General features: G+C 59.8%; 28 protein-coding genes and 2 pseudogenes. 12 read left to right on the plus strand and 18 right to left on the minus strand.

The genetic code is table 11. From position 1 onward, the window contains the following. Nucleotides 1-350: 350 nt before the first annotated feature. Nucleotides 351-1,094 carry an HNH endonuclease gene (locus MFF62_RS29915; protein ID WP_238267598.1) on the minus strand — a complete coding sequence of 248 codons (744 nt, stop codon included), beginning with the start codon at nt 1,092-1,094 and terminating at the stop codon, nt 351-353. 239 nt (nt 1,095-1,333) lie between these two features. On the opposite strand from MFF62_RS29915, the gene MFF62_RS30975 reads away from it, so the two are divergent. Both MFF62_RS30975 and MFF62_RS30980 read left to right on the plus strand, forming a co-directional pair. After that, a complete protein-coding gene (locus tag MFF62_RS30975) occupies nt 1,334-1,519 on the plus strand; it encodes a hypothetical protein (RefSeq protein WP_404990859.1) in 186 nt (61 codons plus the stop codon). A gap of 23 nt (nt 1,520-1,542) precedes the next feature. Continuing rightward, entirely contained in the window at nt 1,543-1,809 is a 267-nt protein-coding gene (locus tag MFF62_RS30980) for a hypothetical protein (protein ID WP_404990860.1), read from the plus strand. A 51-nt stretch (nt 1,810-1,860) separates the two neighbouring features. Here the strand turns inward: MFF62_RS30980 and MFF62_RS29925 are convergent, their stop codons facing one another. The 6 genes from MFF62_RS29925 to MFF62_RS29950 all read right to left on the minus strand — a co-directional run bounded on the left by MFF62_RS29925 (nt 1,861) and on the right by MFF62_RS29950 (nt 13,153). Beyond that, entirely contained in the window at nt 1,861-2,907 is a 1,047-nt protein-coding gene (locus tag MFF62_RS29925; protein WP_238267600.1) for a helix-turn-helix transcriptional regulator, read from the minus strand. 73 nt (nt 2,908-2,980) lie between these two features. Continuing rightward, nucleotides 2,981-4,252 (minus strand): DUF445 domain-containing protein, encoded by a 1,272-nt coding sequence (locus MFF62_RS29930; protein WP_238267602.1) that lies wholly within the window; start codon nt 4,250-4,252, stop codon nt 2,981-2,983. 123 nt (nt 4,253-4,375) lie between these two features. Next, nucleotides 4,376-6,007: an ATP-binding domain-containing protein gene (locus MFF62_RS29935; protein WP_238267604.1), complete on the minus strand. Its 1,632-nt coding sequence runs from the start codon at nt 6,005-6,007 to the stop codon at nt 4,376-4,378. A 106-nt stretch (nt 6,008-6,113) separates the two neighbouring features. Then, nucleotides 6,114-7,073 carry a 5'-nucleotidase gene (locus MFF62_RS29940; protein WP_238267606.1) on the minus strand — a complete coding sequence of 320 codons (960 nt, stop codon included), beginning with the start codon at nt 7,071-7,073 and terminating at the stop codon, nt 6,114-6,116. A gap of 3 nt (nt 7,074-7,076) precedes the next feature. Continuing rightward, entirely contained in the window at nt 7,077-10,466 is a 3,390-nt protein-coding gene (locus MFF62_RS29945) for a UvrD-helicase domain-containing protein (protein WP_238267615.1), read from the minus strand. A gap of 17 nt (nt 10,467-10,483) precedes the next feature. Further along, nucleotides 10,484-13,153, minus strand: a complete 2,670-nt coding sequence (locus MFF62_RS29950; protein WP_238267617.1) for a PD-(D/E)XK nuclease family protein — start codon at nt 13,151-13,153, stop codon at nt 10,484-10,486. Nucleotides 13,154-13,420: 267 nt separating this feature from the next. Here MFF62_RS29950 and MFF62_RS29955 point away from each other — a divergent pair, with 267 nt between their 5' ends. Next, nucleotides 13,421-14,191, plus strand: coding sequence for a hypothetical protein (locus MFF62_RS29955; protein ID WP_238267625.1), 771 nt, complete (start codon nt 13,421-13,423; stop codon nt 14,189-14,191). A gap of 97 nt (nt 14,192-14,288) precedes the next feature. Here the strand turns inward: MFF62_RS29955 and MFF62_RS29960 are convergent, their stop codons facing one another. The 3 genes from MFF62_RS29960 to MFF62_RS29970 are packed head-to-tail and all read right to left on the minus strand — an operon-like array spanning nt 14,289 to nt 21,845. After that, the gene (locus MFF62_RS29960; RefSeq protein WP_238267626.1) at nt 14,289-18,584 is read right to left on the minus strand and encodes a DEAD/DEAH box helicase; all 4,296 of its coding nucleotides are present in this window, start codon (nt 18,582-18,584) and stop codon (nt 14,289-14,291) included. Beyond that, entirely contained in the window at nt 18,577-20,589 is a 2,013-nt protein-coding gene (locus tag MFF62_RS29965; RefSeq protein ID WP_238267629.1) for a phospholipase D-like domain-containing protein, read from the minus strand. The genes MFF62_RS29960 and MFF62_RS29965 overlap by 8 nt, the downstream gene beginning before the upstream one ends. After that, nucleotides 20,586-21,845, minus strand: coding sequence for a hypothetical protein (locus MFF62_RS29970; protein WP_238267631.1), 1,260 nt, complete (start codon nt 21,843-21,845; stop codon nt 20,586-20,588). The genes MFF62_RS29965 and MFF62_RS29970 overlap by 4 nt, the downstream gene beginning before the upstream one ends. 343 nt (nt 21,846-22,188) lie before the next feature. Here MFF62_RS29970 and MFF62_RS29975 point away from each other — a divergent pair, with 343 nt between their 5' ends. The 5 genes from MFF62_RS29975 (at nt 22,189) to MFF62_RS29995 (ending at nt 28,274) form a co-directional block, all read left to right on the plus strand. Then, nucleotides 22,189-23,166, plus strand: a complete 978-nt coding sequence (locus MFF62_RS29975) for an ATP-binding protein (RefSeq protein ID WP_238267633.1) — start codon at nt 22,189-22,191, stop codon at nt 23,164-23,166. Between the two features lie 13 nt (nt 23,167-23,179). Continuing rightward, nucleotides 23,180-24,448, plus strand: coding sequence for a hypothetical protein (locus MFF62_RS29980; RefSeq protein ID WP_238267635.1), 1,269 nt, complete (start codon nt 23,180-23,182; stop codon nt 24,446-24,448). Next, the gene (locus MFF62_RS29985) at nt 24,441-25,904 is read left to right on the plus strand and encodes a hypothetical protein (protein WP_238267636.1); all 1,464 of its coding nucleotides are present in this window, start codon (nt 24,441-24,443) and stop codon (nt 25,902-25,904) included. The genes MFF62_RS29980 and MFF62_RS29985 overlap by 8 nt, the downstream gene beginning before the upstream one ends. 11 nt (nt 25,905-25,915) lie before the next feature. After that, a complete protein-coding gene (locus MFF62_RS29990) occupies nt 25,916-26,560 on the plus strand; it encodes an OmpA/MotB family protein (RefSeq protein ID WP_238267637.1) in 645 nt (214 codons plus the stop codon). A 697-nt stretch (nt 26,561-27,257) separates the two neighbouring features. After that, complete coding sequence (locus MFF62_RS29995; RefSeq protein WP_238267638.1) at nt 27,258-28,274, plus strand: DUF4062 domain-containing protein; 1,017 nt, start codon at nt 27,258-27,260, stop codon at nt 28,272-28,274. A gap of 249 nt (nt 28,275-28,523) precedes the next feature. Here the strand turns inward: MFF62_RS29995 and MFF62_RS30000 are convergent. Next, a pseudogene (locus MFF62_RS30000) lies at nt 28,524-28,787 on the minus strand (helix-turn-helix domain-containing protein); the annotation flags it as partial. Nucleotides 28,788-28,999: 212 nt separating this feature from the next. On the opposite strand from MFF62_RS30000, the gene MFF62_RS30005 reads away from it, so the two are divergent. Both MFF62_RS30005 and MFF62_RS30010 read left to right on the plus strand, forming a co-directional pair. Next, complete coding sequence (locus MFF62_RS30005) at nt 29,000-29,953, plus strand: M48 family metallopeptidase (RefSeq protein ID WP_238267640.1); 954 nt, start codon at nt 29,000-29,002, stop codon at nt 29,951-29,953. Nucleotides 29,954-30,443: 490 nt separating this feature from the next. Then, nucleotides 30,444-31,286, plus strand: a pseudogene (locus tag MFF62_RS30010) (IS30 family transposase); the annotation flags it as partial. Between the two features lie 150 nt (nt 31,287-31,436). On the opposite strand, the gene MFF62_RS30985 reads toward MFF62_RS30010, so the two are convergent. From MFF62_RS30985 to MFF62_RS30020, 3 genes are all read right to left on the minus strand, one after another. Then, complete coding sequence (locus tag MFF62_RS30985; protein WP_404990861.1) at nt 31,437-31,916, minus strand: NAD(P)-binding domain-containing protein; 480 nt, start codon at nt 31,914-31,916, stop codon at nt 31,437-31,439. A 250-nt stretch (nt 31,917-32,166) separates the two neighbouring features. After that, entirely contained in the window at nt 32,167-32,904 is a 738-nt protein-coding gene (locus MFF62_RS30015) for an SDR family oxidoreductase (protein WP_238267642.1), read from the minus strand. Between the two features lie 87 nt (nt 32,905-32,991). Then, complete coding sequence (locus MFF62_RS30020) at nt 32,992-33,582, minus strand: TetR/AcrR family transcriptional regulator (protein ID WP_238267644.1); 591 nt, start codon at nt 33,580-33,582, stop codon at nt 32,992-32,994. A 325-nt stretch (nt 33,583-33,907) separates the two neighbouring features. On the opposite strand from MFF62_RS30020, the gene MFF62_RS30025 reads away from it, so the two are divergent. Continuing rightward, on the plus strand, nt 33,908-39,067 hold the full coding sequence (locus MFF62_RS30025) for a trifunctional serine/threonine-protein kinase/ATP-binding protein/sensor histidine kinase (RefSeq protein ID WP_238267646.1): 5,160 nt from the start codon (nt 33,908-33,910) through the stop codon (nt 39,065-39,067). Nucleotides 39,068-39,220: 153 nt separating this feature from the next. On the opposite strand, the gene MFF62_RS30030 is transcribed toward MFF62_RS30025, so the two are convergent. Next, nucleotides 39,221-39,886, minus strand: a complete 666-nt coding sequence (locus MFF62_RS30030) for a response regulator transcription factor (protein ID WP_404990862.1) — start codon at nt 39,884-39,886, stop codon at nt 39,221-39,223. Nucleotides 39,887-39,920: 34 nt separating this feature from the next. Beyond that, nucleotides 39,921-41,216: an MFS transporter gene (locus tag MFF62_RS30035; RefSeq protein ID WP_238267649.1), complete on the minus strand. Its 1,296-nt coding sequence runs from the start codon at nt 41,214-41,216 to the stop codon at nt 39,921-39,923. Nucleotides 41,217-41,592: 376 nt separating this feature from the next. Between MFF62_RS30035 and MFF62_RS30040 the strand changes: the two genes are divergently transcribed. Further along, nucleotides 41,593-43,020, plus strand: coding sequence for a GAF domain-containing sensor histidine kinase (locus tag MFF62_RS30040; protein ID WP_238267651.1), 1,428 nt, complete (start codon nt 41,593-41,595; stop codon nt 43,018-43,020). Between the two features lie 117 nt (nt 43,021-43,137). Here MFF62_RS30040 and MFF62_RS30045 read toward each other — a convergent pair whose 3' ends face one another. Together MFF62_RS30045 and MFF62_RS30050 are read right to left on the minus strand one after the other, a co-directional pair. Then, on the minus strand, nt 43,138-43,794 hold the full coding sequence (locus tag MFF62_RS30045; RefSeq protein WP_238267654.1) for a response regulator transcription factor: 657 nt from the start codon (nt 43,792-43,794) through the stop codon (nt 43,138-43,140). 101 nt (nt 43,795-43,895) lie between these two features. Then, nucleotides 43,896-44,483 carry a hypothetical protein gene (locus MFF62_RS30050; protein WP_238267653.1) on the minus strand — a complete coding sequence of 196 codons (588 nt, stop codon included), beginning with the start codon at nt 44,481-44,483 and terminating at the stop codon, nt 43,896-43,898. Between the last annotated feature and the right edge of the window lie 287 nt (nt 44,484-44,770).

Here is a 44,770-nt window from a genome sequence, read left to right on the forward strand (position 1 = left end):
TGATGCTGCTACCTTTGCCGCGTTCGATCATGATGAGCGCTCGTTCTTCCGCACTCAAATGGCTGTAATTCTTCATTCCAACACCCTACCTCATCACGGGTGTTGCACTTGATACTAGAGACTAAGAGGCATCAGCACGGTCTCTGCAGCCATCCGATTCACGAAAACCGGATCAAGCCGCGCCTGCAGCCAGGCGGCTTTTTTGTCGAGGCCAACTGGCGATCATCTCTTCGCGGAGCTCGAAATAAAGTCCCTCGCCACAAGCCCACGGTCCGGAAGGGCGCTCCAGTTGACATTACAGCATCCCGGATGGACTGTGTGCACTGAGGCATGCCCTAACGCGGGCAAGGCTAAATCGTGGCTTTGGCAATGTATGTAGCAAGGGTAGTACGTCGAGCCAGCCGCGCCTTTCCAAAGTGAAGTTCGCGATGACAATGTGGGCACAGGGCGGCAGCGTTCAATAACGTATCGTCTCCTTCCTCGCTGAGCGGAACAACGTGGTGAACCTCTAGGTACGGGCTACCATCTTCTCGCTCAAACAGCGCAGACTTGCAACCCGGCATCTCACACTTTCCGCCTGAGCGCACAATTGCGCCACGTACGACGAACGGATTCCTGACGAAATCGTCTCGTTGGACTGTGCGCTTTGCCGGCTTACCCTTCGCCATCTTTGCGCGCTTAATGACCGTCGTCTTGTCGGCACGCTTTGCAACTTCGGCCAGCCCATCTTCCTCGCTGGCAGGAGCTGCGCTCACCTTGCACGCAAACATCTGCGGTCCAATGTTACCTATGACGACTACATCGCCAATGTTCAGCCATGAACTAATGATTTCTTGGCCCATCCTGGGCTCTGGCTTGCGAGTGGGATCTGTAGCCCGCACCGCGTAGTAGTAAGAGGCAGTAACGGACGTCACCTTATGGTCAAAAAGTACAACGATTGGGAATGGCGGTCCCGGCCGAGTGGCGGCTGGTGAGATTCCTGCCGCCTCAATAGCGGTTCGCTGCTCTGCGTTCGGCACGTAGGCAGCCTTGTCCTTGTCAGTTTTCGTAACCGCTTTCAAGCCATAGTTGTCAAACAGCTTGCTCCAATCCATTGCAGACCTCCTTTGCACCCCAATGTGACCCAAAAGCCTATTGGGCTCTCTTGGTAACGTCAACCTCCCTAAGGATGGGTTGCACGGACGTGCCCGCTTACTCCGAAAGCGGGCACCTACGCATAATTCACTTGTGCTGGGTAGAATGAGTGATAAAAAGTCACAAACACCACCACCATTACGCTTTATGAGCCCACACGACGAAGAACTGCAACTGCCGCAAAAGGCGCTGGAATTCTATGACCAAAAAATTCGTTGGAAACTATCTCAACCGCATGACGCCGGGGTCGCGGTGCCGAGAGATAATTAATCGGTGGCTGAAGGGCAAGGCCTCCCCGCGCTTACGACATGCTGTATACCTCGCCCCAGAGGATTTGCTTCCGAAGCCCGCGCCGCCCAGCGGGCGTATAAATTCGATTTTATAGACCTATTCGCAGGCATTGGCGGCTTGCGCCGCGGCTTTGAGGCCATGGGCGGCCGTTGCGTTCTTACAAGCGAGTGGCGGTTAAAATCGGCAAGCGCCTTCCACTTGCTTTACATTGGGCTTCGCCTACTGTCGTCAAGGACGGTAATGGCCGGATGCTTACGCAAAGGCCACTTGACGCCAAAAATCTCGTCGGGAAACGCCGATCGCACGGGTCGAGCTTACTGTAGAGACGATCTTCAATCTCGTTGGCGACTCACCGAGCCTGAATATCGAATACTGAGACACTAAACGTGCCGATGCCTCCAGCTGTCTTGTAAAGACGACGGCCTCGCCCCCCAGCTATTCGTAGCAACGGCTGGCCAGACGCAAGTTCGCGGCAATCTCCTGCCGCAACCCAACCGGCGACAGAACTTCCACGCGTGCGCTGCGCTCCATCAAGAGATTGCGTAGCGCCAGGGATAGTGTCACCGTGGCACAGAGAAGAAAACCACCCGGCTCGTCAATGATTTCCTGATCGAGCGAGAGCCATTGTTCGCGGAACAAATGGCGGATGTCATCATCTTCGTGAACTCGAAGTTTGATCCGGATCTTCTCTCCCGGAAAAAACGAAAAGTACTCCTGCGTCCGGACATGCTCTTCGAGATCGAAGGCCGGATCCCGTTCCCCAGCCGTATCGGTGCAAGCCGCCGAGACGAAGCGGTCCAGCCGAAGATGATAGTAGCGATAGGAGCCACTGCGACTTCGGCGGGTAGCCACCACATAAAGTACCGGTCCGCGCTCCACCAAACCGACAGGCATCGCCTTGTACGATGTTGGGCGGTCGCTGTCCAGACGGGAGTTCTGATAGGTGATGTCGAGCAGCGTCGACGTGTAGAGTGCCCGCCGAACTGCATTAAGAATGTCCGAATCGACAGGTGGCGACACCAGCGGGTAGCCCGCCTCAATACGGACGGTCTTATCCTGCCAGGCACGCGCCTCATTCAGCAATGGATCCGCAGGACTTTCGATGAGCAACTTCTCTGCGCCCTCGAAATACGCCTGGAGCTGAGCGACTACATGACTTGGCAGATGGGTGTGAGCATGGCGCCTCAATGTCAACAGTGCAATCGCCAGTTCCAGTGGCGGCCGCCTTGCCGTATTGTTAGGCGCCTGCTTTTCCGTGCGCCACCAGACACGGTCGCGCGAAGTGCCCTGTTTGCGCACCAGCCCTTCGCTCTCCAGCGACTCGAGCGCGCGCAAAATGGTGTCGCGGCTCGGCGGGTCCGACCTGAGCCGCTGCCTGACCCGCTGGATCAGCTCACCCGAAGCGATGGTTTGCCCTGCCTCGACAGGCAAAGACTGGAGAATGTCTGCCCCAAGCCGAGGCCATCTTGTGGAATTGCCCATACGTTCTACTCAAAGCCGCGATCGCGTAACCTGATCCAAATTGGCCGCGCCTGCTGGCAGCCGCTTTTCTACGTCATGCCCCGAGCAGATGCGGCAATTGCGCCAGCACGTACAAAACGCCGCCGATCAATGCCCCGACAATGGTGCCATTCATCCGAATGTACTGAAGATCCTTGCCGACATTGAGCTCAATCTGGCGTGACATTTCCCTAGCATCCCAGCTTCGCACAGTGTTGCTGATATGACGCGTAATGAAATCGGCGAAGTCCGGCGCCATGCGCCCCGCAGCCTCACGCAACTGGGCGTTGATGGATTCCCGCAGCGATTCATTGCGGGCCAACTCGCCGCCAATCCATTGACCTGCCGCCACCACCTTCTGATAGACGGCGGAATCCGGAAGCTTGAGGTCTGTCCTCAGGCGATCGCGCCATTCATTCCAAAGCGCGCCAATATAGGTATTCAATTCCGGATGATCCTGCAGGTAGCGTTTGATCCCATTGGCCCGGGCACGGAACGACGCATCGCTCCGCAGCCGAACAATGAGATCCCGCGTCGCTTCATCGAACTTCTTGCGCAGCTCGTGCGACTCGTCCTCTTCCACTTGCGTCAGCACGCGACGCAAGGCGGCCGCAATCATCTCGGCGCCGTTGCTGCCGATCCACTCGGTAGGCAACAGCATTTCCTTTCTGGGATGTTCGTCTTTGAGCCACTTCACGATTTGCCGTGAAATCCGTTCACGCGTCTCAGGGTGATTCAGCAGATGTATCAGATGATTGAGTGATTCCTTCAGCAGCGCCTGATGACGATTGTCCCGTGTCAGCGCATCCAGGATGTTCGCTGCCGACTGGGTCAGATCGACATGCTCAATAACGGAAGCGAAGGATTTCCTGGCGAATGCCTGCACGTTCTTCTCGTCCATGACATCCAGCGCGCCATCCAGAAACTTGGCCACCGCCTCGCCAAGCCTGCGCGTGTTGGCGGCGGAATCAAACCAGTCGGTCACGGCCTGGGCCGGATTGTGACGATCGATCAGCGCGATCACGGAATCCTTGTCGAGGAACTTGTCCTTGACAAAGGTTGCCAGTCCTTCGGCAATATCGTCGCGTTTTCGGATGATGATGTTGGTATGGCCGGCCAGCCCGGGTACGGGAATGCGCTTAAACAGCGCCACCACCGCGAACCAGTCCGCCAGCCCTCCCACCATGGCCGCCTCGGCCGCGGCTCGAATCCAGTCCACTACCCACCCACGCGGGACAAACAGGGTGACGACGAAGACCATTGCCGCCACCAGCAGAAACACCATGGCTTTGCGTTTGGCAAGACGCAGTTCCTGAGCCTGATCCATATGCGACTTAATTCCTCATGATACGCGGCTGCCCCGGCAGCCCGACTCACAAATTCGAACTTGAAACGTTTGAACCGGGGTTGCGCATCCGCGAGGCGGCAAGTGCCGCTTCAGTCTGCGGGCTCATATGCGTTCAAGCAATGCCGCTGCAGCCCTCTCCGACAACACGATCACCAGCTTCATGGTCGCGCGCGTGGCACCCACAAATAACCGGCGTATCTCACGGTCGCCAAGCTGTTCAAAGTCGACTTCCGCCAGCACCACGGCCGGCGCGGACTGCCCCTTGAAGCGGAATACCGTGTCGGCCAGCACGTCACCATCGGAGTAGCCGGGCCGTCCAGACGAGTCATAACTCCCTGTGAACGTACGCAGTGCGTGTACCCCGATTTGGTTGAAGCCCAGCAGACCAGAACTGTCGCGCCCACGAAAGCTGAGCAGTGCCACGTCGCTCTTCCGAAATCCCGCTGAATAGCATTGCTTGATCGCCTCCTTGACGTGCTCGCGCATCTGTGCGGCGTCCTGGTAAACCAGAAATTCCACCTCGGCGCCAGCTACCGGGGCGCGGGCCTCCATCTCGACTTCTGGCGGCACAATCGATTGCAGCATCCGCACCACGGCCCGCGGGCTGCGGAAATTGCTGGTCGCGCGCATGCGGACCCAGCCGGACAGCTCAACGGGCGGATGGTCATAGAGATTCTGCATAGGGTCTTCAAGCCAGAGGATGCGTGCCTCGGGCCTGGCGTGACGCAACAGCAAATCGCGCCATTCCGGTGCGAAGTCCTGCCCTTCGTCCACGATCACGGTGTCGAACAGGAACTCGTCGGGCACGTCCAGTTCCCCGGCACGCGCGACAAGCTGAGCGAAGGCATCGATCGCGCTGAAGTCCGGCGTGTCACCCGCCTCCCTGACCATCTGGTCGCACAGCATATGGAAGGTGCAAACGCTGCCGCCTTCCGGCGCGATGTGGGTGAAATGATCGGCCAGCGGCCGGTTGTAACACACGTAGAGTGGCCGCAGCCCACGGTCCACCGCCGCGCGGAATTCGGCCAGGGCCAGTTGCGTTTTGCCTGATCCGGCCGTACCCGTGACGCGCAATCGAAAAGGCGTGAAATCGAGCTGGCGTGCCCAGTGAGCTAATCCGCCCGACACACGAGTGACCATGGAACGCGCCTGCCCGACCAGCGCACTGGCATCGGTCTCGAGCTGGATAATGTCCCTCAGGAACCGGTCCACGCGGGCGGCCAGCGGATTGGCCTGGCCGGCGGGCAGAATCTGCTCGATCCATGCGCACAACGCCTCGCGGCGGCTCGCGTCCACGATGCGCTCCGGAGACAACCCTGCGGTGTGCGGCGACCTGACCTGATGATCGGGGCAGAACAGCAGGAACTCGATCGTCATCGGCTGGCCGTTCAGTGCACGGCCGAGCTTGTTTCGCATGCCGTCGGCACTGCGCCCCATCTGCGCCGGCACGGATTTGACCTTGCCGTTGTACTGCTTGGCCAAGCCGTCCTCGGTCTCCATCAGCACGCCGCACTTCTGCTCGATCAACAGCAGATGGCCCGCGCGGTTCATCACAACGAAATCGACTTCACCGTAGATGGTGTGGCTTCTCTCCACATTGGTCCAATGTACGGCGTGGTAGACCGTATAGCCGTCCGGCAGCCCGGCTGCCAGTACCGCGAGCGTTTCGAACTCGCGGCGCAGTGGGCCGTCCGCCTCCATGGTTTCCCAGCCATCCGGCACGACGCGCGCCATTTCCCGCCCCCTATACTGATGGAACGCGGAGCATAACCGACGAGCTTTCGTTTCGCCACATGATGTGTTTTGCCACGTGAAATGACCCTACCCCTCTCTCGCAGGATCAAGAACGGGACACATCAGCCGTCTCGTCCTGGATCCGGTTGGCAATTCCGAATGGAATATGCACCATGGGGATATTGCCGGCCTCCGAACGCAGGTGGCTGATCTGGTCGTCAAAGTAGATGTGTGGCCGCAACACATCGAGGATGCGCGCCTTCTCCATGCCTCCGAGCAGGAAAGCCTGGTCAGGCGTGACCCCCCAACTCTTCAGTGTCGTCACCATCCGTTCATGCGCAGGTGCGTTGCGGGCCGTGACAATCGCCATGCGCAGCGTCTTTCGATAAGTGGCATCCTGTCCAATACGCTCTTCTTCAAGTTGTCGCAGGGCATCAAGTTGACGAAACAGCTTGGCGAGGAGCCCCGGCTGGTGGGGTATCTCGCGGCGGTGCATTTCATGCGCCTGGAACTCCCCCACGTCGTTATTGCGTTTGAAGACGGACTCCGATTCGTCATCGGCAATCACACCGTCGAAGTCGAACGCCACCCGCAGTTCCGTATCGAGTTCGTCATCGAAGACGGTCGAAGGCAATACAAGCCCGGCCGGATAGTTGGCGTCGATTGCACCGCGTACGTCGTCCTCGTTCGCCGTCAGGAACAGCGACGCGTTGAAGGCAGGCAGGTACGGGTGCGGAGAGCCGCCGGCCATGAATGCCGCGCGCGAGATGTCCAGCCCATAGTGCGCGATGGACCGGAAGATCCGCATCCCCGTTTCGGGCGAGTTGCGCGACAGCAGCACGACCTCGACCGGCAACTGATCCGGGAACGTCCGATTGATGCCAAGCAGCCGCTTGATGAACGGGAACGCTACGCCCTTGGCTAGCGGCACGTCAAGCTGCCGTTCCTGATGCAAGCGGTAGGCCTCCACGCCTTCCGTCCGGTAGATGTCATCCGATTCGCTCAAGTCGAACAGCGCGCTCGACGCCACACCAACCACGAGCTTGCTTTCAATGGGATAGGGCATTGTTCAAGTGATTTTGGAAACTTCCATGACCTTTCCGGTCGTAACGAACACAATCAGGCCTCGAGGTGCGCCGGTCATGGCCAGATAGTGGCCCACCTGTTCCCGGTAGTGGCTTCGCGCATCCATTGATGGGTTGACATCGCTCTTCCAGTCCACCACCACCTGCGCCACCCCATCGGCATCGAAGGCAATCGCATCCGCTACGCCCGCAGTCACGAACTCCGCGCCGGGCGATGTCGTCACCGACAGCAGCGGATACTCGGCCACCAGTCCGGGGCGGACCGCGACGATATCAGGCAAGGCAAGCGTACGGACCACGCACCCGGCAATTTCCGATGCCGAAACACCGCGCAGCGGATCGTCATGGGAAACCAGGTCCAGCATGCCGATCAATGCCGCCGCCCGCATCTCCAGTGCAGCAGGGTCTTCGGCAACCTCCCCGTTGAGCACCTCTTCCAGCAGCTTGTGGATCAGCAGCCCCCGTTCGCGCCCGCCCTGCACGCTGGCAACACCAGGATCCGACGGCCATTCGTCAAGACTCGGCGCGACCGGGTCGGCCGTCGGGCGTATCCACGTCGGCGCGGCGATATCTTCGCCGCGGCTGGGTGCACTCCAATAAAGTCCGCGATGCGCCCTTTTGATCCGGTCCGCCTCCTCGGCGAATGCATCCCGTGTCTGGGTATTCGCTGCCTGCGCCACTGGCACCACCTGATCGTCCGGAAGATGGGACACAACTAGCGCTGGCAGTTCGTGCAGCGGCAACCGCGGCAGGCTCATCCATGCGTTGTCCCTGATCTGTGCATCCAGGCGCGGCAGCACCAGCAAATCCCGCGCGCGCGTCATGGCCACGTACCAGAGCCGGATACGTTCCCGCTCCACTTCGGCCTGCTCAGCCTTGCGCGCGACCTCCAGTCCTGACGGCGCCACGCCGAACACCGTGCAATAGATGCCGTTCGTGGTACGGTCAATCAGCGTGCCTTCCGCCGCGCGCGCCTGCGTCATCGTATTGATCGGCATCACGATGGGCCACTCGAGCCCCTTGGCCGCATGGATCGTGTACAGCGCAACGGCCTCCTCCTGTGCATCGGGACGTCCTTCCGGCGCGCGCGACTCGTCGGTCCATGCCGCTGTCATTGCCAGCGAAAACGCACGCAAACCCCGCACGGCATAGGCGCTCGCCATGTTCAGATAGAGGTCTACGTTGGCAAGCGCACGTTCGGCCCGCCCGCCGTGGCGTTGGAGCAGTAGCGGCCTCACGCGCAACACATCCACCGCCTGCGCCAGCAGGTCGTGCGGCGTGGTGGCGTTAGCCTTGCGCCGCAGCGACTGCAGGCGCTCCAGTACATCGCGCGCCAGCGGGTCGACAATATCTTTCACCTCGGTCATCAACGTCAGACGCGGCAAAGCCGTCGGTGCGTTGGCCGGGCGAGGCAGCGCATCGACGATATCGAGCAGTACTTCCTCAACAAGCCCCACAAGCGGGCCGCGCAGCAGGGCGCCCAGCGCCAGCGTGTCGGCGGGGTCGGCCAGCACCCGTGTCAACGCAATGAGGTCCTGGATCTCCTGCCTACGGTAGAGTCCCTTGCCCGCCTGCGTGGCCACTGGAACGCCACGCCGTTCTAACGCCTCCTCGTAGCGCCAGAGGTCGCTGCCGGTTGGCGCAAGCAATGCGATGTCTCCCGCTCGACACGGGCGGCTTACACCGGTCTTGCGGTCGGTCAGCACGTGGCTGCCGATCAGGCGCGCGCACAGATCGGCTACCGTATCCGCTTCCGCGTCCCGCTGTTGCTCGGCTTTTCCGCCAGCCGGAACCGCCACGTCCAGCGCCACGACGCATGGCACGTCATCGCTGGTCTGGTGGAACGGTTCCAGCGCGCTGAAGCCGGGTTGCCCGGCTTCCTCGGACAGTAGCACGGCAAAGCGCGCATTCACATAATCCAGGATTGGTGCTTGCGAGCGAAAGTTCGTGGAGATCGACACCACGCTGTCGGCATGCTGGGCGGCAAGCGCGCTGCGGGCCGACACGAACGCGGCTACGTCTGCACCGCGAAAGCGGTAGATAGCCTGCTTGGGATCGCCCACGAGGAACAAGGCGCCGGGCCGGATCCGATACCGTGCCCAGTCGTCGACCTCCGCGCCAGGCTCAGGATCGCCGCACAGGCGCCAGAAGATTTCCGATTGCAGCGGATCCGTGTCCTGGAATTCGTCAACCAGTACATGGGTGTACCGGGCGGCCAGCGCCAGCCTGACTGGTTCATGATCACGCAGCAGATCACGCGCGGCGTAGATCAGGTCGTCGAAATCCAGCAAGCCGGCGGCACGCTTGTAGGCCCGGAAGCGATCTGCCACCGGTTGCAGCAACGTGACCAGTTCCGCCAATACGTGGCTTGCCACTTCGGCCGCCAGCGCATCCCATGTGACGCAGCAAAGCACATAGTGGCTTTGGGCCGCCTCGCAATGACGGTCAGCATCGGCCTGGCTGATTCCGGCCTGCTTCGCGGCGTCGCGCCATTTGGTCTTCTTCTGATACTTCCTGAAGGCCCCGCCCGAGGTAATCAACGCGGGACCGGGCCGCGTGCACAGCAACGCTACGAGATCCGGGTATCGGCTCCCATTGGCCAATCTATCCTGCAACGCAGCCAGCGGGGCGCGTACCGCCGCGACCATCTGCTCGAAGCAGTGGGACAACTCCACGGTATCCGGCTCGGCCGCATCGGCGCATTCGCGCACAAACGCCGAAAACGCGGTGCTGGCCTGCACGAAACCGGCGCCCATGGGTCCCAGCGGCTTGCCCGGCCGTGCCGTGGCATGCCGGTGGTGGCGTATCAGTCCCAGCACCTTGTTCACCAGCGCGATGGTCGGTTCGGGCTCCCGCATCGCCAGTTCAGCCAGCAGGCCGTCATGGGTGTCCAGGGCCTCTCGCAGCCACGCATCCGCGATTTCCTGGAAAGCCAGGTCGCCCTGACCGCCATCTATCAGGGTAGCCCCGGGATCCAGGTCCGCTTCAACCGGATACGGCTTGATCAGGCGCTGGCAGAAACCGTGAATCGTCGAGCAAGTCATCTCGTCGATGACATGGTTGGCGGCCCGCAGGAACCCCAGTTGCGCGTCGTCCAGACCGTCTGGCAGCGCGGTACGCATCTCGGCAGGCGGCTGCGCGGGTTGCTCAAGCAGCATGGTGACGAACTCGCGCACACGGATCACCAGTTCGCTGGCCGCCAGTTCGGTGAAGGTCACGGCAGCGATCCGTCTGGGCGCAACACCTTGGGCCAGCAGCATCACGATGCGGCCCGCCATCACCGCCGTCTTGCCGGACCCCGCGCCAGCCTCCACGAGCAGGGAGCGATCATGCACGGCCATGGCCACGTGGCGTGCGGCATCGTCAGGAAGCATTCTTCTCATGGCAGTTGTCATTCAGCAGTCCATACCTGGGTGGTGGCTCCCAGGCGTTCAGTGGTGGCCTCGAGCTTGCGGCTCAGGTAGGTAGCACACGCATTGGCGGGAAGCGCGAAACGCAGATCGTCATAGTCGATGCCCGCATCGATACCGGCCAGCAGCGCACCGGCAAGCAGGCTTTGCCGTGCGCTGCCCAGATAGCCCACCAGATCGGCCAAGGTCTGCTCGGGCTCGTCCAGCGGCAGTTCGCTGCCATCGCGTGGGTACAGCAGCGTCGCGCGAATGGAGACGTCGTCGCCAAGCAGTGCACTCACCGCGAACGCATAAAGACAACGTTGGAGTTCCCTGCCGCCGCGCAGCCGAACCTGCGCCTCCGGCGTGCGGCCGGTCTTGTAATCCGTCACGGCCGCTCGCCGTTTGTCGCGAGACACATCGAGGCGGTCGATGTAGCCCCGGATACGAAAGCCCGTGCCGGGAATCTCGACTGGCGCATTGATATCCCATGGCGCGGCGGTTTCATCGTAGGCCGTCCCGGCTTGCGCGCCACCAAATGGCACTTCGCCATAGGCGCGCGCGTCGGACAGGCTAGCGTCCCGGTAGCGCAGCGCTCGGGATGCCAGTTCCCGCACATCGTCGAGTGTCCGGCGCCAGATCACCGCGGGGGGCACCGGGCCGCCTGTCTCCCATTCGCGGGCGGCGTCCAATGTGGCAGACCTGACCGCCTCGTCAATCCTCTGCACGCTGGCAGACGCAAGGCTGCCTTCCCGTTCCAGCGCACGAACGGCCACGTCCAGCACGCGGTGCACGAGGTTGCCCAGGCTCAGCGCATCGAGCACGATCGGTTCGATGCCATCCTGTGGGACACGCCACCCCAGCGCATACTGCCAGACGAAACCCAGCGGATTGCGCAGCAGCCTGCTCAGCGAACTGGCCGACTGCGTGCGCCCTAGCGCGGCCACGATGACCGGGTGGTTTTCACGCACCACGCCGTCGTGCGGCGTCAGCATCGGCCTGTGCCAGTCATGCCAGCCCTGGATGGCCGCACGCGCCTGCGGGAGCCCGGCAAACTCCGCCGGGCGTGCAAGCAGGCGATCCGTCTCGCTGAATGCGTGCGCCGCCGGGCTGTTACGCCGCAGGTAGGCTTCCTGCGGCAGGGCATACAGCAGCGGGCTGCGTCCCAGCAAGCGCCCTTCGCCATCGCGCCTGGCGCGAGACAACACCACTTCATTTGCCGTGGTGGCAAGGATGCTCTGAAAATCGCGCCGGTCCACCACGCTGACGGGCGTGGGGTCCAGTTCCGCAGCTGGCACGATATGATCGGACAGCAGACGATCCTCGCTTGTGGCACGCGGCCAGCGCGAAGAGTTCAGCCCCAGTAACCGGACAAAGCGACGTGGCGCGGACGCCAGCGACGATGCCGGCATCCAGGCCACACTGGCACACGCTTCGAGGCCATCGTCCTGCTTCAGGCTGGCCAGCGTGGCTTCGATGGCCGCCGCCGGCCCCGCAAGCAGGGCGCGGCGCCAGATCGACAATGCGCGGCCGTCAAGCAGTGCTTCACCGGCCTGCTCCGCGCCTGCCACACCGCCGTCGAGCAGACCGATGACGTCATCTAGCGCTTGACCATGATCGATTTCGTCGGGCCAGTCCTGCGCCGTCAGTGTCGCCAGCCAGCGGCTCCACGTGGTGGCGGACGTCATGGGGGCATCAGCGGGGAGCTGCTTTGTCCAGCCCGGTGGCAAGCTGCCCAGCCCTCCCTTGTTGCCCGCGCACAGTCTGGCCAGGCGACGCACGCGGACCTGCGAGAGGCCGCGCACCAGCACATCGGCCAGTGCGGCAGCGGCCTGCCCGTCCCGGCTCGTCAGCACCGAGACGCCATGCACGAAATGGATGTCGAGACTGGCGTCCGCGCGCAGTGCCAGGAAGTCATCGTCGTAGTCGCCCGGCGCAACGGCAGCAATGGCAATGTCCTCAGGCCGGGCACGACCGCTGGCAAGTAACAGACGCGCCCAGCGCATGGCCTCGACAGCCTCATGCTGTGTGGTGGCCGCGCTGACGACGCTCACCACCGGCGTGCTAACGGGCTCCGTGATCACCCGGACAGCGGTCTCCGCCAGCCATGCTGGAATCGGCCGCGACCCGGCCATCCAGCACACGTCAAGCCGTTCGGCCAGCGCCCCCACAAGTTCGCGCCAGACGGGTGGCACGTCGGCCATGCCGATGCATTCGATTGTCCCCAGCAACTTCGGCGCCCGGTCGATACCCGCCATCGCTATCCGCAACAACTGCGGCGGACATTGCCTGGCGGGCGGCAACTGCGCCAGCACCGCGGATTCGAGCCGGGCAAGCGACGCCACGCGTGGATGCTGGCTAGCGCGCGCCTGCAGGTCGATGCCCGCCCGCCATGCCTTGCGTAAGGTATCCGCTGCCGCGCCCGCCATGCCGGGCAGCAGGCGGATGCCGTCAAGTTCGCCGAGCGCGATCGTCGGCAGTACCGCCTGAATGGCGTCCAGCAGCGTCTCGTCGTCGAGCGGCTCGATGAAGCCACCCGCCAGCCGAGCCGCAAGCTGTTCCATGGCCAGTATCTGTACGCCCTGCCGGCCGGCCCGTGCGGCATGCAGCCGCGCGGTGCGCATGGCGAGCCGCCCGTGCGTGATGATGGTATGTCGCTGCCCTGCTGCCATGCGAGAAATCTCCTGATGGGTGGCCAGTCGTTTGCATTGTCGCTGACAACTGCAAGATGGCCGACATGCTGAATGGCCACGCGCCGCACGTCATCCCCCCCACGTAAGGGGTGCGGACTTGGGTTCCGATACGGGTTCGGGCCCGCTCGGCCGGCGTCCAGTTCCGGTGGTCCGTGACACGCATGTATTGGACCCGGAGATCTGCGCACGCCATGCGCAGATCGACGCCAACAATGCGCATCCAGTCGGACTTTCAGGAGGACACGTATGTACGCGATCTCGAACTTCTCTACCACCGGCCATGGTCATGCGACGCCCCAGCCGCGCCGCCAGCGGGTGCTGCTGCGCCCCTGGGGCTTTTCCGAGCAGGAGACCGCCGGTCTCCTGACTGATTTGCCCGATCTCTGTGGCCGACTGCAGTGGGGCCAAGACACCAAGGCCATGGCGCGCCCCGATCTGGTGATCCACCTGGTCGATGCCACGCGACTGAGCGGCGTGTTCGGCGGCGCCCGCTGGAACGCCATGGGGCCCGTCGATGCGATGTGCAAGGCGTTCCGCCGTGGTGCCAGCGAAGTGGCGCTGGTACTTGGCTCGACGCACCATCTGCCCCATCGCCGGCACGGCTGCTGGATACTGTCGGGCGCGAACAGCCTTGCCGCATCGCTCGATATCGTGGTGCGGACGATGATCGAGCCGTTGTTCCTTGCCCCGAGCGAACGTACGTGGAGCATTCATGACCTGGCGGCCACGCATACCCTGTGCACCCTTTCACGGGAACGGGCGCTCGAGCACGACACGCTGGCTCGGCGCCTGACGGCCGCTGTGGCCACGGCACTAAATTTCAGCCATGTGACACCCGCGCGCATTGCGGTCGCCGCCGAAGCGCAGGTTCTGGACGACGTCGTCTCCATGAACCCGATGATGCGCGACCGCATGCGGCTCTTCCGGCGACGCCCTTCGGTGTCCGATCTCTCGGCCGAGGTGATCGTGGCGTATCCGTGGCCAACGGGCCTGCTGGAAGACACAGCCTTCCGATAAGCCGACGCTAGCCCATGCTTCCAGCATCCCGGAGAACTGGGCGGGCAACCGGCGGCGCCGGCACTGCCCCCGCTTGGCCGGCCCGGACAGCCGGACTTCACGGCTTCAACGCGGTCTCGAACGCTGCGCGGCAGTATCGGCGCTGGAACGTCGTCGGATGCCGCATCCACGCCAGTGCCGCGCGCCACGCCTGCATCAACGCATCGCGAGAGCCGTCCCAGCTTGCTGGCGAATGACTGACAGCCAGGTGTCGATACCTCTCGCCCTTGAGCGTGTGAGCGTATTGATCGGGCAGTTCGTCTGCTTCCCAACCGTCCGCGTCCGCATGCGGCATTTCATTCAGCGCCGACAGGGGCAGTTGCGGAGCCGGTCCCTTGTCCAGCGGGCTGGCCGCCAGTTCCCACATTATGGTGGGCATGCCCCTGTTGCCTTGTGTGCCCTGCAGATCCAGCCACGCCTGCAGGCGGAATCTCTCGGCGCCTTGGGTCTGGATGTGCAGAACCCCGCCATCCAGCAACGCTGGCTTGCCCACGTTCAGCCCTCTGTTCTCGTCGGCGATTTCGGCGGCCTCATACAGGTTGTCGAGCACGGCAGAGAAAACCCCTGCAAACCATACTGGCACGTCGGCGAGAAACTGACCACATGCCTGGAGATCTTCGTTCTTCATGGAAAAGCCGGTTACGTTCTTGCCAAACATCGCAGCCATCCCGGCGGACTGCACGCCATACTGTTTGCGGATCGATTGCAGCGATGGGAATCCGGTCGGGGAGCGATAGCGTGCGGGGGCCGTCCTGGCGCCACTGGAGCCATAGTGCAGCGCCGCGCGCCTCAACGCACGCCCGACGTTGCGCAGCAGCGGCAGCTCCGCGTCATCCGCCTTCCTGACAAATGCCACCACCCAGACCTGGCCGGCATCCGCGACCAGATAGCCCCAACGGCGGCCACGATTGACGGAGGCCATCCACGACTGACGCTCGTCGGCGGACGCAGACAAGCTGCTTTCGCTGGCCACCTGCGCGCGCACCAGCCAGAACACATCGTCTCCGACCGATTCGAGCAACACCTTGGCACCGTCGACGTTCGGCCGCGCCAGAACGTCCGTGGCGGAAATGCCCGCCGACAATGCCAGCGTATTGGCGTCAGCATCCCACACGAAACCCTGGGCCGTCAGCGCGGGAGTGCCCCGCACTGCGCATGGCGCCGACACTGCCAGCACTTCGGCCAGATCCGCGCCGCCTGGCAGCGCATGCCAGGCATCGGGCTGGCGTGGTGCGAGCCATTCCAGGCGGTATGCAACCTCGAAGGTCTTTTTCTTCCGCTTGCCTGTCGAAGTTGCAGCCTCCGCCGGAACACAGCATGCCAGCCGAGTCGATGCAGGCAAGTCCACATCCTTGGCCACGGCGACGGCATGCCATGCGGCCAGATGCCGCCGGCGTTCGGGATGGCTGGTCAGCGGATCCTGCCCGACACGCGATACCGACGCAGGCAGGCACAGCGGCGTCGGCTCGACACCGGCGGCCACGCGCCGCGCGAAATCGGGAAAGAACATGGCATCGGGACTCTCGCCGGGTACCGGCAGCGCACGCGCCGGACCCTCTCCATCGGCACCGCCCGCCGTGGATACGTCCATTTCATCGGACTCGTCGCCGCGCTTGGCCAGATCCAGCCGCCATTCGCTTTCCTTCTTGCGTCGCATGACACGTTCCGCCTGGTAGCGATCGAGCGTCCCATTCAGGTAGGGAAAGATCACCCCAAGGCGAGGCAGGCCCTGATCGGCCCCGGCGTGGTAGCCGCCGATCCGCTGGCTGATCAGGCTCCCGAACCTGTCCACGCGACCGATGCGCTGCTCCAGGTCGCCCGATGTCCAGGCCACACCGTAGTGCATGACGCGGTCGCAGAACAGGTGCATGTCGACGCCCTCCTTCAGCACGTCCGTGCAGATCAGGATATTGGGATGCGTCGGAAGCTTGAATTGCGGCACTGCATTACCATTGCGCAGGCGTCCCGACCGGCCGACGACCGGCGCCATCCGAACGAATACCCGGTCCACCCGGTCGTACACACGATCCCATGTCGGCGTCGAATCGGTGCGCAAGCATTTATCGACAATCAGATCGAACTGCAGGATCCAGCGCCGCAGCTTTTCGCGCCAGTTTGCGAAATGAGGGGCCAGGGCGCCCAGACGCGGCTGCGCGGCCTCGCCAAGCACCCATATGAGCTTTTCCGCCAGCCCGTGCCCCACGCCTCCTGGCATCTGGCCGACATGGGCGTGAAGCACGTACAGGTCCACCAGAAAGTCGGTCTGCCGCAGCGATTGCAGCAGGCATCGCTGCAGGGTCGCCAGCTTCCATCCCTCTTTCCGCCCGGGCTCTGCATACAGCCAGTCCTCGCCCTTGAATGCAGGCCCCATCAATACGCCCAGCAGCGCCTTCCAGCGCACCATGTTGCGCGCTGTCACCTCGGGACTGTCGTGGACGAGCAGGAAGCCATCGAGCGGGCCGGTTTCCTGCGGCCGCGGATTCAGCAGCCGTGACGACAGCGATACCAGCTTGCCATTCTCCTTCGTCGTGCCCGACTTACGCTTTAACGCCTCGAAGTACGCTGTCTTGATGCCGTCCGTCTCGGCGTTGCCGCCGTCGTCGGCAGGCAAGTCGGCCTGGTCGTCCGCCTCATCGTGCGCATGACGCGTCCAGAAGTCGGCGGGCATCAACGGCGCCTTGGGGACGCCCCACGGCTCGATCACCTTCGCCCATTCCCGAATTCGCGCATCCACATGCTGTTGGAACGCGACATGAAGCCGGTCGCGCAACTCTTCCACCGTGTCGATGCGGCGCACGAAAACCAGCGTCTTGTCGTTCGATCCGTTGCGCAGGCTGTGCGCAAACAGGTCCTCCGCGGTCTTTGTCAGCTTCGCGTGGGGCAGGCCCGGCACGCCCGACAGGCTGCCGGCGCGCTTCATCGCCTGCTCGAAACTGACATTCAGCGCGTCGATGAACGTACGGTCCGGCGCCTGCTGGATACCGTCTCCGGCATGACGCTTCCGGTCGCGTGCCGGCTCGAACTCGGCCCCGGCCACCAGTTCCGCGTCGACGTCATCGTCCGCCTCGTCATCCAGCTCGTCCTGCCGCTTCAACGTATGAGGCAAGTTTCGCGCAACGGAACGGGACAACGACTCGAACGACGCGCATTCCCCCTGCCGGAACCGGTTGTTCTTCCCCGCCAGGACATCGACGAGCCGCTTCTGCACCAACGACATGGTCATGGCGAGCAAGGGATCGTCCGCGCCATCGTAGGATACTGGCTTGTACAGCCGATACATGACCTTGTTGTAGTGCCTGTCACCGGCATCCGTGTAGGTGCGGGGTCGGCGGATCAGCATCTGCCGCAGGACATCGACCACGTCGGTCTTGTCGAGCGAAATCTGTCGCGCGGCTGCGCTGCAGCGCGCCGCATGGCCACACTCGCCGCATCTGGCTGGATCGGCAGGCGCGCCGGCTTCGGTACGACACAGATAGGTGTCAAGGCTCTGGATGTCATTCGGCCCCGAATGCAGGGGCGTGGCGCTCAGGAACAGCCACCGGGCAGCGCGGCTCCGGAAGATGCGCGCGATATGGCGGTTCTGGTAGTTGCCGGTGTGGCGCAGGTACTGCGCCTCGTCAAACACAACGAGATCCACCGCTTCGGCGGCATCCGGCCGCCCAGTCTCCATCAGTCCGCCAATCCGGTCGCAGTAGCTCTCGGCCAGCACGCGGGCTGCAATTTCCATCTGCCGCGGCTTGTCCAGCTTTTCAGCCTTGTCGAGGGCCAGATTCAGACGCGCACGCTCCGCTTCGGTCACCGGCAGCCCGATGGTACGCTGGTACTGCGCCACCAGATCCCCGACGCTCTGCGCGCTGCCCCAATGCAGCGGACGACTGAAGGACGAGTAGCGCAGCAGGTGCACGCGAGCGTCGTCCAGCCGGACCTCGTCAATGAAGCTTCTCAGGTTCTCATGCAGGCGCAGCCGCACGATTGGCGCCCCATCGTGGGGTTCCAGCAGTCGGCCATCGCGCAGCCTGTAGCACTTTCCGAGGAACTCCTCCCACTCGCGCTGCCACTGTGTCTGCAGCGTCTTACCCGCGCAGACGATCACAATGCGCGAGTCGGGCTTGCTCAGAAGCTGGGTGGCGATCACGGCCATCGCCTGGCGCGTTTTGCCCATCCCGACTTCGTCGCCGAGGTAGGCAAAGCCGCGCTTCGCAAGCAAGGCCCAAAGCCCCGCAACGCCCTCGCTCTGCAGCTTCGCCTGCGGGCTCGGTGCGCCGATCGGGTCCGCGGCGTTGCCATCAAAGGCAATATATTGCCGAACGCCGGCGGCATTGAGCGAAGGGGGCAAATAGTCGTCGTCACGCATGATTGGCTTCCGTGCTATCCGCCGGAGCTGCATGCCCGTAACGTCCGCGCAGTTCCCCCCGGAACCACTCCAGATAGCTCCGCGCCTGGTCTGGCGTGGGCTGCGGGAACATGGCGCGGAAGGTCTGCGAGTCCATCAGCAGTTGCTGAATTTCGCCCTCGAGCTCCATCCGCTCCTGCCGGACTGCGTCTTCCAGGACACGTGCCTCGCCGCCCCTGTCGCGCCCGAGCTGGCGCAGAACGTCCTCGAATTCCGCCACGTGGATATATCGGGCAATCTTCTGTTCGGCGCTGACCGCCGGGTGCAGGTCGATGGCACGCCAGAGCGTCTTCAGGCCGTAGACCGACGTGGACGAGAACGGATCGCGTTCCCCAAACACCGGATCCGGCGTCTCAAAGTACTTGAGCATCTTCCACGTGGCCTGAAAGAGTGCGAAAAAATCGAACTGCGGCTCGGGTGCGTCCTCCTCACCGTCCCCGTCGCCCGGCGCAGCCACGCCATGCACGCCCCTGCCCTGGCCCACCGACGGGTCCAGCGCCCGCAGCATGGCGATCACGCTGTCGAGCCGCGGCCGGGGCGTGTAACCAAGCTCGTCATCGGCAGCGCCCACCTGTATCACCAGCCCCTGGAACGTGTGCAATTGCCCTTTCACTTCATACTGGACAAAGAACGTCCGAACGGCGACGCGGCCGTTGAAGGGCTTGGGTTCCAGTTCCTGCCACTGTCCTTCCAGCCCGGCTGCCACGTCCCAATGTTCCAGGCCGACAACGATCTTCAACCGACCGCTTTCGACCGCCGCACCGTCGTGCACGCAAAGGCGTGCCACGAACTTCCCGGCTCGCCAATCGCATGCAATCCGGACATCGAACGGAGGTATCGGAGGCGCCTTCTCCTCGCTATCATCGTCGTCCGGCTCCGCAATAGGCAGGTCAGCCGCCGGCGCTATCGTCGCTGCCCAGGGATTCGCTGCCAGCTCGTAACGCAACATGGCCTCGACGTTTGCCAGCGCGCCCGCCCGAGGATGCATCGCCACTTCGGTAAAGTTTGCCGAACCCATGCCCAGCACATAGTCGTCACCACGCTGCAGCAGCACGGCCTTGGCATGGGTGTAGCGATCCTCACCGCCGATGAACTTGCCAAAGGCGACGCTGCGCGCGCCGTGCCCTAACGTGCTGCCCAGCGGGAACCGGTAGCTGCCTTGGTCCAGCGACGGCACGTATCGCACGCTGCCGGTGTTCAGGCGGTCGCTCAGCCTGTCAACGCCGCCCCAGAATGGCGACACGACCGTAGCCGCGTCCCATTGCCGATTGCCAGCCAGCAGGTCAATCATCGGCTTGCGTGGCAACGTGATGAAAGGCAGCGCCAGGTGAAGCGTCGGCATGCCTGGCGCCGCAAGGGCCGCCGGATCACCGAGCGCCTCTTGCAGCTTGCGAAGTACCTGCCGGGTATTCCCCTCCTCGATGTCATCCTCGCCGGCCGCCGGCATCTGATCGGCCTGCGCCTGCAGCCAACTCAGCAGAAGCGTCAGTTCGGCAGCGTGTTGCGTATTGACCCGCGTGGTGGCAACTACTTCCCGATTCATCGCCCAGCCCGAAAGCGTCAGGTTGCCGCTTCCCACGGCAAGCCATAGTCCAGCCTTGCCGGAACCGCGCAAGGTGCCTGACATCAGCATCAACTTGGCGTGAAAGCGGCCCTTGGGCAGACCCACCGGCAACAGACCGTACCGCAACTCGCCCTTGGGTTCCGGACTGACCGATCGATCGCAGGCCACCACGCAGTGCACTTTCTCGAGGGCTTGGTTCAGCGCATAGCGGGCTTCGGCTGTCCCCCGTTCCTCTTCCTCCGGCATGGCCGCCAGGATCGGCAGAACGCTCGACTCGAAGAAGCGCGGCGCGAAATTGAATGTCGTCAGCAGCACGACACGATCGTTGTCCTGTTCAAACTGCTCACAGATCTGCAGCAATGCGTGCCGCATGCAGGACGGGTCGGGCAACTTCGTTGTCATGAATTGACGGGAAAAAGTTCGAGGTAGAGTCCTGCCGCGACGTTGAGGAAATAGTCATTGCGCCAGGTCATCGCGTCACGCAGGCTGTCAGCGATCACGTCCGGAGAGCGGTCGCCGTCGAGCAAGACAAGCAAGTGATCCGATTCGACGCGAATGACGGGCTCCTTGCCCCGTTCCGCCATGCAGCGTTGGTGATAGTCGATCAGCGCTTCGATAAACCGTTTCAATCCATTGTCGCGGCCGGACAGGTCTTCGACAAGACATTGCGCGAGACCAAGTAGGTCGCGCATGCGCGCTGACTGGACTTCCCCGGCCAACGTCAGAAAATCCCGGGCGCGCGCCGCAAGTACGGCGTGAAACTCGACCAGCCGCGCGGCCACCGCGCCGGTGCGCTGGCCTGTCGCATTGCGCAACAGATCGAACACGTCATAGAGGGAAACCAGGAACGGCTCGCAACGGCGAACACAATCGATCTCGTGTTGCAGCTCCGGGGACTCAAGGAGCGCCACACGGCTCTTAGGCGATCCAAGCGGGAGCCCGCCGTAAACCGATGCAAGCGTGCGTTGCGCGGCATTGCCGAACAGCGTGCTGTTAAACAGCACGTGGAACGTATGGAAGGCGAACGTGTCGCCGAGCGCCCGGTCAAGTTCCGGAGCGGCTGCAAGAATCGTTAGCGGCTGAATCTCGCCAGCCTCCTTGCCGATGGCCTGCGCAAGCACATCATGCATCCGCTTCACGATCTGAGGCTTCCAGACCGCCGACAGCGTTTCTTGGACGCTCTGGCAGACCGTGCCGTTCGCCCGCACGTACCCGGCGCGACGGCAAGTGCCGCGGTAGTACTGGAACAAACCGTTGGCGACGATTCCCTTGGTACTGGCCTTGACGGTGAAATCATCAGCGCCGCCAACCAGCGCGTTTCTACCGAAGCACTGCCTCTCGCCGTTCTTGTGCAGCCAGAACTCGACGATGCCTTCCATCAGCCGGAAATAGCGGCGAAAGGCCGGCTGCGGACGGAGGGTCGCGTCAAACGCCGGTTGTTGCGCCAGCCATTCGATCAGCAAAATGGCGCGAAGACCATCGAGCTTCGCCGCCGGCGATGCGATATTGGGTACCAACTTCCGACCGAACGCACTCCAGACCGGCAGTATGCCAAGCAGGTCGCGCCCACCCGGTGCGCTGGTCAGTTTGTCGTCCTTCTCCGTGAAAAACGGAAACACCGGCGCCGTGGCAATCGATCGTGGCAATTCATTAGACATAAGCCTGCGTGAAATGGTCCGCCAGCTTTCGGGCGTGCTTGTCCCGAAACATCGGCAGACATTGGCAATTGTTGAACCGCTAACGCAAATGAGTATCCGCGCCGATCCGGGCAATGTTTGCGCAGATCGGGCTGCAAGCTAACGGCCATGGCGTGCGCCATCGCAGGCAGCGGCGGCATCGTAGCGCCAAACGACTTCTGCCGCCACGTGATTCGCCCCCTACATCGGAGGTATGCGAAACGCGCGATTCGCACCGTAATAGACGGTTGGCCACATGAATGCAGCAATGCTGTTCTGCATCGCAGGCCGACTGCTCCCGGAATCAAGCAACCAGGCACAGCATATGAACGACCCCACCAGCGCGGCGAACAAGCGCCCGGCCCCGGAACGCACCCGCCCAGCGGATCGCCAACCCGAACCGGGCATCCCCCAGGCAACCGTGCGCAGCCCGCGGTTCAGTCTGGACCGCGATCTGATTCTGTCCCAGGGAACTTCCCTGCGGCTCTCGGAATGCCTGACCAAGCTGCGCCACCGCAAGACCATCTATATCGACTGGGACTTCGGCTCTGTCGATCCGATGGGCCTCAGCACGATTCTCAACTTTTACGGCCCGCCGGGCACCGGCAAGACCATGGCGGCCGAAGCCCTGGCCGGCACACTGGACATGCCCTTCATGGCATTGGGCATCGCCGAACTCGAAAGCAAGTTCATGGGCGAGACGGCAAAGAACATTCAGGCGGCATTCGAGGCCGCGCGCGAGGCGGGCGCCCTGCTGTTCTTCGACGAGGCCGACACGCTGCTCGGCAAGCGTCTGTCGGCAGTGACACAAGGGGTGGACAACGAGGTCAATGCCATGCGATCGACCTTACTGATTGAGCTCGAACGGTTCGACGGCGTCGCCGTCTTCGCCACCAATTTCGCCAAAAACTACGACGAGGCCTTCCGCAGCCGCATCAGCTATCACGTGAAGTTCGATTTACCCGATCTGGCGGCGCGCGAACGCCTGTGGGACCGGATGCTGGTGTCCGGCATTCCACTGGCCACCGCCCGCAATACGCTCATCGAACAGGCCGCAGCGGCCACCGATGGATTCTCGGGGCGCGAGATCAGGACCTGCATGCGACTGGCTTTGCCCAAGGCACTGCACGAGGCCGAAGGGCTCTCACGCGCGGCCCAGCTCGCGGCCACGCATATCGAAGCGGCGATCACCGAAGTCCGCAGCACCCACGCCGACATTTCCAGCGTACAGCCGGCATCCGCGTCGTCGGCAACAGACATCACAACAAGCCGGCGCCTGCTTGGCGTCGATCGCACACACTAACAGGGGTAAAGAAATGGGATTCTGGTCAAGGGCGGTATCGTTGGTCAGCAGCGCCGTGTCGGAGGTGGCATCAGCGGTAAGCAAGGGCTTCGAGGCCGCAAGGGAGATCGCCGGCAAGGCAATTGGCTGGCTGGCGGACGAAGCCGAAACTTTTGTCGGTTCCGTCAAGGAAACCTGGAAAAAGGTGCGTCCAGTGCTGGCGACAATCAAGCCATTTTTCGGAAAGGCCGCCGACATCGCATTCAACGCCAATCTGCCCTGGCTGGGCCGCGCGATCCTGCTGCTGGACAAGGCGCTGACCGAACTGCTCAAGCTGGAGAATAGCCCCGTCCTCAAACAACTGGACTCGGCAATCCAGTGGGCGATCCGCTGGGCACGCGAATTCAAGGCACGCATGACCGCCGAAGAAGCCGCCGAAGCGCGCCGCCACCGCAAGACCTTCGAGGAAGCCGCCACCACGCTGTCACAGCATGTCAAGCGCGAGATCGACCTAGCCTCCCTCATCAACAACTATGCGCTGGCGTCAGAAGGCGTGGAATCGCTGCTGGAAGCCGGCGAAATCGCAGACTTCGACCACTACCTGCGGCTGCGTGCCACGCAGAAGCTGCTGCGCATGGCCGAGAAGACCCTGCGCGCCGCGACTGCGGTGGAAGACATTTCTGACGACGACATCTTTCTGGTGAAGATCGCGTCTGCCCTGATTGCGCCCACGCCGACCATGACCGATGCCGAAGGCAAGCATCTGGACCGCATCATTCAGAAGCGCCACCAGAAGAATCTACTGCCCTTCGTGTTCGAGGAGCTGACCAAGGCCTGGGACATTGCACTGCAGGCCGACGAGAAACGCTGGGAACTCGATAACCGCCGGGTGGCCAAAGATCGCGTTCTGCTGCGGCAGCTCGAGACCCAGCAACGCCTGGGTGCCCTAGCGCCCGAGGAAGCATCGATGCTGATCGAGCTGCAGCGTACGGTGCCGGAGCAGACAGCCGCCCTTTCGGCGCTGGAGAAGCTCAATCGCGAGCGCCGCAACTATGTGTTTGCCAGCGAAGGCTTCCTACAGATGCTGGAAAAGACCGAGGAGCAGCTGGCCAGCGAAGACAAGTCCTACGTGATCAGTCAGGGTCGGGAGATTGGCATGATCCTGATCGACTGCGCCCAGCATGGCAAGCCCTGGGATGCACTGACCGCCGACCAGCAATCACTGATCATCGACTTCGCAAACATCTTTGAAAGCGAGTCGCACGCACGCAGCAACATGCTGGAGGTAGAAGGCCGTGCTTGAACTATTGAATCAACTAGGTCACTTCCTGATTCCGCAGCTGCTGCCGCCGGAACCGCTTCAGATTGCGTTCTTCCTCATCATCTTCGGGCTGGCGGCATACACTTGCCGGGGTTTGAGCCAGGCCACGCCGGCCAGTTGGGAGCGCAACTGGCGCCGCGAAGCGGGGCCCGATGCCGGCGACCTCGACATCGAACATGGCTCGGTCAACGACCTGAGCGCAGCCGTGGCCACCCGCCAGGAGAAGCTGGCGGACATCATGCCCGGCATGCTGCTGATCGTGGGCCTGCTTGGCACGTTTGTCGGCCTGGGCATGGCATTGGATAAGGCATCGACGATCCTGTCCGACGCTTCGGGCGGCGGCAATGTCGACGCCATGATGGGAAACCTGATGTCGATGATGCACGGCCTCGGGTCCAAGTTCAAAACCTCGACTTGGGGCATTGCCGCGTTCCTGATTCTGAAGAGCTATAGCAACCACAAGAACTACGACGAACGACGCCTCTCATGGTGCATCGCACGGATGAAGTCGGAAGTGGACCGTCGCAAGGCCGAGGCACTGCAGTGGCGTCAGGATGACAATTCCCGGATCGTCGAGGCAATCGGCATGCTGGCCGATACCTCGAAGGCGATTGCCAACGCCCAGGCAGCGACACAGGCCGAACAGCATGCGTCGATGGTCGAGTTGCTTCGCCAGTCAAACGAGAAGCAGGTGGCACAGTTGCGTGACATTGCCCTGCAGTCAACGCAAACGCGCGACGCGATCGAATCCTTCGTGGAAGGCGTGTCCGGAAGCACCGCCGCAGTGGCCGAAGCGGCAAACGGTATGGCAGAAGCAGCCAACGACACCATGCGCGCCACCACTGAACTCCAGTCCGGGATCGGCGAGCTGCGTGCCGGCATGAAGGAGGTTCTCGGGGACATGAAGCACGACCTCGGCGCGACCATCAAGAACATGGGACAGCAGTTCTCGGAGAACATGGACATCGTTTCCACCCAACTGGGGAATGCTGCGAACGATATTTCGACGTCGGTCAACGAGCTCTCGGCAAACGTTGACGCGACGCTGAAGGGGGTTAAGGATTCAATAGAATCCGCGGAAGCCAAGCAGGCCAAGGCCTTCGCCTCGTTTGAAACGACTAGCGAGACGCTCAACGTGCATATCGAGTCGATGACAACCCTTGTGAACAAGCTTAGTGGCGACATCACCGGCGGCCTCAGGTCCGTGGCGACCACCGGCCAGAAGATCGGCCACATGAGCAGCGCGATCGGCGAGACACTCGAAAAGATCGATACCGCCGCAACCGCCATGAAGCAGGTTGCAAAAGCCTTGCAGGAGGATGCCGGCCAGGACGACCTGCTGAAATCCGTCCGCAGCATCGATCGTCAGGTCTCCGACCTCATCGGCAAAGCACCCCGCGCTGTATCGCCGAAGAACCGCCGTGGGCTGGATGCATAAGAGACAGGCTCATGAAAGAAAAGCCTAACGAATGGGTAGCCATTGCCGACCTCATGGCGGGCGTCATGGCCGTAGTCATGCTGCTGCTGGTCCTGTCCGTGGTGCAACGGCAGTACGCAGAGATTCGCCATAAGGCAGAACTGGAGCAAGGAACCGCCGCCTACCGCAAACACATCACCGAGATGTTGCAGGACATGAAGCAGACGTTTTCGCGGCAGGGCGCCGACGGCCTGGTGTCGATCGATCTTGACGCGGGCAAGATCACGTTGCGTGACAGCGTCTTTTCGCGAGGCAGCGCCTGCATTACGCCCGAGGCAAAGGCAGCGTTTGCTCAGGTAGAAGCACGAGTCTCGGACTATCTGGCCCGCATTCCAGACGGCCAGATCTACGTGGAAGGCCACACTGACAGCCTGCAGGTGGCGCGCCCGGTTACCGACCTCGCTCACTTCTGCACGGTCTACGACGATAACTACACGTTGTCGGCCGCACGCGCTCGCGAGGCGCGCCGGCTTCTCACCGGCAAGCTGGACGAGCGGGTCGCCAAGCGCGTTGTCGTGGCGGGATTCGGCGATTCACACCCGCTGACCAATGTCGCGCCAGAAGACGCACGGAACAGGCGCGTCGAGGTACGGTTCGTCGTTCAGCAGAACGGTTGAAGGCAAGGGTGCCACGGTTCGCACATGCGCCGGGTATGCCGGCGTCTGTGCGCTCCATAAGTACCCCTCCCAGGCAGGGCTGTTGAAATCGTTGTTTGCTTCCCTTCTTCTTTGGCATCACACTTTCACGCGAGGAGATCGTTCGATGACGCCGCTTTTTCGACAAAACCGGAAAGGCCTCGCTCTGGCTGAAGGAAGACCACCTTGTCTCAACCGATATGAAAATGGGTGGGCTTTATCGTCCGCAATAGCGCCTGGAGTGCAAGTCCGGGAACTGGCTTGAAAAGGTGGCTGGATCGACTATCGCAGGCCGGTAAAGGGTCCAGAATTGGGGCACGTATGTGCCCCAATAGGATCCCCTAATGTCACCACCATGCGGCAGCGGCGGGTTTTCCGTTTGTGTTGTAGGAGCCAGAAACTGCCGCATGCTGGTGAATGTCCGGGCTCTCACTCGGGCCCACCCTGCCCCAGAAACGACAAAGGGACGCCGTAGCGCCCCTGTCGCATCCATCTGCGCCCCCTCGGGGCCGTGGCTCATGCAGCCTTACGCAGCGCCCTCAATTGACGCGATACCTATTAGTTGTCGCAAGATTGCGCGCAAATGCAAATCAATACTTAGTCCCAATCAACTCTGCCATGCCGCTGCTGAGTACAGTGGTATTATTACGGCAGTTCGATACCGCGGCGGCCTGAAACCATGGATAAACGATATCAAGTATTCGTTAGCTCAACTTTCGCTGATTTGAAGGACGAACGCCAGAAAGTAATTAAAACACTTATGGAAATGGATTGCATCCCTTCTGGGATGGAACTATTTCCGGCGATGGACGAAGAGCAATTCGAATTCATCAAGAAAGTGATTGATGATTGCGATTACTATTTACTTATTATAGGTGCGCGATACGGCTCCCTTGCAATTGAGGGAATAAGCTACACCGAGAAAGAGTATGACTATGCAGTCCAACGTGGACTAAAAGTCGTCGCGTTCCTTCACGAAGATCCGGATTCATTACCGGTCAACAAGACTGACAAAGATCCAGCCCTTGCAGAACGCCTGGCGAATTTTCGCATGAAGGTAACCTCCGGCCGTCTATGCAAGTTCTGGAAGACTGCCGATCAACTGCCGGGCCTTGTCTCGTTGAGTCTACAGAAGACGATCAAGACATATCCCGCAATCGGATGGATGAGAGCAAACAATGTAGGAACGCCAGAGCTGCTCGCCGAGATACACGCGCTTCAAGCTGAAAACAAGGCGCTTCGGGAAAAGGTCGCACGAGGGCCTCAAACCGATATTGCAGATATTGCCGACTGGGACGACCGCGTGGTCTTGATGGGGTCAATCACGGCCGGAGGCCACGTTATGCGGTACTGGAAGCGCGAAACGACGTGGAGTCAGACTTTCTTAGTCATCGCACCACACCTCATGGAGTACTCCACCGACATTAAGGTGCAGCGACTGTTGGCCGAGTTTGGAGCAGCATCAGAAAAAGTTGGTTCGTCATACACCCGCCAAATAGATGGGGACATCTATCAAAGGGTCAAGATACAGTTTATGGCTTACGGCGTAGTCAAGGTGCAGAACATACAGAACACCATTTATTGGCTATTGTCTGAATATGGCACGAGCCAATTACTGCAACTGGGCGCTGTTCGCAAACAAGCACCCGCACCCACACTCGGCCAAGTACTGCCTCCACCCGCCACACCTGCGTAGTTCAGCATGAGATCAAGGTCGCAATTACGTAGTTGGTGGCCGGACAGCCGGTCAACAGCATCGATCAGCCTTTTCGGCGGAAGTCCTTCGCCTGCCCCATAGGCGGCAGCAACTCCTGCTCTACGTGCCCCATCAACGCCATGCGCACGTTGTCAACATCGGGTTAAAAGTGACCCACTTACCGTTGAGCGGCATTGGGGTAAAAATGACCCACCCCAGGTCATGAACACGCTGATACCACCGCTGTAGCCCCAGCTCTCGCAGCTCGAGCAGCAATGCCGTTGCCGGCAACCACGCCGGGTGTGCAGATTGGACCCGATCGCGCAGGTATTGCTTGAAGGGATCGAACTTCTGAACCCGGCCTGCACGGGGCGAACGCTCTTCCTCCGCTCGGCCACGCAGGTCCTTGCGCACCGTATTGCGCGACAGTCCCAGCTCTCTTGCGATCTCTCGCACTCCCTTGCCCTGACGGGCCAATACTCGGATCTCCACGATCACCTCCTTGGTTAGCACCGGCCCTCCCGAAAAAAGGGCCCATCCTACCGAGGTGGGTCAATTTCAATTCGATGCTGGAGAATCATTCTCAACGCGTTGCTGACAACGCCACAGAGGCCCCCAACTCGCGGGGGTAGCCCTCCAATTCCCAGACTCGCATGCCGTTACAAGCAGTATACGCGCAAGTGCGACAACGCAGCCCTCCGTAAGACAATTCAACGGCATTAGTTATGAACATAGACACCTACCCCAAATTCGCAAGAAATACCCTGTTACTGTCTGCTGCCATGTTTGCGGGATCCGGGATTTTCCTCTACCTACGCCCCGTGCGGGATCTTTTCGGCTCCGGTGCAAGCCTTGCCGCAACCGCAATCCTCATGAGTCTCCTGCTACCTCTGATGGCGGCGCTGCCTTACTTGGCTGATGCGATTGACAGGGAACTGAAGACCGTCAGCTTTGTGCGTAACACCGAACTATCGGAGCTGGTTCGCCCCCTGCTCAAGGGCTCTGGCTATTCGGTGAACGTCGGTCACTATGTGTCCAACGATGCAAATGCCTTCGCGATATCGTCGGTATTCGGCACGAAAGCGGCGATTGCCTTCTCTACCGCTCTCATCTCAACAGCTAGTAAGGACCAGTTGATAGCGATTGCCGCACACGAAGTCGCCCACGTCCTGAATGGCGACTCCAGAAACAAATCTTGGGTCCTGGCATTTAGCCGCTGGGCAAAAACATACCCTTTGCTTGCCGCTGAAATCTCCCGGAAAACGCTCAAGCTGTGGCTGCCCATGGTGGTAGTTACCGGTGGGCTAACTTTTTTCACGTTATGGACTTCCACCGGATTCGTAAGTGCCACAGGTTTTTTGCCAGGACTTCTCCGACAGGCGGCAATCGTTGGTCTCCCACTCGCGACGTGCGTACTGGGGTTCAGGTTCGTGGATCGCTACCTGAATAAGAAGTTCTTCGCGTACAGCCGGCAGCGAGAGTTTGCAGCCGACGCACTGGCTGCAACCATGGTGTCGCCCGCCGTTCTGATATCCGCTTTGGAGCTACTCGCCGATCCTGCGGAAACCGTCAACGTCTTCGACAGTCACCCACCGCTCGCCGACCGAATCCGGCGTCTTCGCAAACTGGCTGAAGAACAATCATCCAAAGCGGTACCGACAGAGGCGCAGGCATCATAGGCGGACGCTCCACTTTGGAAGGCCCGCAACCACCTCGTATCGAACTCGGGATAGGTTGCAGGTCCACGTCTACCCTATGCCGGGTAGTTGTCTAGGCAGGTCTCCCCTCGGCCTGCCGACGCAAAACGCTCGGTTGCCTGGCAACCCCGCTCTCTTTGATTGGATAACAGGCTGTGCCAAAGGAGCGCGCGGGCGGTGGCCGTCAAGGAGACAAGCGCTGGGTTGGTGCGGGCCGCGAGCGCAGCCGAGGACACGGCCTTGTGCGCCTTGACGGAATACGGAAGTGGACTACGGTCGCGGAGAAGGTGATGAAGTCAGGCGAGACGGCTGGACGACGAAACGGACGCCTTGATGTGCAGATCGCACGGCAAGCGAAGCGTGCAGGCCCGATTCTGGTAACCGGGCCGGAGGCGTCAGAAGAGGGGCGATCATGACGGTTGGTCGGCCACCCTGCACCAACCAGCCCTGATGACCAAGGGCGGTCTCTAGAATGAAGGCAACACCCTGCAGTCAACTGGGTATCGAAGAGCGTAACAGTATTCATCGCCTGCTAAACGAGGGATGCAGCCTGCGTCAGATCGCGAGAGTGGTGGGGCGAAGTCCGTCGACTATTTCACGCGAGGTTGTCCGGGCCGGAGCTCATCGATCGTACGATGGTGCGAACGCGCAGGTCGTAGCACTGAGAAGACGTCGACGTGGGCCGCGCAAGCTGGCAGCAGGCACTGCGCTACTGAAGCTGGTGAAAGCATGGCTGCGCGTGGGCTATTCACCGCAGCAGATTGCAGGCAGACTGAGGCGCATGTATGCCAACCAGCCGGAGTTCCACATGTCCCACGAGACGATCCACGCCACGCCACGCGGTGAGCTGCGCCGAGAGTCGATCGGGAACCTGCGTAAGGCCCACAAGGAGCGCAGGCCAAGAGGCGCGGGGAACGATCGTCGAAGGAAGCTGCAGGATATACGCTCGATCCACGAGCGTCCCGAAAAGGTGTTCGATCGGCTGGTGCCCGGACATTGGGAAGGCGACCTGATCAAGGGCGCGGGAAATCGCAGCGCAGTGGCGACGCTGGTGGAACGCAAGACGCGCTTTGTGGTGCTGGCGAAGATGGACGCTTGCGGGGCGGAGGCAGCGCTCGAGGCTTTGACCAAGACGTTTCATCGTGTGCCGCTGCCGCTTCGAAAGAGCTTGACCTACGACCAGGGCAAAGAGATGGCGCATCACGCAGAACTGAGCAGGCGAGTCAGGCCAAGCAACGAGAACATGAACGGACTGGTTCAGGATTATCTACCTAAAGGCGACGATCTATCGGTCTTCTCGCAGGGGCACTTGAACGCGAATTTCACGTTCGGCGCGACATGAGCATCAAGCCTCCCCTGTCGCATTTCCGTCGTTCGTCCTCGCCAGATTGAGCACTCGATAAGGAAAAAGACTACCGTGGCTCCTGCCCCCGTCACTGGCTTTGCTCATACACAAGCAGTAACTTCATGCGACGTATGTAGCGTTGGGAGCAAGGTTCTTAAGGATCGTTCTGCGTGACTCCCATACAGAGAGGTCTCCCGAGAACGTTATCGCTGCGCCCGGGGACCCAATTTCTTGAGCCGAGCATTGAACAACCCCATTTAGGAAACCACCTCCCGCTGATTCGATATAAGCCTTCAATGCTCGCAGTTCATACGGCATCGAAGTCGTGAGGTTGACGAACTGCTTTCGTCGAACATCAACACCGGTTCCACCAATCTGCACGTCTAGATCCATGACATTGGAGGTCACGATTAGTACAACGTCAGAAGCGTTCACTGCTTCTTGGACGGTCCGTGCTACTCTGACACTGCGTGCACGAAATGGACGAGTCTTCGCCTGCGTACGGTTCCAAACGACAAGGCGTGGCCCCATGCCTACGAGAGACACGGCAATTGCCGAACCCATTTTCCCGAGACCCAGTATCGCGACGGTTGTGGCCATCACTCATCCTGAAACGAGCATGTTGCTATCCACTAGTTCGCCGCAGCAATAATTCGCTCGAAGCGCTTGGCGCAGGCGCAATGGGACAGGGCAACACATAATTTTGACAAAAATTCGCCGACCGACTCTCGTCGCCCAGACTTGCGGCAAGAAGAAGATGCATCGGCCGCCCGGTGAATGACATCCACCCTCTTTTCCACCAGGGAGGCGGCTCTAATCGCCTCCCCTCTCGGGTTAATGACGGTCACGCTTACAGCGTAAATCCACCGTCAATCGTGATGCTCGCGCCTGTTACATAGCGTGCATCATCACCTACGAGATAGGCGACCAAGCCTGCTATCTCCGCAGGGTGGCCAACGCGCTTAAGCGGGTTCATTCCTGCGAGGACTTCCGTCGATCCCGCAGTCATGTCAGTTTCGGTCGGGCCCGGCTGGATGTTGTTGACTGTGATGCCTCGCGCTGCGAGATCGAGCGCGACGCCCTTGACCATGCCGGCAACCGCGGTTTTCGTCAGTTGATAGACACTAAAGCCGGGCGTGCGAGTATGAAGCGCAACGTTGCTACCGATCGTGACAATACGAGCGCCGTCATTCAGATGAGGCACTGTCGCCTGGATGGAGAGGAAGACTCCACGGACGTTCACATTCAGCATCTGGTCAAGATCTTCCAGGCTCACCGCATCAATAGTACCTGCCCGCAAGATTCCTGCGTTAACCACCACGGCATCGAGGTTCCCAAAACGGGCCGTAGCGTCCTTTACCGCCTGGCGGATCGCAACCGGATCAGCACTGTCCGCTTTGATGGCGAGGGACCCTACGCCTTGTGACGCAATGCGTTCCGCCAGTGCATTTGCCTTGTCCGTGCTTGTGGCAAAGGTAAACGCGACATTGAAACCTTCTTGAGCGAGGCGCTCGACTGCGGCAGCGCCGATACCTCGCGAGCCACCAAACACCAAAGCGGTCTTGGGAGAGAAGTTTTCTTTCTGCATGTTTCTTCCTTTATTGATCGTTCAGTCCATAACTAGCCAAAAAAGAACCCGTACATGGTCTTCGGAAAATGACACGTACGGGAGCGTCTATGCCGCCTTCAGGCGACCAACTACGAAATCTGCTTGCCTGTGCAAGTCCACCATCGTCGCACCTGCGCGGGCAGCCAATTGGAGGCCGGTCATCGTGGTGAGGACGAAAGCTGCCGCTGTCGCCGGCTGAACGTCGGAATCGATGACTCCTGCCGCCTGGCCCTCGACAATCCGCTCGGCAATTCGCTTGCCCACCGCTTGCGATACTGCATGAGCAAGGCGCAGCAACTCCGGGTCGGAGGTACCAAACTCGCCTACAGCACCGACACCAAGACACCCCAGCGCACGCTGCTCATCATCGGACGGCGCGAGTCCTCGCAGCAAAGCGCGGATTCCCTCTAGTGGAGACGATTCGCCATTGAGCCGCTTCAGATGCAGACTGACCATTTTCTGATGGTAGGTCTGCAGTACCTCCATATAGAGTGACCGCTTATCGCCAAACGCGTTGTACATACTCTGGCGGCCGATATTCATGGCCGCCAGCAAATCTTCTGTTGACGTCGAAGCAAAGCCCTTAGCCCAGAAGATGCCGGTTGCTCTTTCCAGAGCCGCATCGCGATCGAATTCTCGTGGTCTCACCATGGACATCAGATTAGCCCATTGTGGACTGATCTGTCAATAACAGATTGATGGGTTTCCAGTCCGCATCCCGGTCAGCGAGGATATCGGAGGGCGGTCAATGTTCGCACTCAGAACATTGGGCAGATGCTCGCGCCCGATACCGCCATCTACCGCTGACTCAATACTGTGACTCGAGGACCGTTACCCGAAAGATGTATGGCAAAGTACTACGATCCGAACGACTCTTCGCAGCAGCCGATTCGGCACGACATACGCGCCGAGCTCGGCAGGCATTTGCGCCGTCAAGTGGACGATCGAGGGCAGCCTGCTTGGAGCGCCAGGCAATCCACCGTTGGAGAGGATTCTGAAAAACTATATCGATGAAAAGGATAGCTTGGCTGGCGCGAGGCTCACGCTGCTTCGCAAGGGTCCAGTCGAGCTCTATCGTGCTCAGTTTCTGCAGTCGACGCTCATCGCCGCCATCCCGCTCGCGCCCGTTTCGGATGCGATTCGGGAGCAGTTGCGCTACGAGTACAGCATCAGGGATAAGCTTGTCGGTGGTTTTGCCCTCCGTCCTTTGCGGTATGCCGTTCACAATCAGAACCCCGCCCTCTTGCTAGATGATCCTGGCGGCAGACTGTTGTCTGAATTGGTCTCCGAGGCAATGACACCGGACGAGTTCCTTCGGCATGCACTTCAAGTGGCGATGTCCTTGTCGTCTGCGCATAAGGTCGGCTTAGTTCATGGCGGACTCACGCCGTCAAACATCTTGATCCAACCTGCAGACCATCGCACAAACCTGACAGGCTTCCGTGCGCAAGGTCGTATTCTGGCTCTCGCAACAGCCGACGGCGCCGAATACGAGATTGATCGAGAGTACTTGCACTATGTAGCACCGGAATCGACGGGCCGGGTCAATCGGATTCCGGACGAACGTTCAGATCTATATTCATTGGGCTGCATCTATTTTCACATGCTGACCGGCGAGTCCGTGTTTCCCGGACTCGCGCCTTGGGAGCTTGTTCATGCTCATGTCGCCCGTCGGCCCGACGACGACACGCTACAAAATCTAAGGCACCAAGCCGGTGGGCCGATCGTCGACCTGGTTTGCAGACTGCTCGCGAAGGAGCCAAATGAACGCTACCAGACCGCCGCCGACGTTGTAGCTGAACTCGTTACACTGAGGTCGCTATATCAAGCAAAATCTAGCCCATCGGTCTCGAGACGACGTCCCCTCGGACTATTGCAGTCGGAAGCCCTTCTAGTTGGCCGTCGGCTTGAAATCGACCTCCTACGACGTGCCATCCTCGATAGCGGCAGCGAGAAAAAGCGGAGCTTGTGGTTGGTAGAAGGTCCAGCTGGCATCGGCAAGACCACTCTCATCAACCATCTCCGCAAAGACTCCGATGGGAAGAGCTTCGAGTTCGCTCACGGCAAATGCGAACTCGAAGACGGTTTCACCCCCTATGCCAGCCTCTTCCGAGCGTTGAATACGCTGTCAAGAGCGGCGCTCGCCTACCCTCCGTCCCAATACGAGCAACTCCAGCGGCGCCTCCGGGATTCGTTAGCGGAGGAATCGTCGATCATCACGACCATCTTTCCCGGACTAACGGGCCTCCTTGGGGAACAGGCACACAAGCCAGCGATATCGCCGCAAGCAGAACGGTCGCGATTCCTAGAGGCGATCGCGAGGCTGCTCAGTGCATTCGGCACGCCAGACCGCCCGCTCCTTTTGTTTTTCGATGACTTGCAATGGATCGACGAAGCCACACTGGAGGTTGTTGCATACGTTATGCGTAGCGTCCTTTGCCGCCACGTTGTCTTGGTCGCAGCGATGCGCGACAGACAAATTGAGCACCAAGGTCCCCACGTACAACCGTTTCTTTCAACCAACGCAGTCGAAAGGGTGCCGCTCGGCCCCCTTTCTGAGCGGGAAGTGGGCAGCCTTCTAAGCGCCGTCCTAGCTGATAGCACGGACAGTTCCGACACCCTGGTGAGCGCGCTTATCCGTACCGCTGGCGGGAACCCACTTCACACCATCCAGCTAGTACGCTCTCTCGTCGCAGATGACGTAATGGTCTATGACGAGACTGCGGGCAAATGGAACGCATCCCTAACAGATGTCGAGGCAAGATCGAATAAGTCCAACGTCGTCGAGCTTCTGTCTGCGCGAGTGGCGACGTTGCCTGAAGATTCGTTGGTGGCAATACAGTATTTGGCCATCCTCGCCGAGCCTTCATCGCTTGATACTGTGGCTGCGGCGATGTCCGTGCCTGAGAACTTGGTTGCACTGGCGCTGCAAGACGCATTGGACGAACAACTCATTGAACTGAGGGACGGACAATATGCTTTTGCACACGATCGAGTTCGGGACTCCGTCTATCTGACCCTGAGTGAACTACAGCGAGACCAGAAACATGTCGAAGTAGGTGTCAACCTTCGGAATCACGTCGTTAAGAACGAACTGAAAATCAGCGCCTTCGTCATCGCGAAACATCTGGCCCGGGCAACCCTCCTGGCTGCTGATCCTCGCCGGCGGCAGTTCGCGTCCATCATTTTTGAAGCAGCATTAAAAGCCAAGGAGGCCACCGCATATGAATCGGCGATCTCCTATCTTATCGATGCCCGCAGGTTTCTCGAGGACAGGGTCAACCTTGATGGAGACTTGCTATCGCTCATTGAACTAAGGCTCGGGGAATGCGAATTCGCATGTATGCGTGTCGCGCCGGCTTCAGAGCGATTGGCTGCCATCCGCACACAACTTCTTGAATCTGAGCACCGTGCCGAACTCGTTCGGCTACGCCTCGCCATGTATGTAGCTTTGGGCCAAACGGAGCAGGCACTTGACATCGGCTATCGCTATCTAGCCGAAGAGACGGGCATCGCACTGTCCAGGGAAATCGAACCGGGCAGCCTCGAGCTTGAGTACCGTCGCTTTTTGGAACTATATGCAGGCCGTACCGCAGACGAGCTCTTGGCGCTACCATTTATGACCGACGATCGCGTGCGGAACGCGATGGACGTCATGACGGATCTCATTCCAGCGGTACAGTTCACAAGCAAGGAATTGGTCGAAGTTCTCATACTTCGAATGATCAATCTGAGTCTTGAGTACGGGCTTTGCGATGCATCCAGTTACGCCTATATTTGCCTAAGTTTCGTAGCAGGAGCCAAATTCGGCGACTATACGACTACCGCAATATTTGGCAGGGTAGCCATGCGCCTGCCAAAGGAGCGCGGCCTTAACCTCTACGAAGGACGCGTCCAGATGTGCTTCGGGTCGCTTAGTCTTCCGTGGACGGGCCCTGCTGCAGAGGCAAAGCAGCATCTCGAGGAAGCGGCCGAGCTTACCGGCCGCCAGGGCGACTTGACGTTCGCAGTCTATTCTCGACGGCACATTGTCACCAACCTTCTTTTCAGCGGAGGATCGCTATCGGAAGCGCAGAAGGTGGCAGAGGATGGTCTTAAGCTCGCACGAGAGGCCAGATTCGCGCTCGTCATTGACGCATTCATGGCACAGGCTTGGTTCATACGTAAGCTCAGAGGTATGCCGGTGGACATTAGCCTGCCCGACTCGAGCGTCGACTATGCCGAACTGCTTGCTGACTGCATTAGTGGTGAGTATCGAAGGCATATTGCAGCGTTCGCGTTTTGGACATACCGCCTACAGGCATCCTTTCTTTGGGGAGATCTAGCTGACGCATTGTCTGCCGAGCGACACGCTCTAGACGCGGCTTGGGCGTCGCCTGCATTCCTCGAGAATGCGGACTTTGTCTTCTACAGCGGGCTGCTACGTATTGCGATGGCAAGAGCTTCTGCGCCAGGAGAACGCGGAACACATATCCAAGAAGCAATGGATCGCATCCAGACAATGCAGTGCTGGGCGAAATCCTGTCCGGATAATTTTCTTTCCCGCGAAAGGTTACTGGCAGCGGAGCTTTCCGTCCTAATGAGCGACGGGGGTAACAGTCTGGCCCTCTACGAGGAAGCTATAGCCGTGGCGGACCAGTCTCATGACATGCACCTCCAGAGTGTAGCCAGAGAGCTAGCCTCACGAACCGCGGGGCGTTGCGGCCTCCGTTCTGCACAGCAGGGATATTTGGAGCAAGCCAGAACCGCCTACGCAACCTGGGGAGCTGACGCAAAGATAAAACAGCTCGAATCGGAATTCCCCTCGCTGCGGACTGGCCGAAGCTCCGATTTCCACGAGCTCGGAAGTGCGCACACGTGGAGCGAAGATCGATTCGAAGCGGAGGTCGTGCTCAGATCGGTGCGCGCCTTGTCTGGCGAAATATCCCTGCCGCAAGTCATCAAGGTTATTCTCGAGAGTGCACTTCAATATGCAGGCGCTGAACGCGCGGTCCTCTGTTTCCTTGAAGACAGTGCTTTGCATATAGCTGCGCAGGCAAAGGTAGTTCGTGGCCATCTCGAGATGGACCTCTCGCGTCAGCCGCTGTCTTCTGATTTAATTGCTGCGCCTATCGCCTATCTGACGCTGCGTAGCAAGGGGTCGGTTGTCATTGAAGATGCGCGACAAGACCCGGAGTATGGGTATGACCGATATGTGAGGGCGCATAGCTCACGGTCCATCCTGTGTGTACCCCTTGTTAAGCAAGGCGTGCTGGCCGGATTGCTATACCTTGAGAATGCTCTTATTGCTGGCGCCTTCAACGGAACTCGTGTCCGGACGCTCGAAGTCCTCGCATCCCAAGCGACTGTGTCTGTGGAGAACGCGAAGCTCTACGCGAGTGTCGAAGCGGAACATCGGCGGCGAGCTGAAGCTGAGCGTCGTGTCCGTGAAACGCAGACCAAGCTAGCCCAGGCCGCGAGGTTGACAGAACTTGGCGAACTCGCCGCCTTTATCGTGCACGAACTCAGCCAGCCGATTACTGCTTTGGGCACATACGCTCGCACGGCTATTCGCTGGCTGAATCGTGAGCTTCCTCAATTAGAGGAAGCAGTAGAGGCGCTCGAAAAGATCTCCGAGAGTAGTGAGCGTGCGCGGAGCATCATCCACAGCATAAGGTCGATGGTCAAAGATTCCCGTCCGAATATCGCGCCGGTTGACATCCAGGCGGCGATACTGGAGGTATTCAGCGTTCTACAAGAAAAAATTGATGCTGAAGGAGTCTCAATTTACACAAGCTTTGAGCCTGGCTCCCATTTGGTTCTTGCCGATCGCATTCTTCTGCAGCAGGTCATCGTGAATCTCGTGACCAACGCACTGGAGGCGATGAGTGAGGTTCGAGGGCGCGAGAAGTGCATTGAAATCCAAACGCACATCGGTGAGGGCAACATGGTTTGGGTATCGGTGAGCGACACCGGCGGGGGAATAGCGGAGAAGATCTACGGACAGATCTTTGATTCGCTTGCCACCACAAAAGGTTATGGAATGGGTATGGGTTTATCGATTTGCCGATCCGTTATAGAGGCGCACGGAGGCGAAATTGATGTCTCCAGTTCGAACGAAAACGGTACGACCTTCCGCTTTTCTATCCCGAGAGTGCCATGACGAAAACCGAGGAAATCAATTACCCTGTTACTTCAGCGCGATGACAGCCTACCTCGTGAGTTGAATCCAAAATTTGAAGGGCCCCGCGAATCGCTCGCAGGGCCTTCCTTCTACATCTTGAAATTGGTCTCAGGTCGGGTGATTTCTTCGTTACTACGCTTCGTATCGGTCGCGAACCACATCCATCATCCGCAGAAGCTCAGCCACTGACCGTAAATTCATCTTGCGCATGGCGCTTCCACGGTACAACTTGGTCGTGAGCTCTGCTACGCCCATTAATTCGGCAACCTCCCTATTGGACCGACCGTCTGCAACGTGCACTAACACCTCTCTCTCGCGGTTGGTCAACGAGCGCCAGGCTACACGAAAGCCCGAACGGCTCTTCTCTACTGCTAGGCGCTGTCGATCCAGTTCGAGACCAGAGAGCACCGCATCGACGAGGTCTTGGTCCCGAAAAGGCTTTGCCAAGAAGTCGATTGCCCCAGCCTTCATCGCCTTCACGGTCATAGGAACATCGCCGTAACCGCTGATAAAGACGATGGGCATGTGCGATTGCCTCGCGTCTGCGAGCGATTTCTGAAACAAGATACCGTTCCCTCCGCGTACACGGACGTCTAGTACTAGACAAGCTGGACAATCGGGCTTCGGTACTCGCGCGAAATCGTCGATAGTGTCGAACGCCTTGACCTCCAAATCTACCGACTTGAACAAATCAGCGAGTGACCCTCGCACCAGTTCGTCGTCATCCACCACATAGACGACCCCCTCCACTGGCTTGCGCAGCACAAGTTCAGCCTCATTAGTGGAAGTTTCGCGGATGAACATCGTTCAGAATATACAAAGGAATACAAATCTACTCGTTAGTCAATGATTGGCTGCCTAGTGAAGCCCCCTTTGTTTCTGGCAGCAGCAACACCATCAAGAGCACTATTCCGTAGGCAGCGCCGGAAAAAATTGAGATAGCCGTCGCAAGAGAAGTGGTGTGACTGAGCATCCCTACCAAACTCGGGAACAGAGCCCCGACACCTCGCCCAAAATTGTATGTGAAACTCTGCCCGTTAGCGCGACACTCCGACGGGTACAGCTCCGTCAGGTATGCACCTACGCCGCTGAAGATTCCGCAGGAAGAGAAGCCGAGTGGAAATCCCAACCAGAGCATCTGCTGATCAGAGAAGGGCACGCTCAAGTATAGGCATACCGACGTCATCGAAAGCAGCGAGAACAGTATGAAATTTCGCCGACGCCCCCAAAGGTCGGCGAGATAAGCGCCCACGACATAGCCGCAGAATGAGCCAGCGATAATCACGAACAGATAGGCGCCAGTATTAAATACCGACAGGTGGCGTTCGATCCGCAGATACGCTGGCAGCCATGTCGACATCGCATAGAAGCCTCCTTGGATGCCCGTGCATAGGAGCGCCGCCAGCACTGTTCTGCGCAGCATCGGCGCGGAAAAAATCACCCATATAGTGGGCCTTTCAATGTTCCGCCTGGCAGTATCGTCCAGGAACACTTGCGGTTCTGATACGTGCTTACGTACGTATAGGACCAGAAGTGCTGGCAGGATACCCACCCAGAACAGACTGCGCCAAGCTACCGATTCAGGCAACACCGAAAAGGCGACGCTATAGAGGATGGCTGCAGCGCCCCAACCGATCGCCCAACCGCTCTGCACCAGTCCCACGGCTTTCCCGCGATGTTGTGGCGCAACGATTTCGCCGACAAGAACCGCTCCTACAGCCCATTCGCCGCCGAACCCGAGCCCCTGGAGGGCCCGCAGTACGAATATCTGTTCAAAATTTTGCGCGAACCCGATTGCTAATGTGCTGAACGAGAACCAGAGGATTGTCCACTGAAGCACCTTAACCCGCCCGTAACGGTCAGCAAGTGTCCCGGCTATCCAGCCGCCAATTGACGAGAATATCAAGGTCACGGTGCTGAGAAGTCCTGCCTTACTGCGGTCAAGTCCCCAGAGTTCGATCAGCGAAGCCATCACGAAGCTGAAAACCATGAAATCGAATGCGTCGGTAGCCCAACCTGCGAACGACGCATTGAATGCACGCTTTCCATCACGGCTCAAATCCGCATACCAGCCTGGGATCACCCCCCCAATACGCATGGCTCGATTGATTTTATTTGTTGTTGTCATCGTCAATTCACGAGTAGGAAGAGAATTCTTCCGGCCTAAGGCATAGTCAGCGCGTCCCAACGTCGCCCAGGCAAATCACAGTCACCCTAGCCGTTGATTCGTACAGGGAGTGCTGCACGGAATCTAAAGACATACTTTGGTACAGGGAGTGCTACACGACGCGGCCGATGATACAACGCGATTATTCAGGCATCAATCCTATACCTAAGTCTTTAATATTCAATTACCTATATGCTCTTTGCCATAGTGTGGCACCGTAAATATTGTTCTCAACCCTGCTTCCGATGTGCTAAATTCATTCATGGAGTACACACTAAATAAAATGCACGCCAGAGGGTCGAAAGCAGGGCAACTGTATTGGCTTGAGAACTAAAAGATGAACAACAAACTCGGCGCTACCCGCGAAACTACGTTGGCGCGGGACACCGATCCGTCAGTCGGCATTGATGGCGCAGCAGCTCCGCACACAACAGTCGGCCGCGAGACGCAGATGCCTTCGCTAGATATGCATGCGTTGCAGCGGATGTCCCAAACCATGGCCGCTGAGGTCACGCCAAACACTCGCGTGCGAACCCTACTGCATGGAGCCATGGAAAGTACCGAAGCAACCTGGGGCCTTTTGGCAGTGTGTCACAACGGACACTGGGAGGCCGCGGCTAGCGCGCGACCATCGGGTTCGCCTCAAACTTGCGGTAAGCCGTGGGACAATGACGATCCGCCGGCACCGGATATGCTTCCCACATCAATCCTTTGCCATGCCGCGAACCAGCTCGACGGTTTTGTGCTGCACGATGCCTGGAGTGCGCCTCAATGGCAAATCGACGCTTATGTGCGCTGTTGCCAGCCACGCTCAGTGCTTTGCGTGCCCATGCGCTGTAATGGCAAGTTGGTCGGCGCAATGTATTTGGAGCACCAGAGCATTGCCGGCCTGTTTACGCCGTCAAGGACGGCCGTGGTCGAGATTATTGCGCTGCAGGCTGGGCTCGCCCTAGAACACGCTCGTTTGCACGACGCGCTATCGGCGCAGTTAGAACAGCTAAGTTGCACTGAGGAAAAGATGCGACAGACGCTCTCGGAACTCGAACGTGCCACGCGACTTAAAGGCCTTGGCGAGTTGGTGGCTTCTATCGTCCACGAGGTGGCACAGCCAGTCACGGCACTCGACTCATCTGCTCGGGCCGGCTTGCGCTGGTTGGACAGCAACACACCAAATGTAGACGCAGCACGCGAGATGTTTGCACACATTTCCGCATGCGCCAGTCGCGCAAGGACAATCATCAGCGGGCTGCGTGCAAACGCGCGACAGGCAGAGCCAGTTTTCACTACTTTTGATCTCGACGAAGTCTTGACTGAAGTCGCGACCATCTTGACCAGCACGCTCGATGCGATGAAAGTCAGTTTTCAGCTGATTCAACTTTCCGGACCGACACCAGTGCATGGTGAACGCATGCAGTTGCAGCAAGCGCTGATCAACCTAATTATCAACGGCGCTGAATCGATGGCGGATCAACCGGAAGACACGAGGCTGGTCGTACTTAGCGGAGAAGCGATCGATGATTTGTTGCATATACACATCGACGACAATGGCGAGGGTTTCGACCCCGCGCTAGAACACTGCCTATTTGAACCGCTATTCACTACCAAGCAAAACGGGATGGGGATGGGCCTCGCGATATGCAAATCTATCGTTGAGACGCACCAAGGCCGACTCGAACTGATTCACCGTTCCGAAGGGGGCACCCGGGCGACACTTACGCTACCCGCGTTAGCTACCTCGACCTGCGCGGTAAGGCTTCTACAATAGCCTCTCGCCCCTATCGTTGCTGCAGGAGCGAGTGTTCCTTTTGGCATTGACGATGGACCATGACACGACAGCCCTGGATGCAGACTCGGCATCCATATCTGTCGAAAACGACCGAACTCAGCCCTCGATCGCCAACGCCTGCAGCATACGGACAATTTCCACCACGCTGCGCGCGTTCATTTTCTTCATTGCTTGGCCACGATAGATCTTCGCCGTAATTTCGGCCACGCCCATCGCGCCCGCGATCTGTTTGTTCATTAACCCACGAACAAGGAGCCGCAACACCTCACGCTCGCGCTCGGTCAGCGTCTGCCAATTTGCCCGCAAGTCGCGAAGAGCCTGTTCGGTCTCAATCCGCTTAGCATCCCGCTCGATTGCAGCAACTACAGCGTCGATCATGTCTTGGTCTCGGAACGGCTTGGCAAGAAAATCTACCGCTCCAGCCTTCATCGCCTTTACCGTCATCGCTATGTCAGCGTGTCCACTGATAAAGACGATAGGAATGTGTGGCGCTCCCTTCTCTACCAGCGACCGTTGAAATGCCAGTCCACTTATGCCACGAAGCCTGACATCCAACACCAGACAAGATGGGCCATCAACCTGTGGTGCGCGCAAATACTGCTCGACAGAAGGGAAAGGCCTGACCGCCAACTCAATCGATTCGAATAAGCAGCCAAGAGAGCTGCGCACCAAATCGTCGTCATCGACAATGTGGACAGTGCCTTGCACTAAGGCATGCGAAGCTGGTAATGGAGCTAGACTAATAACAGACATGGTATTGAACGGGAAGTACACGCAGCCAGGTCAGACGCTGATGCAACAGTATAGTAATACCTGCGACTGTGAGGGTAGGCGGAACGCCGAAAGACGCTGGACTACGCAGCAGCGCCCGACTTCGGGAGATCGGCGCGGACGGTACGCAACACGCTGTCGATGACAAACGATTTCCAATGCTCAACTGCATCCGGAGAGTCGAGGTCCTCGCCCAGGAAGACCGACAACGCGTACCGGTTCGAAGAATAAAAATACGCCGGCGATGCGATCAACAAGAAAACGTCGCGCGCAGTCAGGGTCGGACAAAATAGCCCCCGTTCAATCCCGCTGGTCACGATTCCTTCGACGATGCGCACCGCGCGATAAGAAAACTCGCCGCGAGGTACAGAACCGGAGACATGCTTCCCCTTGTGGAGATTCTCCGTATTGAGCAGATTGACGAAGTCGGGATTGCGCCGGTAGTAGTCCAGTTTGAACGGGATGAGTACCTTTAGAGCCTCCACTCGATCCGAAGGATCCGGTGAGACCTTTGCCTCTGCCCTGTCCATACGCCGGCAAATGGATCCGAGCACGGCTACAAACAGGCCCTCCTTGCTCCCGGACCAAAGACCCGCCTTATCACCGGTCAACTGATGCAGCCGCCAGCTTGGGACCCCCATGTCTTCAGGCCGGATTGCATTGTTCAGCACGCCTAACTGTTTTCGCAGTCGATCTCGACCAGATAGAGAAACCACGGGGCTTCGCCATCCGCGGCAATGCCACAGCTGCTTTCGGGTTCTACGGGTAGTAGTGGAGCGAGATCGGTGTCGACGGTCATTTTGACGCCGATGATACGCACTGTTTTCCGAGCGCGCAAAAGCAAAACCCCCAAGCTTTCGGGCTTGGGGGTTCTGGGTATAAGAGCCTGGCGATGACCTACTTTCACACGGGTAGTCCGCACTATCATCGGCGCAAAGTCGTTTCACGGTCCTGTTCG

This window comes from Cupriavidus pauculus, from assembly GCF_022179805.1.
Taxonomy (GTDB): Bacteria; Pseudomonadota; Gammaproteobacteria; order Burkholderiales; family Burkholderiaceae; genus Cupriavidus; species Cupriavidus pauculus_E.

What these genes read in the sequence shown, in the direction of transcription:
- MFF62_RS29915 (WP_238267598.1), bottom strand. Translation starts at nt 1,094, where the DNA reads ATGGATTGGAGCAAGCTGTTTGACAACTATGGCTTGAAAGCGGTTACG.
- MFF62_RS30975 (WP_404990859.1), top strand. Translation starts at nt 1,334, where the DNA reads ATGACCAAAAAATTCGTTGGAAACTATCTCAACCGCATGACGCCGGGG.
- MFF62_RS29925 (WP_238267600.1), bottom strand. Translation starts at nt 2,907, where the DNA reads ATGGGCAATTCCACAAGATGGCCTCGGCTTGGGGCAGACATTCTCCAG.
- MFF62_RS29930 (WP_238267602.1), bottom strand. Translation starts at nt 4,252, where the DNA reads ATGGATCAGGCTCAGGAACTGCGTCTTGCCAAACGCAAAGCCATGGTG.
- MFF62_RS29935 (WP_238267604.1), bottom strand. Translation starts at nt 6,007, where the DNA reads ATGGCGCGCGTCGTGCCGGATGGCTGGGAAACCATGGAGGCGGACGGC.
- MFF62_RS29940 (WP_238267606.1), bottom strand. Translation starts at nt 7,073, where the DNA reads ATGCCCTATCCCATTGAAAGCAAGCTCGTGGTTGGTGTGGCGTCGAGC.
- MFF62_RS29945 (WP_238267615.1), bottom strand. Translation starts at nt 10,466, where the DNA reads ATGCTTCCTGACGATGCCGCACGCCACGTGGCCATGGCCGTGCATGAT.
- MFF62_RS29950 (WP_238267617.1), bottom strand. Translation starts at nt 13,153, where the DNA reads ATGGCAGCAGGGCAGCGACATACCATCATCACGCACGGGCGGCTCGCC.
- MFF62_RS29955 (WP_238267625.1), top strand. Translation starts at nt 13,421, where the DNA reads ATGTACGCGATCTCGAACTTCTCTACCACCGGCCATGGTCATGCGACG.
- MFF62_RS29960 (WP_238267626.1), bottom strand. Translation starts at nt 18,584, where the DNA reads ATGCGTGACGACGACTATTTGCCCCCTTCGCTCAATGCCGCCGGCGTT.
- MFF62_RS29965 (WP_238267629.1), bottom strand. Translation starts at nt 20,589, where the DNA reads ATGACAACGAAGTTGCCCGACCCGTCCTGCATGCGGCACGCATTGCTG.
- MFF62_RS29970 (WP_238267631.1), bottom strand. Translation starts at nt 21,845, where the DNA reads ATGTCTAATGAATTGCCACGATCGATTGCCACGGCGCCGGTGTTTCCG.
- MFF62_RS29975 (WP_238267633.1), top strand. Translation starts at nt 22,189, where the DNA reads ATGAACGACCCCACCAGCGCGGCGAACAAGCGCCCGGCCCCGGAACGC.
- MFF62_RS29980 (WP_238267635.1), top strand. Translation starts at nt 23,180, where the DNA reads ATGGGATTCTGGTCAAGGGCGGTATCGTTGGTCAGCAGCGCCGTGTCG.
- MFF62_RS29990 (WP_238267637.1), top strand. Translation starts at nt 25,916, where the DNA reads ATGAAAGAAAAGCCTAACGAATGGGTAGCCATTGCCGACCTCATGGCG.
- MFF62_RS29995 (WP_238267638.1), top strand. Translation starts at nt 27,258, where the DNA reads ATGGATAAACGATATCAAGTATTCGTTAGCTCAACTTTCGCTGATTTG.
- MFF62_RS30005 (WP_238267640.1), top strand. Translation starts at nt 29,000, where the DNA reads ATGAACATAGACACCTACCCCAAATTCGCAAGAAATACCCTGTTACTG.
- MFF62_RS30985 (WP_404990861.1), bottom strand. Translation starts at nt 31,916, where the DNA reads ATGGCCACAACCGTCGCGATACTGGGTCTCGGGAAAATGGGTTCGGCA.
- MFF62_RS30015 (WP_238267642.1), bottom strand. Translation starts at nt 32,904, where the DNA reads ATGCAGAAAGAAAACTTCTCTCCCAAGACCGCTTTGGTGTTTGGTGGC.
- MFF62_RS30020 (WP_238267644.1), bottom strand. Translation starts at nt 33,582, where the DNA reads ATGTCCATGGTGAGACCACGAGAATTCGATCGCGATGCGGCTCTGGAA.
- MFF62_RS30035 (WP_238267649.1), bottom strand. Translation starts at nt 41,216, where the DNA reads ATGACAACAACAAATAAAATCAATCGAGCCATGCGTATTGGGGGGGTG.
- MFF62_RS30040 (WP_238267651.1), top strand. Translation starts at nt 41,593, where the DNA reads ATGAACAACAAACTCGGCGCTACCCGCGAAACTACGTTGGCGCGGGAC.
- MFF62_RS30045 (WP_238267654.1), bottom strand. Translation starts at nt 43,794, where the DNA reads ATGTCTGTTATTAGTCTAGCTCCATTACCAGCTTCGCATGCCTTAGTG.